This is a genomic window from Pseudomonas sp. NBRC 111123 (genome assembly GCF_001320205.1).
GTDB lineage: Bacteria > Pseudomonadota > Gammaproteobacteria > Pseudomonadales > Pseudomonadaceae > Aquipseudomonas > Aquipseudomonas putida_J.
Genome location: NZ_BCAZ01000033.1, coordinates 1 through 55626, shown reverse-complemented (window position 1 = coordinate 55626; position 55626 = coordinate 1). Strand labels below are relative to the sequence as shown.

The following is a 55626-nucleotide window of genomic DNA, read 5'->3' as shown; positions in this document are numbered from 1 at the left end:
AGGCGTGGTCCTTGTGCACGTCGGCCAGGTCACGGAAGAACAGGTCGATGGCCACGTGGTCGCCGCGTCGGCGGTTGGCCGGGGTGACGCGCAGGTAGCCGTCGTTGGTGGAGAGGCGGTTGGCTGGGGAAATCACGTAGACATGGTTGCGCTCGATCGGTACCGGCTCGGTGACCTGGCGCACCGGCATCGGCGTTGCTTCCTGGATGATCCGGTCGGCCACGCTCTGGTGGTCGGGCGACAGGTGCAGCACCACCACGAAGGCCATGCCGCAATCGCCGGGCATCTGCTGGAAGAACGTGCGGATGGCTTCCAGCCCGCCAGCAGAGGCACCGATGCCGACCACAGGAAAGTCCAGGTGGCTGGGGCTCAGCGCGGGGTTGTGCGGCGATGCAGGTTGCTCAGTCATGGAGAAGCCTTGTGCAGACTAGAAGGGTGGCCCTTCGAAGCATCGCCGGGCAGCTGAGCGAGCATTATAGGCCGCTCGTCGGCTTTGCTGCGAGGCATTGCAGCGTGGGGGCGCTTGCAGTTGAGACCATGGCCCTGCTGAAAAATTGCCAGTGGCAAAACCCATGGCGCAAGCATTTGTATCGACGGCCTTTCGCGCCACCGGTCAGCCGCACGCAATCCGATTGAGCAGACCCTCCCATCGCCTGTTCGGAACTAAGGCATGGCACCGTTTCATGCGCCCAACCCCTCCGCATCGCAAGGAGAAACGACATGGCTGATGATCAACAACGGACCGGACAACGTGGCGGCACCAAGGAAACCAACCCGGGCAACTTTGCCAATGACCGCGAACGGGCCTCCCGTGCCGGCCACAAAGGTGGCCAGGCCTCAGGCGGCAACTTCGCCAACGACCGGCAGCGGGCCTCGGAAGCTGGCCGCAAGGGCGGGCAGAACAGCCACGGCGGAGGCCGCCAGCATCAGCAGTAGCTGAGGTCGCTCAGGCCCGCTGGCGCGGCTGGCGGGCCGCCTACCTGCTCGTCAAGGAGACCGAAGCATGCGCGCATTGACCTACCACGGCGCGGGCGATGTTCGCGTCGACACCGTGCCAGACCCGGACCTGCAGGATGACGACGATATCCTGTTGCGGGTTACCGCCACGGCCATCTGTGGCTCGGACCTGCACCTGTACCGCGGCAAGATCCCGGTGGTCGAGGCTGGCGACATCCTCGGGCACGAATTCATGGGCATCGTCGAAGACGTCGGCAGCGCGGTCACGGCGGTGCGCCCGGGTGACCGGGTGGTGATCCCGTTCGTGATCGCCTGCGGTGGCTGCTTCTTCTGCCAGCACCAACTGTTCGCGGCCTGCGAAACCACCAACACCGGGCCAGGTGCGCTTCTCAACAAGAAGCTCATCCCGCCGGGGGCTGCCCTGTTCGGCTACAGCCACCTGTATGGCGGCATCGCCGCCGTGCGCCGAGGAGGCGTGGTGAGCGTGCCCGGCGTGTATGCCGGCTTCGTTCACGGTTTTTTGTTTGGCGACGCCTTCGACAAGGGCCTGACCTTCCGCATGGGCCAGCCCCATGTACACCGCTACTTGCCGGAATTGCTGGAGCATATCGAAGCAGGCCGGCTCAATCCGGAGGCGATCGTCACCCACCGTCTTGCACTGGAGGATGCGGTGCGCGGTTACGAACTGTTCGACGAACATCAAAAGCGCTGTCGCAAGGTCATCATGGTCCCCGGAGCGGCAGCTGATCCCTCTCTTTGAATTGTTCAACAATTTTTTTGAATCTTTCACAGGCGCTTTCACTCAATGAGAGAGTCATCCATGGAGAAGAGGAGGGCCGCGTGATGCCTAGTCCCCAGCTGTACATTATCGATTACCTGCTGCACGGCCAGCCCCACAGCTTCATTATCCGGCTCGAGAAGATCGATAATGCCGAAGCTTGGCACTGGGCAAGTTGTGATGCCGGGATCGGTATCATCCCGAAATTCGGGCGAGAGAAGATCAGGAAAGTCAGCCGGCCGATGGCTGAGCGCTACGGGATAACCGCAGTAAGCTGGCGGTTATCCGGAAGCAGGCCCAGCCAGGCGGTCAGTGATTCCAGCGTGACCAGCTGATCCGTCATGCACCGGACTCGGGGTCGCTGGCAGGCACCCCGGGCCGGTTCTGTTCGTCATCTGTGAGGTCTGGATCGGTGTCCGGGTCATCTGCCCGGTCATTGTCATTGTCCGGGTCCAGTTCCGGCCAGTCGTCCTGGGCGTTGCCGCCGCCCATGTGCAGTGTCAGGTCCATGATGGCGCCCTCGCTCATTGAAAAAAGGCCCACCCGAAGGTGGTCCAGGTACAGGCGTGAGGGGCAGTGCCAATGACCGCAATGCCAATGACCACCCCTCATGGAGTGAGAGTGCCGGGCGCCCCGGCATGATCAGTCGCGACCCCCTCAGCACCGACCGACGGTATCAGGTGCCGCTGTACTTCACCGCTGCCGCCGTGCGAGAGGTGACATTGAGGGACTTGAGCAACGACGACACGTGGATGCGCACGGTGAACGGCGAGATGTCCAGTGCACGGGCGATTTCCTTGTTGGTCTTGCCCTGAGCGATCAGGCGCAGCACCTCGTACTGGCGATGTGTGAGCTGTTCCAGTTCGCTCGCACTGCCCAGGCTCGGTAACATCCCTGAAGGGCTGTACCTGACCAGCACTTCGCCGTCACGGATGGCCAGGATTGCCGCACCGAGCTCGTCGGGGGCGACGCTCTTGCCGATGAAACCGTCTACGCCACTGGCCATGACCTGTTCGATCAGCGCCGGGTCGTCGACCATTGACACGATGATCAGGGTGGTACGGCGCAGTCGCTGACGCACTTCGCCCAGCCGCTCCAGGCAATCGAGCCCCGGAAAGCGCAGATCGAGAATCAGCGTGTCCGGTGCCTCGCCCTGGTGGGCCAGCGTCAGCACCTGCTGCAGGTCGCCGGCTTCTTCGAGCTGCGCCTGTGGCAATACCCGCTGCACGGTACGGACCATCGCTTCCCTGAACAGCGGATGGTCGTCCGCCACGATAATGCGGCACGTCACGTCCTGGCACTCCCTGTGAACAGCGGTTTTCCCGACCATGCTAACTTAGCAGGCAACAACGGCGAGCGCTGCGCCAAGAGGGCGTTTATGCGACCCCGTGCACAAGGACGTCGAGCATGGACTACAACAAGAACAACGAACTCGACCAGGCCAACTTGCGCGTCATCGTCGCCAGTTGTGCGCTGGTCTACATCACCGTGTTGGGTTTTCTGCCGGGTGAATCGATCGACAGCTACCTGCCGGTGATCTACTACATCATCAGCTTCATCGTGCTGTCGATCGGCCTGCGCCAGGCTATAGCCCGTTGGCCGGGGCATTACCCGTGGCGGCGGGTGCTGGGCATCGTGCACGACTATACCGGCACCTGCTTCGGCCTGGTGCTCGGCGGCGAAGCGGCGCTGCCGCTGTATGCGGTGATGGTCTGGGTCAACCTTGGCAATGGCATGCGCTTCGGCACCCGCTACCTGGCCATCGCTACCGGACTGGCATTGACCGCACTGGTGGCGGTGTACCAGCTCAACCCTTACTGGCAGGCCAACCCGTTCATGGTGTTGATGCTGCTTACTACCAGTACGGTCATCCCGCTGTACGCCCATATGCTGCTGGAGCGCACCCGCAAGGCCTCGGAGCTGGCGATGGCCGCTACCCAGGAGAAGTCGCGCTTTCTGGCCCAGGCCAGCCACGACCTGCGCCAACCGATCCACTCCATTGGCCTGTTCACCGCCTGCCTGCGTGAAGCGCCGCTGGCCGAGCAAGAGCGGCGCCTGGTGGACAGCATCGACCGCTCGCTGCTCAATGTGTCGCAGCTGTTCCGCTCGATCCTTGACCTGTACACCCTGGACAATGGCAGGGTGCAACCGAAGTACGAGGCCTTTGCCTTGCAGGAGTTTCTCGCCGAGCTGTTGCGCCAGAACGCCGAGGCCGCACGCTGGGCTGGCGTCGAGATGCGCCTGCGGCCCTGCGTTCACTGGACCCGCGCCGACCGCGGCATGCTTGCGACGATGGTGCAGAACGTGCTCTCCAACAGCTTCAAGTATGCCGCCCAGCGGCCGTTGCTGATCGGCGTGCGGCGTCACGGAGCCGCGCTGGCCATCGTGGTCTATGACCAGGGGCGGGGGATCGACGAGGCGCATCAGGGCTTGGTCTTTGAAGAGTTCTACCGGGTGCGCCAGGTGCGTGACAAGGATGTCGAAGGGGTTGGCCTGGGCCTTTCGATCGTCAAGCGCCTGGGGCATTTGATGGGGTTGCAGGTGCGGCTGCGTTCGCACCTGAGGCATGGCACGGCGGTGAGCCTGCAAGGCTTGCCGCGCCTGGCGGCGCAACCGCTGGCTCGCAGCAGCGAACAGCAGGTGGTGCAAGGCGCGCTGCTCGGCGGCCTGAAAGTGTGCCTGGTGGAAGATGACCATAACGTTCTACGCGCCACCTCGGCGCTGCTGCAGCGCTGGGGTTGCGAAGTGCAAGCACAGGCTTCGCCACTGGGGTTGACCTGCGAGTGTGACGTGATCGTCGCCGACTACGACCTGGGCCAGGAGGCCACCGGTGTCGATTGCATCGACAGCCTGCGGGCGCAGCGGGGCTGGGAGGTGCCGGCGTTGATCATGACTGGGCATGACCTTGAGAAGGTTCAGGCGATCGTGCATGGGCGCAATATCGCCCTCTTGTCCAAGCCGGTGCGCCCGGCGGAATTGCGCGCGGCCCTGCGGGCCTTGCGTGAGGTGCCGGCGGCGCCAGCGCGTGACGCCGGGGGCAGAGGCGGTATCACTGCAGGATGATCGCCTGGCCTTCCTTCAGGCAGGACGGTGTCGGCTGGTACAGGCCCATGCCACCGACCGCGACGATGGCGCCGCTGGGGATCTGGCAGTTGTATTCGCCCTTGGCGGTGGTGGCGGTGTAGTAGGTGATGGTGCTGTCACTACGTACGTTGGCGACCTTGCTGACCGGGGTATTGAGGGCGAACTCGGCGCGTTCCTTGAGGGTCTGGTCGGAAGGGTTGATGGTCTGGCAACCGGCGACGGTGAACAGGACGGCGGCGCTCAGCAGCAGCTTGGCGGATTTCATGGCAGGTGGCTTCCTTGGCGTGGGGTGTGGCGGATGGCCGGACTATAGCGCCGAGGAACGGGCAGGGCACTAGGGCGGATGTACGAGGTGGCCATGTGCCTCTAGGACTGCCTTGTGGGCGCGGCCTTGTGTCGCGAAAGGGCCGCATAGCGGCCCCAGCTATTTCAGCGTTTCGGCATCAATCCTTGGGGGCCGCTACGCGGCCCTGTCGCGACGCACGGCCGCTCCTACAGCAACGGCGTCCGGCCAGGTCAGTGCTTTTTGAGGACCAGGGTCAGAATGTCATAGCTGGCCACCAGCTCACCCAGCTGGTTGGTCACTTCCACATCCCAGGCCACCACGCCTTGCGGCTGCCCCAGCGGGCTGGTCTTGCCCTGGTCGATCTTGCGCTTGCAGGTCAGCCGCGCCTGGATCGTGTCGCCGATCCCTACCGGGTTGATGAAGCGCAGGGTATCCAGCCCGTAGTTGGCCAGCACCGGCCCGGCGCCTGGCGAGACGAACAGCCCGGCGGCGGCGGAGAGTACGAAGTAGCCATGGGCGATGCGCTTGCCGAACTGCGACGCCTTGGCCGCGATTTCGTCGAAGTGCATGTAGAAGTGGTCACCCGACAAGCAGCCGAAGTTGACCAGGTCGGCTTCGGTCACGGTGCGACGGTGCGTCAGCAGCGATTCACCAATGCGCAGGTCGTCGAAGAAACGGCGGAACGGGTGCACCTCGGTCTCGATCACTTCGGCACCGCGCACGTATTCGCCGGTGACGGCTGTCAGCATGCTCGGCGAGCCTTGCACCGCAGCACGCTGCAGGTAATGCTTGACCGCACGCAGGCCACCCAGCTCCTCGCCACCCCCGGCGCGGCCTGGGCCGCCGTGCTTGAGCTGTGGCAGCGGCGAGCCGTGACCGGTGGATTCCTTGGCGGCTTCACTGTCGAGCACCAGCAGGCGCCCGTGCCAGGCGGCGGCCACCGGGATGGCCTTGGCAGCCACGGCACGGTCGGCGGTAACCAGGGTCGCCACCAGGCTGCCTTTGCCGCGCGCGGCCAGGGCCAGGGCTTCATCCAGGTCGTCATAGGCCATCAGCGTGCTGACCGGGCCGAACGCCTCGATGTCATGGGCACCGCCCTCGGCATGCGGGTCGCGTGCCAGCAGCAGGGTCGGGGCGAAGAACGCGCCTTCGGCCACGCCTTCACCGCGCGGGGCAAAGCCATCGCTGGCGCCGAACAGCTGGTCGCAGCTCTGCAACAGGCTGCGCACGCGCTCGCCAACGTCACGCTGTTGCTCATGCGAGGCCAGGGCCCCCATGCGCACGCCTTCTACCGACGGATCACCGACCACCACCTTGCTCAGGCGCTCGCGCAGGCGAGTGGCCACCGCATCGATGTGCTTGGCCGGGACGATTGCGCGGCGGATGGCGGTGCATTTTTGCCCTGCCTTGGTGGTCATTTCCCGCGCCACTTCCTGGATGTACAGCGCGAACTCTTCGCTGTCCGGGCTCACATCCGGGCCGAGGATGGCGCAGTTGAGCGAGTCGGCCTCGGCGGTGAAAGGTACCGAGTTGCGAATCAGGTTGGGCGTGACGCGCAGTTTCGCAGCAGTGTCGGCAGAGCCGGTGAAGGTCACCACGTCCTGGCCCTGCAGGCGGTCGAGCAGGTCGCCGGTGCTGCCGATCACCAGCTGCAGGCTGCCTGCGGGCAGCAAGCCGGAATCGTTCATCAGGCGCACCACGGCTTCGGTCAGGTAGCTGGTCGAGGTGGCGGGCTTGACGATGCACGGCATGCCGGCCAGGAAGGTCGGCGCGAACTTCTCGAGCATGCCCCAGATCGGGAAGTTGAAGGCATTGATGTGCACGGCGACGCCGGCACGCGGTACCAGGATATGGCTGCCGGCAAAGTGGCCCTGCTTGCCCAGCGGGATCGCGGGGCCTTCGTGCACCAGGTTGCCCGAGGGCAGCTCACGGCTGCCGATGCCGGCGTAGCTGAACAGCGTGGCATTGCCGCCCTCGATGTCGATCCAGCTGTCGGCGCGGGTGGCGCCGCTGTGGTGCGACAGCGCGTAGAGCTGTTCCTTGCGCTCGGCCAGGTACAGGGCCAGGGCCTTGAGGCGCTGGGCGCGTTGCTGGAAGTCCATGGCCATCAGCTGGGCCAGGCCATGCCCGCGGGCAAAGTCCACGGCCTCGGCGAAATCCGGGCGTTCTTCGTGGCTGTAGGCCAGGACGTGACCGTCCAGGGCGCTGCGCAGGGCCTGGGCGCCGTGTTGGCCGATCCAGCGGCCAGCGATGAAGCTCTGCAGGGTTGGGGCGTCAGACATGCTGTTCTCCATGCTGTTCTAAGGTGGGGAGGGGCGCTGTTACCACAGCGCCAGGGTGTAGCCGATGATCAGGCGGTTTTCGTCCACGGCATGGGTCAGGCCATTGCCGGAACGGAAGGTGACATTGCGCCAGCGCAGGCTGACGTCCTTGAACGGGCCGCTCTGGATGACGTAGGTGAGGTCGGTGTCGCGTTCGCGCTCACGGCCATTGCTGACGGTGGCGGTTTCGGCGTGGCGGCCATCGGTGTAGCGGGTCATGAAACTCAGGCCGGGGATGCCCATGGCGACGAAGTCGTAGTCGTAGCGCAACTGCCAGGAGTCCAGGCCGGCGCGGGTGAAGGTGTTGTAGGTCACCAGGTTGACGGTGAACGGGTCGCCGCCATTGACGAACGGGAAGGCGCTGTCGCCGGACATCTGCTGCCAGGTGGCGGTGAACTTGTGGGCCCGCACCCCGAGGGTGAACATGGCGTTGAAGTTGCGGTTGTCGATGTTGCCAGCACGCTCGGCGCCGTCGTTGCGGCTGTCGAAGTAGCGCAGGTCGCTGCGCAGGCTCAGGCCTTCGCCCAGCGGGCGGGTGTCGACCAGGCCGACGAACTGCTGGCGATAGATGTCTTGCAGCTTGGCGTAGTAGTAGCTGACGCTCGTCTGCGGGGTGAGTGCGTAGCTGCCACCGCCGAAGTCCAGGTGGTCGCTGGTGGCGGCGCCGTAGCCCATGTCATCGCGGCCAGACGAATCGCGCAGGTTGACCTTGCTCAGGCGCCCGGCATTGAAGGTCAGGCCGTCGATGTCCTGGCTGGTCAGCTGGCCGCCCTGGAAGGTCGAGGCCAGCAGGCGGGTGTCGTTGTACACCACCACCGGCAGGATCGGCTGCAGGGTGCCCAGGCGCAGGGTGCTCTTGGACACACGCACCTTGCCGGTCAGGCCCAGTTCGCTGTAGTCATCGACCGGTTCATGGCTGACCGGGCCGAACGGCAGCAGGCCGGTGTTGCGCCGGTCACGGCTGGAATCGAGCTTGACGCCCAGCTGGCCCATGGCATCCAGGCCAAAGCCGACCATGCCCCCGGTAAAGCCCGATTCCACTTTCGCGGTGAAGCCCTGGGCCCATTCCTCGGCCTTGGCCTGGGGGGCGTTGCTCTGGCGGAAGTCGCGGTTGATGTAGTGGTTGCGCAGCTCAAGGCGTGCATGGCTGTCGTCGATGAAGTCCGCCAGGGCCGGTAATGGCAGGGCGAGGGTGGCCAACCAGGCGGCCGATTTCAGGTGCATGCGGTTCATTGTTGTTATACCCGACATAGTCAAAGTTCAGTGCTTGCTGGCGCCAGCGGCGCCGATACCGGTCATGGAGCGGATGAACTGCGCCAGGTAACGGCCGCGTTCCTGCTTGGCACGCTCCGAGCTGTCGCTGACTGAAAACCCCCAGGCGCAGAGGAATGCCAGGCTCATCGAGAACAACGCCGGGTTGCTGTAGGGGAACAGCGCAGTCGGGTTGTGCAGCACGTTGACCCACACGGCAGGGCCGAGCACCACCAGCAACACTGCCGACACCAGCCCGGCCATGCTGCCGCACACCGCACCGCGGGTAGTCAGGCCCTTCCAGAACATCGAAAGCAGCAGCACCGGGAAGTTGACCGAGGCCGCCACGGCCAGCACCAGGCCGGACAGGAAGGCGATGTTCTGCGACTCGAATACCAGGCCCAGCACCACGGCAAGCAGGCCGATCACCAGGGTAGCGATGCGCGACACGCGCATTTCTTCCTGCTCGGTGGCCTGGCCCTTGCGTACCACGCAGGCATACAGGTCGTGGGACACTGCAGAGGCACCGGACAATGCAAGGCCAGCCACCACCGCAAGGATGGTGGCGAAGGCCACGGCAGAGATGAAGCCGAGGAACAGGTTGCCGCCCACGGCCTGGGCCAGGTGCACGGCGACCATGTTGCCGCCACCGATGATCGCACCCGCCGCGTCGCGGTAAGCAGGCTCGGTACCGACCATGACGATGGCGCCGAAGCCGATGACGATCAGCAGCAGGTAGAAGTAGCCGATGAAGCCGGTGGCGTAGAACACGCTCTTGCGTGCTTCCTTGGCGTCACTGACGGTGAAGAAGCGCATCAGGATATGCGGCAGGCCGGCGGTGCCGAACATCATGCCCAGGCCCAGCGAAATCGCATCCACCGGGTTCGACAGCAGGCCGCCCGGGGCCATGATCGCCTGGCCCTTGGCATGCACCGCCACGGCGCTGGCGAACATCGCTTCAGTGCTGAAACCAAAATGCTTGAGCACCATGAAGGCCATGAAGCTGGTGCCGGACAGCAGCATCACCGCCTTGATGATCTGCACCCAGGTGGTGGCCAGCATGCCGCCGAAGGTAACGTAGGCGACCATCAGCACACCGACCAGCATCACCGCATACAGGTAGCTGATGCCGAACAGCAGCTCGATCAGTTTGCCAGCACCGACCATCTGCGCCACCAGGTACATCAGCGCCACGACCAGGGTGCCGAAGGCCGAACTCAGGCGCACCGGGGTCTGCGCCAGGCGGTAAGAGACCACGTCGGCGAAGGTGTACTTGCCCAGGTTGCGCAGGCGCTCGGCGATCAGGAACAGGATGATCGGCCAGCCGGCCAGGACGCCCAGGGCATACAGCAGGCCGTCGTAGCCATTCATGAACATCATTGCCGAGATGCCGAGGAACGACGCGGCACTGATCATGTCCCCGGCGATCGCCAGGCCGTTCTGCATGCCGGTCAGGCCGCCGCCGGCGGTATAGAAGTCACTGGCCGAGCGGGTGCGCAGGGCTGCCCAGCGGGTTACGAGCAAGGTAAAGCAGACGAACACCATGAACATCGAGATGGCAGTCCAGTTCATTGCGCGCACTCCTGCTTGACCTTGTCGTTGAGCGGGTCGAGCACGTTGTTGGCGCGGTGCACGTAGATGCCGGTGAGGGCGAAGGACAGCAGCACCATCAGCACGCCAACCAGCATGCCGACGGTGGTCACGCCGCCGCTCAGGGACTGGCCGAGGGTGTTTGGCGAGAATGCCACCAGCAGGACGAAGCCGTAGTAGATCACCAGCATTGCCAGGGTCAGGCTGCCGTTGAGGCGCCGTTTGCGCCGCACCAGGTGCTGGAAATCGGGGTGGTTGCTGATGCTTTCGATGTGTTCCGGAGTCATGGCAAGCGATCTCTTTTGTCTTGTAATTGTTTTCTTGAGGTCACGCGGGTGTTGCTTGGGGGTAGTGCAAAGCAAGGCTTTTGTAGGCGCGGCCTTGGGTCGCGAAAGGGCTGCGTAGCAGCCCCGGCAACCTGTGATCAGGGCCGAGATCCCGGGGCCGCGCTGCGGCCCTTTCGCGACCCAAGGCCGCTCCTACAGCGACCGCGTTTTCGGTCCCATGCAGTTTTTTTCAGAGCTGGTCGAAGTCGAGCACCACCTTGTCGCTCACCGGGTAGGTCTGGCACGACAGCACATACCCGGCCGCCACTTCGTAGTCCTCCAGGGCATGGTTGCTGTCCATCTCCACCTCGCCCTCGACCACCCGGCATTTGCAGGTCGAACACACGCCGGCCTTGCACGAGTAGGGCAGTTCGGCGCCGATGGCGTTACCGGCATCCAGCACGTTCTGGGTGTTGCGCGGCAGGTCGAAGCTCAGCGCGCGGCCGTCGCTGATCACGGTGATATGGCTGAGCGCCGAATCTACCTGCCGTGCGGCCTCGCGGGCTTCGCGACGGGCTTCGTTGCCGGCGACAGCGAACAGTTCGAAGTGGATGCGCTCCTTGGCCATGCCGTTGGCCTGCAGGCTGTCGCGCACGGTCTCGGTCATCGCCTGGGGGCCGCAAATGAACGCGGCATCGAGGCTGGCCACGTCCATCCAGCGCGAGAACAACTGGCCGCACTTGTCGGCATCGATGCGGCCGTTGTACAGGTCGACATCCTGCTGCTCGCGGCTGAACACGAAAATCAGGTTGAGGCGGTCCAGGTAACGGTTCTTCAGGTCTTCGAGCGTGTCGCGGAACAGCGCCCCGGAACTGGAGCGGTTGCCGTACAGCAGGGTGAAACGGCTGTGGGGTTCGCTGGCCAGGGTGGTGGCGATGATCGACAGGATCGGCGTGATGCCGCTGCCGGCGGCCACACCCAGGTAGTTGCCCTGGCGTGCCGGGTCCAGCGGCACGAAAAAGCTGCCCGATGGCGGCATCACGTCCAGCTGCTGGCCGGCCTTGAGCACTTCGTTGGCAAAGGCCGAGAATCGCCCGCCGGGCACCCGCTTGACGGCCACCCGCAGCTCGCCATCCTGCACGGCACTGCAGATGGAGTAGGAGCGGCGGACTTCTTCGTCGTCCAGTTGGGTGCGCATCACCAGGTACTGGCCCTGGGTAAAGCGGAAGGCTTCTTGAAGGTCTGCCGGCACCTCGAAGGCGATTGAAACAGCGTCACGGGTTTCGTTGCGCACTTGCTTGATGGTCAGGCTGTGAAACTGGCTCATGGTGGTCTCCACGGCTCAAATGCATTTGAAATAGTCGAACGGCTCCAGGCATTCGCGGCAGCGATACAACGCCTTGCAGGCCGTGGAGCCGAACTGGCTGAGCAATTCGGTTTGCTGGCTGCCGCATTGCGGGCAGCACACTTGTGGGGCTTCGCCGAGCAGGCTGCGCTTGCTGGCGCTGCCTTGCGGCGGGGCGATGCCATAGGCGCGCAGGCGGTCGCGGCCCCGTTCGCTGATCCAGTCGGTGCTCCAGGCCGGGGTCAGCCTGCGCTCCAGGTCCGGGGCGGCGAACCCGGCCAGTTCCAGCGCCTGGCGAATGTCACCCTCGATCACCTCGGTGGCCGGGCAGCCGGAGTAGGTCGGCGTGACTACAAGGTGCAGGTGGCCGGCACGCCAGCCCAGGTCGCGCACTATCCCTAAGTCGACCACGCTGACCACGGGCACTTCCGGGTCCATGACCTGGCCGAGTACCTCCCAGGCCCGCGCCAGGTCGTGGCTTTGCTGTGCGCGGGCGCCGCGGTCGCCGGCAATCAGCTCACCAGGTTGCATCGGGGTAGGCCCTTGGCAGGAACTGCATCTCGGCCAGCAGCAGGCCCAGGTGCTCGGTGTGCAAGCCTTGGCGGCCGCTCAGGTAAAAGTGGCTGGCGGCCTTGGGCAGCGGCAGTTCGACCGAGTCGAAGATCGCGCTTACCTGCTTCAGCCAGGCTGCACCCACCGTGGCCGGGTCGGCGGCGATCCCCGCCTGGGCCAGTTGCACTTCGTTGTCGCTGCCGGCGCTGAGCTCGACGGTGAAGCGCCACAGGGTCGGGATCGCGTCGAGCATGCGCCGGCGGCTTTCTTCGGTGCCGCCACCCAGGCGCTGTACCCACTCGCCGGAACGGCGCAGGTGATAGGTCACTTCTTTCAGGGCCTTGGCGGCAATCCCTGCGATGCGCTCATCACGCGATTCGACCAGGCCCTGCAGCACGGCGTAGTGCCAGGCGTCGTAGAGAAACTGCTTGGCCATGGTCACGGCGAAGTCGCCATTGGGCTGCTCGACCAGCAGCAGGTTGCGGAATGCGCGCTCGTCGCGGCGAAATGCCAGGGCATCGGCGTCACGGCCGTCGTCGAGCAACTCGGCGGCGTATTCCAGCCAGTTGCGTGCCTGGCCGACCAGGTCCAGGCCGACGTTCATCAATGCCAGCTCTTCTTCGATGGCCGGCGCGTGGCCGCACCACTCGCACAGGCGCTGGCCCTGGATCAGGGCGCTGTCGCCGAGTAGCAGCAAATACGGGATCAGATCGTGCTTGTGCATGGCCAACCTCACATGTGCCCGACTTCGTCGGGCAGTTCGTAGAAGCTGGCATGGCGGTAGACCTTGTCGTCCGAAGGGGCGAACAGCGGGTCTTTCTCGTCAGGCGAGGAGGCGGTGATCAGTGCCGATGGCACCACCCACAGGCTCACACCTTCGCTGCGCCGGGTGTACAGCTCGCGGGCGTTCTCGATGGCCATGGCGGCGTCGGCGGCATGCACGCTGCCGACATGCTTGTGGTTAAGGCCGTGCTTGCTGCGCACGAACACTTCGTAGAGGGTCCAGACAGACATTTTCGATCTCCGCATCAATCGCCGCTCAGGCGGCGTTCTTGTTCTGTTGCTTGCGTGCATAGGCCACGGCTGCTTCGCGCACCCAGGCGCCATCCTCGATGGCCTTGCGCCGGGTGGCGACGCGTTCCTGGTTGCACGGGCCGTTGCCCTTGATCACTTCGTAGAACTCGTCCCACTGGATCTCGCCGAAGTCGTAGTGGCCGCGCTCGGCATTCCACTTCAGGTGCGGGTCGGGGGCGGTGCAGCCGAGCAACTCGAGCTGGGGCACGGTCTGGTCGATGAAGCGCTGGCGCAGCTCGTCGTTGGTCTGGCGCTTGATCTTCCAGGCCATCGACTGGGCGCTGTTGGGCGAATGCTCGTCGCTTGGGCCGAACATCATCAGCGCCGGCCACCAGAGGCGGTTGATGGCGTCCTGGACCATGTCCTTCTGCGCCTGGGTGCCGTCGCGCATCATGGTCAGCAGCAGCTCGTAGCCCTGGCGCTGGTGGAAGCTCTCTTCCTTGCAGATACGGATCATGGCGCGGGAGTAGGGGCCATACGAGGTGCGCTGCAGCACCACCTGGTTGACGATGGCGGCGCCATCGACCAGCCAGCCCACTGCGCCCATGTCGGCCCAGCTCAGGGTCGGGTAGTTGAAGATGCTCGAATACTTGGCCTTGCCGCTGTGCAGCTTGGCGATTTCTTCGTCGCGGTCGGCGCCGAGGGTTTCCATGGCGCTGTACAGGTACAGGCCGTGGCCAGCTTCGTCCTGGATCTTGGCCATCAGCTGCAGCTTGCGCTTGAGGCTGGGGGCGCGGGTGACCCAGTTGCCTTCGGGCAGCATGCCGACGATTTCCGAATGGGCGTGCTGGGAGATCTGCCGGATGAGGGTCTGGCGGTAGGCCTCGGGCATCCAGTTCTTGGCTTCGATCTTGATTTCGGCGTCGATCTTCTCCTGGAAGTTGCGCTCTTCGGGCGACATCTCTTCCAGCGCCTTGACGCGCTTGACTCCGGTTTCCACTAGCTGTGCGTACATGTTCCGACTCCTGCTAAGGCATGAGTCATTTGTAAGCGATACAAAACATAACGTCAAACGGTTTTATGTGTATCAAATAAGATTTGTGTATCGCTTTGCTGGCCATGGGGCTGCTGTGCAGCCCTTTCGCGACGCAAGGCCGCTCCTACAGGGGGGAATGCGGTCGCTTGCAGGAGCGGCCTTGCGTCGCGAAAGGGGCGCAAAGCGCCCCCGGCAATCTCGCAGACAAAAAAAAGCCCCGTACCATGCCGGGGCACAAAGGCAGCCGATGACTCAGCCGGCCAACCGTTTGTCGAACACATGGCAAGCCTTGCCTTCGGAACGCTTCAGCGTGCCGCAAGGTTGTAGGTGCACCTGGGTGCTGATGCCGATGTAGGTCTTGATCTGCTTGCTCAGCTCCCCGACAACCAGCTTGCGCTGCGTTTCATCGAGGCGCTGGCACTCCGCACGCAATTCCACATGCACCTCGACGCTGTCCAGGTTGCCATTGCGATACAGATGAATCTCATAAAGCTCTGAAAGCTGTTTTATTTTAAGTACCTGCTCCTCGATCTGCGTCGGGAACACGTTCACCCCGCGGATGATCAGCATGTCGTCACTGCGCCCGGTGATCTTGCCGATGCGCCGCATCGGCCGCGCCGTGCCCGGCAGCAGGCGGGTGAGGTCGCGGGTGCGGTAGCGCACCATCGGCAGTGCCTCCTTGCTCAGCGAGGTGAACACCAGCTCGCCGAGCTGCCCGTCTGGCAGCACCGCGCCGGTCACCGGGTCGATGATTTCAGGGTAGAAGTGGTCCTCCCAGATGGTCGGGCCATCCTTGGTCTCGAGGCACTCCATGGCAACGCCCGGGCCCATGATCTCGGACAGGCCATAGATGTCCAGGGCATCGATCCCCAGGCGTTGCTCGATGGAGCGGCGCAGCTCGTCGGTCCAGGGCTCGGCACCGAAGATGCCCAGGCGCAGCTTCAGGTCATGCGGGTCGATGCCCTGGCGTTCGATCTCGTCGGCGAGGTTGAGCATGTACGAAGGCGTGACCATGATGATGTCGGGCTGGAAGTCGCGGATCAGCTGCACTTGCTTCTCGGTCTGGCCGCCGGACATGGGGATGACCGTGCAGCCCAGGCGTTCGGCACCGTAGTGGGCGCCCAGGCCGCCGGTGAACAGGCCATAGCCGTAGGACACATGCACCTTGTCGCCCTTGCGCCCGCCGGCAGCGCGGATAGAGCGGGCAACCACGTTGGCCCAGGTGTCGATGTCATTCTGGGTATAACCGACCACTGTCGGCTTGCCGGTGGTGCCGCTTGACGCATGCAGGCGCACCACCTCTTCCTGGGGCACGGCAAACATGCCATAGGGGTAGTTGTCGCGCAGGTCGTTCTTGCCGGTGAAGGGGAACTTGGCCAGGTCGTCGAGGGATTTCAGGTCGTCAGGGTGGGCGCCGCACTCGTCGAAACGCTTGCGGTACAGCGGCACGTTGGCATAGGCGTGCTTAAGGCTCCAGCGCAGCCGCTCCAGCTGGTGCTGGCGCAGGGCGTCGATACTGGCGGTTTCCATCGGGTCCAGCAGGGCACGATCGGCATCATGGTACATGTTCATGGCTTCACTCGAATTGTTCTTGTACGTCGGCCGCAGGCGTTGGCCAAGCAGCTTACCGTGAGTGTCATGGACGCAGCATAACGGGCGGCGTCGCGTTCGGTAACAAGCCGATGGTCTGAACCGCTCAGAGGCGTTCTATGACCATCGCAATGCCTTGGCCAACGCCGATGCACAGGGTGCACAGGGCGTAGCGGCCATGGGTTTGCTCCAGCTCGTGCAGGGCAGTGGTGACCAGCCGTGCGCCGCTCATGCCCAGCGGGTGGCCCAGGGCGATGGCACCGCCGTTGGGGTTGACCCGCGGGTCGTCGTCGGCCAGGCCCAGCTCGCGCAGAACCGCAAGCCCCTGCGCGGCGAAGGCTTCGTTGAGTTCGATGACGTCCATGTCGGCCAGTGCCAGGCCGGTCAGTTCCAGCACCTTGCGGGTTGCCGGCACCGGGCCGATGCCCATGATGCGTGGCTCGACCCCGGCAACCGCCATGCCGACGATCCGGCCACGGGCCTTGAGGCCATGGCGGCGGGCAGCATCGCTGCTGGCCAGCAACAGGGCACAGGCGCCGTCGTTGACGCCGGAGGCATTGCCGGCGGTGACGCTGCCGCCCTGGCGGAACGGCGTGCCGAGCCTGGCCAACTGGTCCAGGGTGGTTTCGGCACGCGGGTGTTCGTCCTGCTCGACACGCAGGGCCGGGCCTTTGCGCTGGGCGATTTCCACCGGCACGATCTCCCGCGCCAAGCGGCCATTGGCCTGGGCCGCCGCTGCCTTGTGCTGGCTGCGCAAGGCAAAGGCGTCTTGGTCGGCGCGGGAGATGCCGTACTGCTCAGCGACGTTCTCTGCCGTTTCCGGCATCGAGTCGATACCGTAGGCGTCCTCCATGAGTTTGTTGACGAAACGCCAGCCGATGGTGGTGTCGAACAGCTCGGCGCTGCGGCCAAACGCTTGCTCGGACTTACCCATGACGAACGGTGCACGCGACATCGACTCGACGCCCCCGGCCAGCATCAGCCCGGCTTCGCCGCAACGCAGGGCACGGGCGGCATTGCCGATGGCGTCCAGGCCCGAACCGCACAGGCGGTTGATCGTGGTGCCCGGCACACTGATCGGCAGCCCGGCGAGCAGGCCAGCCATGCGCGCGACGTTACGGTTGTCTTCACCGGCCTGGTTGGCGCAGCCGAGGATCACGTCGTCGATGGCCTGCCAGTCCAGTTCCGGGTGGCGTTCGACCAGGGCCTTGATCGGCACGGCGGCCAGGTCGTCGGCACGCACGCGGCTCAGGGCGCCGCCGTAACGGCCGATCGGTGTACGCACGGCATCGATGATCAGGGCATCGAGGGGCTTGGCTTCAGTCATCTTGGGTCTCCTGCGCGAGCACCGTGCCGCGCACTTGGTAGGCTTTACCGCGGAACAGGGCAATCAGCTCGCCGCGCTGGTTCTGGATACGCACGTCGTACAGGCCGGTGCGGCCTGTGCGGCTGAGCTCGGTGGCATCTGCACTGAGCAGGTCGCCAGCCAGCGCCGGGGCGACATAGTCGATGCTGCAGCCTTGGGCGACCGTGGCCTTGTCATGGCTGTTGCAGGCAAAGGCGAAGGCCGAGTCGGCCAGGGCGAACAGGAAACCGCCATGGCAGGTGCCGTGGCCCTGCAGCATGTCGGCGCGCACCGGCATGCTCAGGCGTGCCCGGCCCGGGCCGACGTCGAGCAAGGTGATGCCCAGGCCTTGGGTGGCCTGGTCGCGGGAGTACATTGCGTCGGCACAGGCCTGGGCCAGCTCCTCTGCATTACGTTGCAGGTCAGTCATGCAGGTTTGCTCCTTGTTCGGCGCTGCGCCGCAGCAGCAGGGAAGGCCGGTAGCGGCTTTCGCCGTAACTGGCCTGCAGGTTTTCCAGCACGCGCAGGGTGTAATCGACCCCCAGCTGCTCGGCCCAGGCCAGCGGGCCACGCGGGTAATTGACCCCGGCGCACATGGCCAGGTCGATGTCGGCCGCGCTGCCGACGCCCTGCAACACCGCATCGGCCGCTTCGTTGGCGAGCATGGCCACGGTGCGCAGCACCACCAGGCCGGGCAGGTCGGCGATAGCGGTCACTTTCAGGCCGGCGCGCTGCAGCAGCGCCACTGCCTGGTCGCGTGCCTGGGCAGTGGTGTCGGCAGACCAGCTGATGGCGATACGTGTGGCGGCTTGGTAATCCAGCGCGAGGTCGACCAGCACCAGATTGCGCAGGCCATCCTCACGGGCGCGTTGGCTGGCCAGGCGGCCGTCGGACAGGGCCAGGGTGGCGTCACCGGTGCGCAGCAGGCCGTTGCCCGCGCGCTCGGTGATGGCCAGGCCGCTGTCGCGCAAGCGCGCCAGCAACGGCTGCAAGGCGCCCAGGTGGCCTTCGGCCACGCAGCATTGGGCGCTTGCCGGGCTGTGCAGCTCGGCCGCCGGCGGGCGTTCTGCGCCATCGGCATAGCTATAGAAGCCTTGGCCACTCTTGCGCCCCAGGCGCCCGGCATCCACCAGCTCTTTTTGCACCAGTGAAGGCTGGAAGCGGAAGTCACCGTAGAACGCTTCGAAGACCGAGCAGGTAACGGCGTAGTTGACGTCATGGCCGATCAGGTCGGTCAGTTCGAATGCACCCATGCGAAAGCCGCCAGCATCGCGCAGCAGCGCATCCAGTGTTGCGCAATCGGCGGCGCCTTCCTGCAGCAACCGCAGGCTTTCGGCATAGAACGGCCGGGCCACGCGGTTGACGATGAAACCGGGGGTAGAGCGCGTGTGCACAGGCTTCTTGCCCCAGGCTTTGGCGGTGTCATAGAGCGTGCTGGCGATGCCGGGCTCGGTCGCCAGGCCGGAAACGATTTCAACCAGCGCCATCAGCGGCGCCGGGTTGAAGAAGTGCATGCCAACCACCCGTTGTGGCCGTTGCAGCCCTGCCGCGAGGCTGGTGATCGACAGCGACGAGGTGTTGCTGGCGAGGATGCAGTCCTGGCCGCACAGGTCTTCCAGCTGCCGCAGCAACTGCTGCTTGATCGACAGGTTCTCGACGATGGCCTCGATCACCAACTTCGCATCGGCCAGGGTTTCGATCGATTCGACTGGCTGCAGGCGCGCGGTAATGGCTTCACGTGCGCTTGGCAGCAGTTTGCCTTTTTCCACCAGGCGCGCGAGCTGGCGGTCGATGCCGTCTACGGCCTGGGCGGCGGCGCCAGGGCGGTTGTCATAGAGTTTTACCGGGTGACCGGCCTGGGCGGCGACCTGGGCAATACCAGCTCCCATGGCGCCAGCGCCGATGACCGCCACCAGGGCGTTGCTGCTGAGTGCGCTCATGGTCAACGCCCTTTGAATGCAGGCGTGCGCTTGTTCATGAAGGCGCTCACGCCTTCACGGTAGTCTTCGCTGCGCCCGGCCAGCCGTTGCAGGTCGCGTTCAAGCTCCAGCTGCTGGTCAAAGCCGTTGTCGAAGCTGGCGTTGAGGCTGCGCTTGATCAGCGCCAGGCCGTAAGTCGGCTGGCTGGCCAGGTGGCGGGCGAGGGCAAGGGCCTCGTCGCGCAGTTCGGCATCGTCGACCACACGGTGGATCAGGCCCCAGCGCTCGGCCTGTTCTGCGCTCAGGCGTTCGCCGAGCATGGCCAGCGCTTTGGCTCGCGCCATGCCGACCAGGCGTGGCAGCAGCCAGGTACCGCCGGAGTCCGGCACCAGGCCGATCTTGCAGAACGCCTGGATGAAACTTGCCGAGCGGGCGGCCAGCACCAGGTCGCAGGCCAGCGGGATATTGGCGCCGGCACCGGCGGCCACACCATTGACGGCGCAGATGACTGGCAGCGGCAGGTCGCGCAGGGTGCGCACCAGCGGGTTGTAGAACTTGTCGATGGACTCGCCCAGGTCGGGCATTGCCGCGCCTGGCGCGACGTTGCGGTCGGACAGGTCCTGGCCGGCGCAGAAGCCGCGGCCTTCGCCGGTCAGCAGCAGGACCCGCGCCGTGCTGCTCTGGCGTACCAGCTTGAGGGCCTCGCGCACTTCCAGGTGCATCTGCGTGTTGAAGCTGTTCAGCTGCTCGGGGCGGTTCAGCGCGAGGAAGGCCACGCCGTCCTCGATGGAAAACACAATGTGCTCGAAAGTCATGACGGACTCGCTCGATCAGTCGATGGGAAGTGGGCGGCTCAGCAACCTTTGAACTGCGCCGGGCGTTTTTCCTGGAAGGCGCGAATGCCTTCGTCACGGTCTGCAGTGCCGGCAAGCACGGTGAATGCATGGCGCTCGAAGCGCAGGCCGCTGGCAAGGTCGCTGTCGCCAGCCTTGAGCAGGGCCTCCTTGGCCAGGCGCACCGCCAGCGGTGCCTTGGCGGCGATACTGCGGGCGACCTGCAGCGCACGCTCGACGGCCAGTTCAGGCTGGGTGATTTCGCTGATCAGGCCGGCCTGCAGGGCGTGGCGGGCCGTGATTGCCTCGCCGGTCAGCACCATCTGCATGGCCAGCGGCTTGCCAACGGCACGCAGCAACCGCTGGGTGCCACCGGCGCCCGGCATGATTCCGAGGTTGATCTCTGGCTGGCCGAAGCGGGCGTCATCGCCGGCGATCACGATGTCGGCACACATCACCAGCTCGCAGCCGCCACCCAGGGCGTAGCCGTTGACGGCAGCGATCAAGGGCTTGGCGAAAGCTGCGATGTGTTGCCAGTGGGCGACGCGAGGGTCACTGAGGATGCCGACCAGGTCACGCTCGGCCATTTCGCGGATATCGGCACCGGCGGCAAAGGCCTTGCGGCTGCCGGTAATGACCACGGCGCGGGTGAGTGGGTCGGCATCCGCATCGGTGAGCGCTGCCGCAAGCTCTGCCAGTAATTCGGTACACAGGGCGTTGAGCGCTTCCGGGCGTTGCAGGGTGAGCAGGCGAACGCCGTGTTCAGGGGCCTGCACATCGATGAAACGAGGCATGTCGGGGTCCTCAGGCTGCTCGCACGGCACTTCAGGTGGCCGGCATTTATTGGAATTGTCTGCAGGGGCAGCGGGGAACCTGCCCAGGTGCGATCAGTATAAGCATCATGCGATACAGCATTGCAATAGCAATTGTGTTTTTATGTATCTCGTTCTATTTTGTTTGTTACCGCTATTTCGCTGTATCGCCCAAATTCAGCGGCGTTGATCGTGGTCGATCGCGCACGAAATTGCGATACACGAACAAGCACAATTGACGAATGATTGCGGAGAATAGACATGCCTTGCTATCGGCTCGACGGCCTCACCCCTGTGGTCGACCCTACTGCGTACGTGCACCCGAGCGCGGTACTCATCGGTGATGTCATTGTCGGCCCGCGCTGTTATGTAGGCCCGCTGGCATCGCTGCGCGGCGATTTCGGGCGCATCGTGCTGGAAGAAGGGGCGAACCTGCAGGACACCTGCGTCATGCATGGCTTCCCGGGCGGCGATACGGTGATCGAGCGCAACGGCCATGTCGGCCATGGCGCGGTGCTGCATGGCTGCCGCGTGGGTGAGGATGCGCTGGTCGGCATGAATGCCGTGGTCATGGACGGCGCGCACATAGCCCCACGCTGCATCGTCGGCGCCACGGCCTTTGTCAAAGCGGGCTTCGAGTGCCCCGAACAGAGCCTGGTGATGGGCGCGCCGGCGCAGGTCAAGCGCCCGTTGACCGAGCAGGAGCTGAGCTGGAAGCAGCGCGGCACTGCCGAGTACCAGCGCCTGAGCCAACGCTGCATGGCGACCATGGTGGAATGCCCACCGCTGAGCGCAGCCGAAGCACGGCGCCCGCGCATGGGTGATGGCGGCTTCAGGCCCAAGGGCGAGGCGGGCGCATGAACCTGCCGGCGTCGTGCCATGGTCAGGCGACCCGTCGCACAGGTATAGTCGGTGCTTTCAATGCGCGCAGTTCGTCCATGAGCAACCTCGTTCCGCTGAACAACCTGATCACCCGCTTCCAGGAGCAGACCCCGATCCGCGCCAGTTCGCTGATCATCACCCTCTACGGTGATGCCATCGAACCCCATGGCGGCACGGTCTGGTTGGGCAGTCTGATCAACCTGCTGGAGCCGATCGGCATCAACGAGCGGCTGATCCGCACCTCGATCTTCCGCCTGACCAAGGAAGACTGGCTGACTGCCGAGAAGGTGGGGCGCCGTAGCTACTACAGCCTGACCGGCACCGGGCGGCGGCGTTTCGAAAAGGCCTTCAAGCGTGTCTATAGCCCGAGCCAGCCCGCCTGGGATGGCGCCTGGACGCTGGTGTTGCTGTCCCAGCTGGAAGCCGGCAAGCGCAAGGCCGTGCGCGAAGAGCTGGAATGGCAAGGCTTTGGTGCCATGGCGCCGAACCTGTTGGGCTGCCCGAGGGCTGATCGCGGCGATCTGGCCGCCACTTTGCGCGAGCTGGAAGCCAGTGACGACAGCATCGTCTTCGAAACCCATACCCAGGAAGTGCTGGCATCCAAGGCGATGCGTGCACAGGTGCGGGAGAGCTGGCGCATCGATGAGCTTGGCCAGCAGTACAGCGAGTTCATCCAGCTGTTCCGGCCGCTGTGGCAGAGCTTGAAAGAACAGGACGAGCTCGATGCCCAGGATTGCTTCCTGGCGCGAACCTTGTTGATCCACGAGTACCGCCGCTTGCTGCTGCGCGACCCGCAGCTGCCGGACGAACTGCTGCCCGGTGACTGGGAAGGCCGCGCAGCCCGCCAGCTGTGCCGCAACCTGTATCGCCTGGTCTGGGCCAAGGCGGAAACCTGGCTAAACAGCGCCCTTGAAACCGCCGACGGGCCCTTGCCCGATGTCAATGAAAGCTTCTACAAGCGCTTTGGCGGCCTGGCCTGAGCGCGTTCAGCCGCGCCTGCCCAGCTTGTGCGCCATGAACTGATGAGCCGGTGAAAACAGCCGGTTGAAGGTCAGCAGCACGGCACACACCGTGCCCAGTGCCGACGCTGCGGCAATCAGGAACATGATCACGATCTGGTAACGCACGGCGTCCCCAGGCGCCTGCCCGGCCAATATCTGCCCGGTCATCATGCCCGGCAGGCTGACGATCCCCACCACCGACATCTGGTTCAGCGTTGGCATCATGCCGGCTTTCAACGCCTGGCTCGCTGCGGCGCGGGCCGCCTCCCAGCGCGTGCCGCCGAGCGACAGGACCATGTCCACGACCGGGCGCTGGGCGCTTAGCTCACGGGTCATGCGGTCGATGCCCAGGGCAACGGCGGTGAGGGTATTGCCAAGGATCATGCCAAGGATGGGAATGGCGTATTGCGGCTCGTACCAGGGGCGCACACGCAGCACCACGAACAGGCCGATGGCGGTGACCAGCCACGAACTCAGCCCGACCGACAGCACGCTGTCGGCCACCAGGCCCCGATGCCGATGCTGGCCCCTGCCGGCCGCCGAATAGCCGGCGATCAGGGTCATGCTGAGCATCAGCGGCAGCACGATGTACCACTGGGCATGCTGGAACACCCAGCCGAGGATGTAGCCAATGGCCAACAGCTGGGTGATGGTACGCAGTGACGCCCACAGCAACTGGCGCTCCAGTTGCAGTTTCAGCAACAGTGACAGCAGGCCGTTGACCAGAATCAGCGCAGCGGCAATCGCCACGTCGGTGTAGGCAAGGTTGTGATAGTTCATTTCAGCAAGGTGCCTTGGTGCATGGTCAATGTGCGCGTACTGATGCGCTGGGCTTGAGCGTGGTCGTGAGTGATCCACAAGAAGGCGCGACTATCGGGCGATTCTTCGAGCCAGTTCATGACCAGCGCCTCTGCTGCAGCCACCGATTGCGGGTCGAGCGCCGAAGTCGGCTCGTCGAGCAACAGCACCTGGGGTGCCAACAGCAGCGCCCGGACCAGGGCAACCAGCTGCGCCTCGCCCCCGGACAGGTCGAAAGCGGCCTTGTCGGCAAAGCCGGGTGGCTTGCCGGCCAGTTCCAGCAGGCGCATCGCCAGGGCTGCATCGAAGCGGCGGTGGCGGTTGTGCTTGAGCGTGAAGGGTAGCCGCAGGTTGTCCATGACACTGCCCTCCACCAGCGCGGCGCGTTGAGTCAGGTAGCAGGCGCGGGCGCGAAAGTTCGGTATCAGGGGTGGGGTCAGCGGTTCGCCCAGCCACAGCACTTCACCTGAGCTGGGGGCATCCAGCAGGGCCAGGGTGCGCAGCAGGACGCTCTTGCCCGAACCTGATGCGCCAATCAGGGCTACGCGCTCGCCAGTATGCAGGGAGAAGTCGGTCGGTGCCAGCAAGGTGGCCTGGCTCGGCAGATCTACGCGGCCCAGTTGCCTGGCTTCAAGCAAAACGGCTTCGGCATGAAAGTTCTGCAAGCCTTTCAATAGCAGTGTTCCTTGACGTCGAGTGGGAAAACGACATTTTAAACAGCGCAGGCTTGAGGTCAGGTTTTTTTGACGGAACTTTCATGTTGAATGGCTTAAACCAGCGGTAACGCGACAGGCTTGCTTGCACAGGGTTAGGGACCATGCACATTTCGATGTTTGGCCATCATTTGTTGTTTCTGATGTTGTTCATTACATCTGTGGTCAGCTGGCTTTACCTGTGGCTGGTAGGGTTTATGCACGCGCCAGTGGCGACCAGCGACTGTCCGGTGCTTAAACCGGACGTCTTGACCGTCGTGGGTCTGGTGTTGACGCTGAGCTGCGCCGTGCTGGAATTTTTCAGCCCGTTCGAAGGGCTCACGCTGTTGATCGTGCTGCTGGTGATCGGCCTGGTCTTGCCCTGGGGCGGTGCATTGGGCGGCCGGTATCACGAGCGCTTGCGCGCTCGCAAGGTGTAGATGGACATTGGCTGAGGTTCAGTGCCCGAGGTACACCAGCACATAGTCGTTGTTGTCGAAGCGCCCGCTGAGTTGCGGCTGCAGCGTTTGCAAGCGTGCCTGTTGCAAGGCCTGGAAGTCGTGGCGATCCATCATCAACCAGGCAGGCCCCTGCAACGCTTGCAGTTGCGCAGGGGTTTCGCTGAACAGGGGCTGCATGTCGTGGTCGAGGTTGACCATGAACTTGATGGCCTTGGCATCGCGGCCCAGGTGGTGCAGCACCAAAGGGGCAGGTTGCTGCGTGACCTGTTCGAGCACGGCCTGGGTGAAGCTGCGGGTGTCATACAGGCGGCGCTCCACGGGTTCGAACACCGATACATAGACCAACCACAACGCCATGACCGCGCAGCCAGCGGTGACCTCGGCACGCCAGCGTGACTGCAAGAGCCGCGACAGCGCCCACAACTGCAGGGCCGCCAGCACAACCAGCAGCACCGTGGTGGCGCCGATCTGCTCGGGGAAGCGCCCCTGGGCGACCAGCACGGCAACCATCATCAGCCCCGGCGTCAACAGCCAAAGCCCCTGGGTCAAACCGCGAAGCCAGGCGAACAGCCGCCCCTGTGTGACCTGGAACGGGTACGCGGCGATGATCGCAACCATCGGCAGCATCGGCAGCAGATAGCGGGCCTTCTTGGCCAGCGGGATCGACAACCCGAGCATCACCAGCAGTGCCGCGGCCGCGCAGTAAACGACCAGGTACAGCGCCGGCCCACGCAGCTGTGCACGGCCCAGCCCTGCACCGAGCAACGCCAGGATTGCCAGTGGATAGGCCAGCGCGTAGTTGCCCAGCGAACTGGTGAAATAGTACAGCGCGCTGCTGGCGCCCTCGCTGCCGTCCATGCGCCCCATGAACTGCATGCGGATCACGTCATCCAGAAACGCCTGGCCGCCGCTGGCTTTTGCCATCCACAGCAACAGGCCGACACTGGCGACAAGCAGCAGGCTGGCCAGCCCCCCGAACAGCAATAACCGCCGCCATTGGCCTGTGAGCAAGTAGTAGCTGCACAGGATGCCGGTCGGCACCACCAGGCCGATCGGCCCGCGAATGCCGAAACCCAGCAGCAACAACCCAAACACCAGCGGCCAGCGGCGCCCGGCGCCACGATTGTCGTGGGCATAACCCAGGTAGAACACGTTGAAGGCGACCGCCGCCAGCATGAGGTCCTGCGACACGGCCCGCACTTCGCTGACGAACGTGACCGTCAGCAGCAGCAAGGCGATGCTGCTCCACGCCCAGCGCAGCGAGAACGGGGCCAGCAGCCGGTACATCAGGGTCACAATGAGCGCCCCGGCGATGGCGCTGGGTAGCCATGCGGTCAGGCTGTTGACAGCGCCGAACGGCAGTGACAACAGCCAGATGAACAGCGTCGAGAGCGAGGTGTAGTCGGCATAAGGTTGCCCATAGGTGGTCGGGAACACCGTTGGCCCATGGCGCAGCATCTCCTGGGCGAACAGCACGAAGCGCGAGTCGAAGCCGATGGGCGCCTGCCCATACACCCCGGCGCAGAACAGCAGCAGCGCCAGCAGCCCTGCAAGCAGGGACTGCCGTCGAACGGTGAGTGGCAGAGTCATCACGCCGCTTTCGAACCCTGGCGGGGCAGTTGCGGGGCAACCGGCAATTGGCAAGAATCGCCACGGCCGATCGGGAAGTACTTGAACCCTTTGCGCGACAGACGCTCGGCATCGTAAAGGTTGCGCCCGTCGAAGATCACCGGTGCCTTCAGGCGCTGCTGGATCAGCTCGAAATCCGGCGCCTTGAACTGCTGCCATTCGGTGCAGATGATCAGCGCGTCGGCACCGGACAACACCGACTCCGGCGTCCCCATCAGCATCAGTTTCTCTTCGTTCGGGTATAGGTGTTGGGTTTCCTGCATGGCTTCGGGGTCGAAGGCACGCACGCTGGCACCGGCAGCCCACAGCGACTCGAGCAGCACGCGGCTGGGGGCGTCGCGCATGTCATCGGTGTTGGGCTTGAACGCCAGGCCCCACAAGGCAAAGGTCTTGCCTGCAAGGTCGCCGTTATAGAACGCATGGATGCGCTCGAACAGCTTGTGCTTCTGGCGCTCGTTGATGGCCTCGACCGCCTGCAGCAGGTCGCTGGAGCAGTGCACCTGCTCGGCGCTGTGGATCAGCGCGCGCATGTCCTTGGGGAAGCACGAGCCGCCATAGCCGCAGCCTGGGTAGATGAAGTGGTAGCCAATGCGGGTGTCCGCGCCGATGCCCTGGCGCACCGACTCGATGTCAGCCCCCAGGTGTTCGGCCAGCTCGGCGATCTGGTTGATGAAGCTGATCTTGGTGGCGAGCATGCAGTTGGCGGCGTACTTGGTCAGCTCGGCGCTGCGCAGGTCCATGAACATGATGCGGTCATGGTTGCGGTTGAACGGGGAGTAGAGGTCGCGCATCACATCGCGCACGTCTTCCCCCTCGCAGCCGATGACGATACGGTCCGGCCGGCGGCAGTCGGCGACGGCTGAACCTTCCTTGAGGAACTCCGGGTTGGAAACGATATCGATACGCAGCTCACGGCCACTGAGCGCCGTGTTGATGTGGGCGCGCAGGGTGTCGCCGGTGCCGACCGGGACCGTGGACTTCTCGACCAGGATCAGCGGTTCCTGGCGGTGGCGGGCAACGGCATCGCCGACCGACAGCACATACTTGAGGTCCGCCGAGCCATCCGCACAGGAGGGTGTGCCGACGGCAATGAAGGCGACGCGGCCATGTTCGACGGCGAGCTTTTCATCGGTGGTGAACTGCAGCCGCCCGCCATCCATGCCTTCGCGCACCAGGCTGGAAAGGCCCGGTTCGAAGATGCTGACATGGCCTTGGCGCAACAGCTCGACTTTCTTCTCGTTGACATCCATGCACACCACATCATGGCCAACCTCGGCCAGTACTGCGGCTTGCACCAGGCCGACGTACCCGCTACCAAACACTGTAATTTTCATGGAGCACTCCTTGATGCGGGCGAACGGGCCGGACGCGTATTGATCGTGATGACCCCGAGCATGACCAGTGCCACGCCCAGTGATTTGCCAAAGCTGAATGATTCGTCGAACAGCGGCAGGCTGGCCGCCAGCAGGTAGACCAGGGCGTAGCTCAGGCTCAGCAGCGAGTAGGCCCGGCCCAACGGCAGGTCGCGCAGGGCCAGCAGCCAGCAGAGCATCGACAGGCCGTAAGCGGCGATTGCCGCCAGCACCACGGCCACGGCGAGGGTATCGAGGCCCTGGCTGGTCAGTGTCGACAACCACTGGCCAGGCTGGGGTAGGCGGGTCATGCTCCAGCGCATGGCCAGCTGGGCAGCGCTGACCAGCAGCACACTCCCCAGGGCGAAAGCGATGCCAAGGCGCTGGTTCATGATTGCTGCCCCAGCAAGGCCACCCCGGCGATGACCATGGCCACGCCCAGCCAGTGACGGCGATCGACCGCTTCATGGAAGCCGAAGCGGGCGATCAGGGTGATAACCACGAAGTTCAGGCTGAGCATCGGGTAGGCGATACCTACCTCCATGCGCTGCAGTACCAGCAACCAGACCAGCAAACCGCTGCCGAGGGCGAGCAGGGCCAGCCACAGCCAGGGCGAACGCAACTTGTCCGTCCACGGCCCCGCCTGCCCACGCCAGCTTTCCACGGCGAACTTCTGCGCTACCTGGCCCAGGCAAGTCAGCAGGCAGGCTGCCAGCAGCAGTAGCCAGCTCATGGCGCGACCTTGGGCAGGATGAGGATCACCATCTTGCCTTGCTGGTAGCGCGTGCCATCGTCGGGCAGCAGGGCGAGCTCACGCTGTTCATCTTCACCCTTGACCCGCATCACCACGGCGACCGTGCCACTGCGGCGAGCATCGTCGACCCACGGGCGGACGTTCTTGTCGTTCAGCCGGCGCCCCTGGCCTTCAGGGGTCGCCAGGCCGTACTTCAGTTCGCCGACGGTGTTGTAGAACGCCACATTCGGCTGTTGCAGGCGCCAGGCCAGGGCCGAGGCCGCACCAAGGTCATTGCTCAGCAGGTGCGTGGCGCCAGTCAGTTCGTCGAGGTGCTGCAGGATGAACTGGTCAGGCATCTTGTTGCCTTCGACCGACTTGGGCAGTGCCGCCGGCAGCAGGGCCATCAATAACAGGCTGCCGAATACCGGAGCCGCCCAGCAGCGCAGCGGCGACAGGGCCTGGGCCAGGTTGGCGACAGTCCATCCCGCCAGGGCAACGCACATCATCAGCATGCCGGTCAGTTCGTGGTCGTACACGGGCTTTTTCAACTGCAGCCAAGCCAGTGCGATCAGGGCGACCACGCCCAGCACCACGTTGAGCCAGCCATTGATGCCCAGTGCGCGACCTTTTTGCAGGCGCAGCCGGTCATCCAGTGCATGGCCAATCAGCAGGGCCATGGGCAGCAGGCACGGGAAGATGTAGGTCGGCAACTTGCCCTTGCTCAGGCTGAAGAACAGCAACGGCATCAGCAGCCACAGCAGCAAGAAGACGATCTTGGGCTGGGTGCGGCTCTGCCAGGCCTGTTTCAGGGCCGGCGGCAGCGCGCCGACCCAGGGCAGGCTGTAGGCCACCAGCAACGGCAGGTAGTAGTACCAGGGGGCACTGTGCTGGGCATCGTCACCGGCAAACCGGCGGATGTGCTCATGCCAGAAGAAGAACCGCCAGTAATCGGGCTCCTGGACATGCACCGCCAGCACCCAGGGCAGGCTGACAACGATCGCCACCACCACGGCCACTGGCCCGTAAACCAGCAGTTCGCGCCAGCGCTTCTGCCAGAGCATCCACGGCAGCGCGATCAGCACCGGCAACAGCCAGGCGAGAAAGCCCTTGGTCATGAAGCCCATGGCGCAAGCCAGCCCCAGCACCGCCCAGGCCGCCAGGCGCTGGCCGTTGCTGCGGCAGTCCACGGCGAACCACAGGGCCACCAGGCTGAGGTTGACCCACAGGGTGAACTGCGGGTCGAGGTTGGCATAGGCTGCCTGGCCCACCATGACGCAGAAGCTCATGTAGACCAGGGTGCAGACCAGGCTCTTGCGCGGGTCGTTCCACAGGCGTCGTGCCACCAGGTAGCACAGTGTCAGGCTCAGCCCGACACTCAGTGCCGAGGCAAAACGCACGCCGAACAGGTTCTGGCCGAACAGCCCCTGGCTGAGGGCGATCATCCAGTAGCCTGCGGCAGGTTTTTCGAAGTAGCGCAGCCCCATCAAGTGGGGCGAGACCCAGTTACCGGTCAGCAGCATCTCCTGGCTGGCCTGGGCGTAGCGGGTTTCGTCGGGGATCCACAAGCCATGGCCGCCCAGTGGCAGCAGGAAGGCCAGCACGAACAGGCCGAACAGCAGCGGTAACGTCCAGCGTCTGCTCATGAGCCTTGCACTCCCAGCCAGCCTTCACGGCCTTGCAGGGTGCCGCGCTGCACACTGGCAACGGGCAAGGTGTCGAGCGAGGCGGGGAGCAACTCGCCCAACGGTTTGAACGCAATCTCGCGCTGGCGTGCATCGGCCAGCAAATGGCGAAAGTCCTGGGCCATCAGAATCCCTTCTACCTCTGCATGGATGGTGTAGACGTTGAGTGCCTGGGGGCGGAAGCGCCCCAGGATAAATTCGTTGAAGTGCGTGGCAGCCACCTGCGGGCCGACGACCTCGTCGAAGGTCGGCATGTCCACCGGAACCTGCGGCGCCCCTGCCGAACCGTCGGCCAGGCGGGGGCGGAACAGGCTGCTACCTCGGCAATCGCTGTTGTAGCGGAAGCCGAAAGCCTGCTTGGCCTCGATGACCCGCTCATCCGCGCGCCAACCGGCGACGGCCGAACAGTCCACTGGCGCGCCGAGGATGTCACTGAGGGTGTCGACGCCCTGACGGATCTGCTCGGTCAGCTGCGCCATGCTCCAGTGCCCGGCATTGGCCTGCCAGCCGTGGTGGTCCCAGGCGTGCAGGCCAACCTCGTGGCCGGCGTCCCGGGCCTGACGCATCAGGTGCCCGAGGTCACGGCCAATCGGCTTGCCGGGCCAGGCCGTGCCGGCCAGGAGAATGTCCCAGCCGTACAGCCCGGCGGCATTGGAGCGCAGCATCTTCCACAGGAACTGCGGGCGGATCAGGCGCCACAGGTGGCGCCCCATGTTGTCCGGCCCGACACTGAAGAAGAACGTCGCCTTGACCTGTGCCTCGTCCAGCAGCTCCAGCAGGCGCGGCACACCTTCACGGGTGCCGCGGTAGGTGTCGACATCGATGCGCAACCCTGCCTGCATCAGCGTGCTTCTTCTGCCGGGCGGGCCTCGATCTCGCGCATGGCTTCACGCAGGAAGAAGTCCAGGGTGTTGCCGATGGTCTCGCGCATCTCCACGGTCGGCTCCCAATTCAGCAGGCGCTTGGCGTTGGCGATGCTTGGCTTGCGGTGGGACACGTCCTGGTAGCCGCCGCCGTAGAACGCCTTGCTCTCGACATCGCGGAACCCGGCAAACGGTGGGAAGTGGCTGCGCAGCGGGTGGGCCTCGAACTGGCGCAGCAGCTCTTCGCCAAGCTGGCGGATGCTGGCTTCGTTGTCCGGGTTGCCGATGTTGATGATCTGGCCGTTGCAGGCATCGTTGTCGTTGTCGATGATCCGTGCCAGGGCCTCGACGCCGTCGGCGATGTCGGTGAAGCAGCGTTTTTGCGCGCCGCCGTCGAACAGGCGGATCGGCGTGCCTTCCACCAGGTTCAGGATCAGCTGGGTGATGGCGCGGGAACTGCCGATACGCGCGGAGTCCAGGCGGTCCAGGCGTGGCCCCATCCAGTTGAAGGGGCGGAACAGGGTGAAGTTCAGACCTTTCTGGCCATAGGCCCAGATGACCCGGTCGAGCAGCTGCTTGGAGACCGAGTAGATCCAGCGCTGCTTGTTGATCGGCCCCACTACCAGGTTGGAGGTGTCTTCATCGAAGTTCTGGTCCTGGCACATGCCGTAGACCTCGGAGGTCGACGGGAAGATCACGCGCTTGTTGTATTTGACGCAGTAGCGCACCAGGCGCAGGTTTTCTTCGAAGTCCAGCTCGAACACGCGCAGCGGGTTGCGGGTGTATTCGATCGGCGTGGCGATGGCCACCAGTGGCAGCACCACGTCACACTTCTTGACGTGGTACTCGATCCACTCGGAGTGGATGCTGATATCGCCTTCGACGAAGTGGAAACGCGGGTGGTTGCGCAGGCGTTCGATGGCGTCGGAGCCGATGTCCAGGCCGTAGACTTCGTAACGTTCGTCGCTGAGCAGGCGCTCGGACAGGTGGTTGCCGATGAAACCGTTGACGCCAAGGATCAATACCCGGGTGCGGCGCTTGGCGCTGCGCGAATCGGCGCCGCGCAGCAACGAGCCTTCGACCAGGCCCAGTTCAGCGGCCAGCTGCGGGCCGCTCAGGTACAGGCCGTTGTCATTGCGCTGACCGGCGCTGATCACCAGCGAGTCTTCGCCACAAGCAATGCGCAGCGGGTCGGTGCTGATTACCCGGCCAGGGGCCAGGCCATCGTTGCCCTTGACCACGTCGGCGCTCCAGACGATCAGTTTGTGCTCGCCGACCGGGCAGAACGCACCTGGGTAGGGCTGGGTCACCGCACGCACCAGGTTGAACAGGGTTTCGGCAGGCTGTTGCCAGTTCAGCCGGCCATCGGCTGCGGTGCGACGGCCGAACACCGTGGCCTTGGACTCATCCTGCGGGGTTTCGCTGACCTTGCCCTGGCGCAAGTTTGGCAAGGTGTCGCGCAGCAGGTCGGCGGCTGCGGCGCGCAGTTTGCCATGCAGGCTCAGTGCGGTGTCGCTGCGTTCGATGGCCACCCGCAGCTGGGCGACGATGGCGCCGGCGTCGGCGCGCTTGACCATGCGGTGCAGGGTGACGCCGGTCTCACGCTCGCCGTTGACCAGCACCCAGTTGGCCGGCGCACGGCCGCGGTAGCGCGGCAGCAGCGAGCCATGCAGGTTGAAGGCGCCCTTGCGGCTGGTGGCCAGCAACTGTTCGCTGAGCAGGTTGCGGTAGTAGAAGGAGAACAGGTAGTCCGGGGCCAGCTGGCTGATGCGCTCGACCCACAGCGGGTGGTTGACGTCCTCCGGCGCGTGCACCGGGATGCCTTTGCGTGCGCACAGCTGTGCGACCGAGGCATAGAAGGTGTTTTCCTTGGGATCGTCGGCATGAGTGAACACCGCTGCGATGTCATAACCGCTGTCGAGCAGGGCTTCAATGCCGGCGCAGCCGATATCGTGGTACGCGAAGACAACTGTTTTTGCACTCATGAGTGAACCTGACCCGAAGTGGAGGAGTTGAAACCGTCAACGGTGACGTTTTGTGCCGGAACAGGCGGCGGGCCGCTGCGCAGCACTTTTTCGATGAAGAATCGCGGGCGGGCGCGCACGTCGCTGTACATACGCCCTAGGTACTCGCCTAGCAGCCCCATGCCGATGAACTGGCCACCGGTGAACACGAACAGCACGGCGAAAAGGACGAACAGGCCGTCACCGGCCCAGCCCGGGCCGAACGCCAGGCGCAGCACGATCAGCACCATGGCAAACAGCACGCCGAGCGCGGCCATGCTGAAACCGACGATGCTCAGCAGGCGCAACGGCGTGGTGGTCATGCAGGTGATCAGGTCGAACATCAGGCTGATCAGGCGCATCGGGCTGTACTTCGAATCCCCGTGTTCACGTTCGGCGTGGGTCACCAGGATTTCGGTGGTGTGGCGGGCGAAGCTGTTGGCCAGGATCGGGATGAAGGTGCTGCGCTCGCGGCAAGCGAGCATGGCGTCGATCACCGTGCGCCGGTAGGCGCGCAGCATGCAGCCGTAGTCGCTCATGGCAACGCCTGTGGAGCGCTTCACCGCGTAGTTGATCACCTTCGATGGCCAGCGGCGCAGGGCCGAGTCCTGGCGGTTGCTGCGCACCGTGCCGACCACGTCGAAACCGCGTTCGGCTTCGGCGACCAGGCGCGGGATTTCTTCCGGCGGGTTTTGCAGGTCGGCGTCGAGGGTGATCACCACGTCGCCCTTGCACTGCTCGAAACCGGCCATGATCGCTGCGTGCTGGCCGTAGTTGCGGTTGAGGATCACCGCCACGAACGGGCTGTTCTCGGCCTTGGCGGCCTCTTCGAGAATGTGCGCGGAGTCGTCGCGGCTGCCGTCGTCGACCAGCACGATTTCATAGGGGTGACGCAACTGCTGGCAGGCGGCGCCTGTGCGGCGCAGCAGCTCGGGCAGGCTTTCCTCCTCGTTGTAGACCGGGATGACGATGGACACACAATGGATCGGGTAAGGTCTCACGAGCGATTTCCCACAAGCTGTTCAATGGCAGTGACGACCCGGTCGAGGTCGTGGTCGGTCATGTCAGGGAACAATGGAATGGAGCACAGCCGCGCCGAGTTCCATTCGGTGTTTGGCAGCGAGAGCTGCGGATCGCGCTGGCGGTACCAGGTGTGCAGGTGGGTGGCGATGAAGTGGATGCCGGTGCCGATGCCGCGCTCCTGCAGGCCTTTCATGAAGGCTTCGCGGTCAAGGCCGCAGCGTTCGCTGTCGATGCGCAGGATGAACAGGTGCCAGGCGTGCTGCTGGTCGTAGCCCGGAACGGCCAGGGGCTGCACTGGCAGGCCTGCCAGACGCTGCTGGTAGAGGCCGGCCAGTTCGGTACGGCGGGCGTTGATGGCATCCAGGCGCTTGAGCTGCACCAGGGCTATTGCGGCGTTGATGTCGGCAAGGTTGTACTTGAAGCCGGGTTCGATGACCTGGGCCTGGGGCTTGCGGCCATGGGTCAGGCGGTCGTAGGCATCGACACCCAGGCCATGGAACTTGAGCATGCGCACGCGGCTGGCCAGGGCTTCGTCATCGCTGACGAACATGGCGCCTTCGGCGCAGGTCATGTTCTTGATGGCATGGAACGAGAAGATTGCCGTGCCTTGGGCACCGACATGGCGGCCCTTGTAACGGGTGCCGGCAGCGTGGGCGGCATCTTCGATGACAGCGATGCCATGCTTGTCGGCGAGGGCGTACAGGGGGTCGAGGTCGAAAGCTGCGCCCGCGTAGTGAACCGGGATGATGGCCTTGGTCCGTGGGGTGATCGCCGCCTCTATGCGCGCCGCATCGGTCATCAGGGTATCGCGGTCGACATCGACGAATACCGGCGTGGCACCGAGCAGTGAAATCATGTTGGCCGTGGAAACCCAGGTCTGCGACGGGGTGATGACTTCATTTCCAGGGCCGATACCCAGTGCCAGCAAAGCGATGTGCATACCGCCAGTGGCCGATGACAGGGCTACCGCATGGCGGCAACCGACGTACTGTGCGAACTGCTCTTCAAGTGCCTGGTTTTGTGGGCCGGTGGTGATCCAGCCCGAACGCAGGACCTTTTCGACAGCCGCAATTTCCTCGTCGCCCATACTAGGACGCGAGAAAGGGAGAAACGCCTCACTCATGAGCACCTCGGTAATACAGCAAAATGACAGAACCCATTGATTTAATGGGGTCCATTGCCAGCGTAGACGCAAAGAAAACTTTTGCATCAAGTGCATAGGCAGAAAGTAGGGGGGTTGCGCTAAGTCAGTTTTGTCTGCGGGGGCTCAGTCTTCCGTGCCGTAGTGATTGACAGTGGCTTATTCGGCCAAGGTTATGCCGGTTTTTGTGAAAGAAGTATAAAAAATAGGTAGCCTTCTCATTACATTTCCAACATAGACAGCTAAGGTTCAGCTTTCTGACTTAGTGTTTGGCGGGCAATAAAATTGAAACTCAAAAACACTCATTCGGGTGAATGTAAAACTGTGCTTGTAGTTGACCGAATAGTCGTCGTTACTTGCCGCGTTTCAAGGAATCAGGGGCTGGCCTAGGATTTGGGAATATAGGCCACGCTTTGATCATCACGGGCATGCAGCCACTGCTCGCCAAGGCTGGGCTTTGCTTGCACCGGCTGGTTGGGGCGCACGTGCATCTGGCTGATTACCCCGTCGATCGGCGAGCTGACGATCTGCGCCTGGCGCGAGACGATTTGCGCCGGTGCCAGTGCGCTCTGGCGTACTGGCACCAGTAACAGCCCGGCGAGCAGCAGCACGGCCAGCAGCACCTGGCGGCGGCTGGGGCGCCAGCGGCCAAGGCGCTGACGACGGGTCAGCGCGCTCCAGCAATAGGCCCAGGTGCGGGTCAGGCCGTCCAGGTGCTGGTACAGCGCCGCCGGCGGTGCCTCTTCCAGCAGCAGCACCAGCAGCCCCCAGCGTTCGTCGGCCGGGGTGTGCAGCGGTATGCAGCAAAGGCCGGCAGGCCACCACTCGGCCCAGCCCTCGGCGATGTCGGGCGGTGGCGCAGCCGTGGCCTCGGTCAGCCAGACGGGCTTTTCATCGCTCAGGTGGCTGGCCAGCCAGCGGCTGGCACGCTTGAGCCAGACCAGGTAGGGCGAGTCTTCGCTGGGACGCGCCAGGCCAGAAACGCACAGCAGCTCGAGCCCGCCCTTGCCTTGCCGCCAGACCAGCGCCTGGTGGAAGGGCAGCAATGGGTAAAGATCGTTGGCCATGCTGAACGCCAGGGCATTCAACGACTCGGCGGCCATGGCTTTGTCACGCAGGGCGTCCAGCTGCAACAACAGTTGTGGGTGGGGCAGAGGCTGGTTCACGGTCATGGCGCAAACCGCGCCGTGCCGCTCATGCCCGCCATCAGCTCAGGCAAAGCCTGGTCGAAGCGTGCTTCCAGCTCTATGGTCTGCGCCACCGCGTCGACCCTGGCATTGATCACGCTGATCTTGGCGGGGTAGGTCTTGCCAGTTTCGTGCACTTGCACTTCCAGCGGCTGGCCCGGGCTGAGGGTCTTGAGCTGACTGGAAGGCACGTTCAAACGTACTTTAAGGCGCCATCGCTGACCAGGTCGAACAAAGGGGTATCGGCGCCGACGGTCTGGTAAGGCTTTACGTAGACCTTGGCGACATGGCCGGAGAAGGGTGCCTGCACCAGGCAATAACTCATCTGCGCCTCGCCCATGGCGCGGGCGCCGTCTGCCTTCTGGACTTCGGTGTTGGCTGCTGCCACCTCGATATCGCCTACTGCATCGAGCTTGCGAAGTTGCTTCTTGGCTTCCAGGTTCTGCCGGGCCATGGCCAGTTCGGCTACCGCCACCTTGCCCCGCGCCTGGGCTTCGTTGCAGTTGAAGCGGGCGAGGGTGGCACCTTTGGCGACCCGTTCGCCAAAGCGGGTCTTCAGTTCACCCAAAGTGCCGTTCATCTGGCTCGACAGGGTGGTTCCCAGCTCGGCTGCGAGTAGCACGCGGATCGGTGATGAGCCGTCGGCCGGAACCTCCTGTTCGGCGTGGGCGGTAAGGCAGATCAAGGCCACAAACAAGGGCAGGCTATGACAGGCAAAGCGAGGCATAGGCATTCTCGGTTCCTTGTCGAGAGACGTCGGGACGCACGACTAAAACGCTGCAACGCATTAATACTAGAAAGGAATTTGCACTTTGCCCAATGACATGGAAAAGCAGGGGCTTGGCAGTTTCCACGCATGACTTCACGGGCGCCAAACATAACTACACTAAATGACTATTTAGTGTAGTTATCGCTAATAAACCACCAATAAATAACCGTGCACCAGCTGAAAATACCCGAATTGCGTAATTCCTCGCAATATTAAGCCACCTGTTTGATTGGGGCAGGCGGTGACCCCTGGATACCTTGCAACCAGTCGCAGTAACGTGCCACACCTTGCTGAACTGCCAAAGTGGGTGCCGTATAACCGACAGCGCGCAAGCGCTTCAGGTCGGCACAGGTGTAACACTGGTACTTGCCGCGCAAATGTTCAGGAAATTCGCCGTACTCCAGAATGCCTTCCAGCAAGGCCATTTCAAGTGACAACATGGGTTGGCCTTGCCGCTCGCGCAGCCGATTGATCACAGCCAAGGCCACATCATTGAATGGCTGGGCGCGGCCACTGCCAACGTTGAAGATGCCACTCAGCTGCGGGTGATCGAGGAAGAACATGTTGACCTTGACCACGTCTTCAACAGAGACGAAATCACGCAGATGGCCACCGTTCGGATAATCGCCATAACTGCCGAACAGGCTGACTTTGCCGTTGGCCTGGTACTGGTTGAAGCAGTGCAGGGCCACAGACGCCATGGCGCCTTTGTGCTGTTCGTGGGGCCCGTAGACGTTGAAATAACGCAAACCGACGATCTGGCTACGTGCAACCGACAGCTGCCGACGTACCTGTTGATCGAACAGGAACTTTGAATAGCCATAGACATTCAGCGGGCGCTCACATTCGCGCTGTTCGCGAAAGTCCTGTCCGGCGCCGTAGACGGCTGCCGACGATGCATATAAAAGCGCGATCTGCTGTTGCTGGGCAGCGGCCAGCAGTTCACGACTGAACCGGTAGTTGTTATCCATCATGAAACGACCGTCAGCTTCGACGGTACTCGAGCATGCGCCTTGGTGCAGCACGGCGCGCACCTTGCCGAACTGGCCACGGCTGAAGCGCTCGAGAAAATCGTCCTTGTCCAGGTAGTCCGAAATTTCGCTGCAGGCCAGGTTGCGAAATTTGTCGCCATCGGTCAGGTCGTCGACGGCGATGATTTCGGTTTCATTGCGATGGTTGAGCGCCTGAACAAGATTGCTACCGATAAAGCCCGCGGCGCCAGTTACGATAATCGTCATGCCATTTTCCCCGTGAGGGTGCGGAGCCCGCATTTTAATCAAGGGGATTTGCGCAGACGTTAACCTCGGTCAACGAATGGACGGGTTTTCGATTTCAGGGGGCTAGTCTGGCTTGAAATCTGACTGCCCCACGGTACAAGCCTTAAATACGAATGTGCGCATAATGCATATTATGTTAAATGGTGTATTTCGATAACGTTCCTTCTTGGTTGTCGATTATCAAGAATCTGCACCAATCGCGTTTTGAGTGGAATGTCCTCGCGACCACTAATGTGACCAGTGAACCCTATGGTTTCTCCTCGTGCCCAGATGCCCATTTCACCTCCCGGGTTTCGGAATCCAACGGATTGCCTGACTCAGATCAAAACCGAGCATTTGAGCCAGCTCAACATTTTCTTGTTGGTAAAAGATTGAATCGCCCCTGGTTTCCTAGACCTCTCCTAGCTCAGAAATCAGCCCGTAGCGTTCGCAGTCTTGCTGACGCTGCTATTGGGGCATGCGGCGCCCCTCACGCATCTAGAGCTTAAAGCGAACATGGATACAGCTTTTGCTATCTTGGCGATCAACCACCACTGCCGCGCTGCCGTAGCCGGAATAGCTTTTGACCAAGCGCATACCAAGACCTGTTCCCGTCGGCTTAGGATAATTATCTGGGAAACCTTCACCTTCATCCCTGACGGTAAGCTGGGCATGGTCGCCGGCATATTTGACGATTACATCGATGCAACCCTTGCCGTACTTGAGGGCGTTGGTGATCAACTCGGAGATCACTAATCCCAAAGGCGCCATTCTTTCTTGTGGCAAGACGAAGTCGTCAGCCTCCAACAGAATTTTTCGGTCGGCCAACGCCTTGCCCAGATCACCCAGCAGAGCCTCCAGGTAAACGCGGGCGCGAACCTCTTGGTCTTCGGCAGACTGATACAGCCGCTCGTGAACGCTGGCAATGGTCACCACTCGTCCTGCGGCGGTTTCAAGCTGCAATTTCACAGCCGCGTCGGGCGTGAGGTTGGCTTGAAGTAGTAACAGGGTGTTTACCAAGTGAAGGCTATTTTTGACTCGATGATGGATTTCTTCGAGATAGAGGTCGCTTCGACTTTGCCTGCTGTTCTGCGCCTCAATGAGTGAGAGCAGTTGAGCTTCGTACTGGTGCCTCTCAGTGATATCCCTTGATACAGCAATGACCCGCTCGACCTGGCCGTCTATGCCCAAGATCGGAGCAACCGTCACATCCCACCATTTCGGTTCATCAGGCGCGATGGGGCAATTCGCTTCAAACCTGAATGTTTCCCCGGCACTGACTTTGGCTACCGCCTCGCAAACGAGTGATCGCGATGCTTCGGGCCAAAGGTCATACCATAGCTGACCTTTAACGCTGGCCAGTTGGGTATTCATGAACGTCAGCCCGGCTTCGTTCATGAACTCAATCTCGCCGCTCGGGGCCAGGATATCTACCCAGTCAGGACTGGCGTTCAGAATGGTCTCGGAATAAGGATCGGGAAGTGGCACATCTACGCCCGCCGATATTCTTTCGACAGCCATGGAGATAACGTTCGAGATACCTTCCAGAAAAACCAGATCGCTCTCTACAAAATCGTCTCCGTTGCTGCTGTCGGCTTCGAGTACACCAAACGGGCTGAGAACGCCCCGGATCGGGACATTGATAGCCCGCTCGATTCCATATTTTTTCAGCAGCTCCGGCGTACGGAAGCGGTTTTCCATACCCAAATGATTCGAGAGTACAGGCCTGTAAGTAGCCAATGCGTAGCCAGCTGGACTAGCCACATCTGCGCCGACGGTAGCCCGCCCGATATCAGATGCATCCCAGCCAACCCCGTGGGTCAGAACAAAACCTTCACCCTCCTCTGCTGGCTGGAGCACCTTGGAAAAGCGAGTGCTCATCCCCTCTGCGACTACTGCACATGCATGGGTCAGCAATAGATCCAAGTCCACAGCCGTCAGGGACATTACGCCAAACTCGACCACAAGCTCATGTTGGCGGTGCAAGCGCGCATGAGTCTTCTTCAAGGCCGCTCGGATTGTTTCGTCCACTGGTAGCTGATGCATAGTCTTCCCTTCCGGATTAACGGGAAACGCCCAAAATCCTTTCAGGGCGTAAAGGCGATTCGCTCACCGCTTTCCTACCATAGCCGCTAATCCATGACGGCGCCTAGCGCACCACTCATCGCTTAGAAGCAACGCCCTAGAGAGACCCGGAGCCCTAACGCACATGAGAAGCAAGCAGACTCTACATGCCAAAGACTATCCTGATCGTGGAAGACGACGACCTCCTAAGAGACCTTACCGCCGAGCGTCTCACGTCACTTTACGCCGTCATCGTAATGTCCTGCGCAAATGCTGACGAGGCGTTGCACCGCCTTTGCAATCAAGAACTCCCGAGTTGGGTGATGACAGATATTCATATGCCTGAAGCATGGACGGCTTAGACCTGGCGCACGAGATCTGGCGGAGGTGGCCTGCCCTGCCCGTGATTCTGACTTCGGCCGACATGGTGATCGACACCGGCTTGCTGTCTGCTCGGACAGTATTTCTTCCCAAACCCTCGCAAATCACCAATATCGCTTCATTGATCAACTAATTGATAACTCTGCCGCCGCAACCACCGACCACACCCCCAACGGAGTGAACTGACGTCCATTGGTCATCCCTCAGGAACACGTGCTGTCTCGGCGACCTCCATGGCTATACCCGCATAAGGAGGTCGTAGTCATGATCGATCCAACAACAGGCATGAAGGCGGGTGAGCGTTACTCCGTTGGGAACGTCGAACGCGCTCACCAGTTTCCAGGCTTTTTCCTCGATGGAAAATACTACCTCGGCCCCGAGCTACTCACAGCCGTTGGGTGGCTGGAGGGCAAGCGCTTTATTTACGACAACCTCGATGCTGCAGGCGAACCGATTTTTCCAGGTCGCGCAGCGGGAGACATTGAAAATCTGACACTGACCTTGATGGACGGCACAGCATTGAAGCTGAACCCATTGGACGTCCACGCCACGACTGAGGACGCTGAGTTCATCGCTCCATCCAATCCGGATACACCATTGAACCGCAGTTCCGGCGCGCTGGATTGCTCCGAGCATCTGTTCACGCCAACAGGTAGGCCAGCAAGCATGGAGGGCATCGGCCTCACCCCAAAAGACAAGATACCGCTGTTGCTGAGTGCGGCGGTTATCGGTTTGCTCGCGGGACTTCTCATCTCTCATGCCCAACGTCGACGCCGTTGAGGCGTCGCCTTTGAACTTCGCGCCTGGCCAAATGCCTTCCCTGTCAGGCTTATCGAAAATGGAGATTCAATGATGAATGCACAACTGAGTGGCAAACGCTTGGCCTTCCTGGTGACCGATGGTTTTGAGCAGATCGAGCTCACCGGGCCTCGTGAGGCTTTGCAGAAAGCGGGTGCCGAGATCGACATCCTCGCTGACAAGGAAGGTACGGTGCGTGGCTGGAATCACGACAAGCCTGCCGACGAATTTGCCGTTGATGCAACCTTCGAAAGTGCCCAACTCGATCTGTATGATGCTCTGGTGCTGCCAGGCGGCGTGCAGAACGCTGACACGATCCGCTTGATACCCGGTGCCCAGAACCTGGTAAAGAGCCACGACGCGGCTGGCAAGCCGCTGGCCGTCATCTGCCACGGAGGCTGGCTGCTGGTGTCCAGTGGCTTAGCCAAAGGCAAGCGGATGACAAGCTACAAGACATTGCAAGACGACATTCGCAATGCGGGTGGCGACTGGGTGGATGAGCAAGTTGTGGTGGACGGCAACCTGATCTCCAGCCGCCAGCCGGACGATATTCCGGCCTTCAACCAACAGTTGATCAAGGCACTGACGCGTTGAGTACAGCTTCCTGCGCCCTGCCCTCCGGTTATGCCTCAAGGCGCCTGGAGGGCTCGGGTTACGCCAGCTGGATATAAACCGAATAGGTGCCCAGCAAGATCCAGAAGCCGAGAAAAATCCACGGCGTGCGTAGGGAGAACAGCAGCGATTTGCGGTGTCCCGCCTGCGAGGTTTCCGCTTCGCAGAACAACGGCGATTCGTCATACGCCAACCCCATCATGGGCTCACTACGCAGCAAATGGCTTTGCTTCAGTTGCCAGTGTTCGATGATCCGGAAGGCGGCGCGGATGCCTGGCCAGGCGTTCAGCGAACTCAACACGCCGAGCAGTGCAAGAAACGCCGGTACCATCACGGTAAACATCTCGCCCCAGCTCTGATTGAGGTTGCCCATCGACGAAACGAAAGCGATGACCAGGAACGACTGGGCAGCGAGATAGGCATCTGTACGATTGGCCAGGATGGTTGTCTCGTACTGAATTTCGCGCCGATAGAAATCCAGGCGCTCTTTTGGGGTACCGAACATCTTCGCATTCTGCTGATCGATCTCATGTTCAGGCGTGCTGGGGGTGATGATTCGAGGCACTTGACCCTCCGGTTAATGGTGGTGCCTCGCACAGAAAGCGCGACACAGGGTCAGCGGTAGAGCTGACCAATTCCCAATAATTCAATGGAAATGGAAGGCGCGACCGCCTGTCGTTCAAACCCTGAACTCATCTCAACGCCGGACTCAAGTTCCGTTCGAACGCTAACACGCGCACTCAACTGCAGGAGCCTTCCCGATGAGCGACTACCCAACCCCTCCATTTCCCTCCCAACCGCAAAGTGTTCCCGGATCACAACGCAAGATGGAGCCCTGCCCGGACTGCGGAGAGCAGAGCTACACCGGCAACAACCGACTGAAAGGCAAAATCGCCTTGATCACCGGCGCCGATAGCGGCATCGGGCGTGCGGTAGCAATCGCCTATGCTCGCGAAGGCGCTGACGTTGCCATTTCCTACCTGGATGAGCATGAAGATGCGCAGGAAACTGCGCGGTGGGTCGAAGCCGCAGGCCGGCAATGCCTTCTGCTACCGGGCGATCTGGCGCAGAAACAGCACTGCTACGACATCGTCGACAAGACCGTGGAGCAGTTCGGTCGAATCGATATTCTGGTCAACAACGCCGCGTTCCAGATGGCTCATGATGGACTGGACGAGATCGACGATGATGAATGGGTGAAGACATTCGATACCAACATCACCGCCATTTTCCGCATTTGCCAGCGCGCCTTGCCAGCAATGCCCAAAGGCGGTTCGATCATTAATACCAGCTCGGTCAACTCAGACGACCCATCACCCAGCCTGTTGGCGTATGCCGCCACCAAAGGCGCCATTGCCAACTTCACCGCAGGCCTGGCCCAGCTGCTGGGCAAGAAAGGCATTCGGGTCAACAGCGTTGCACCTGGCCCTATTTGGACGCCACTGATCCCATCCACCATGCCCGATGAAGCCGTGAAGAACTTCGGTTCTGGTTACCCCATGGGGCGTCCCGGGCAGCCCGTCGAAGTCGCGCCGATCTACGTGCTGCTGGGCTCCGATGAGGCAAGCTATATCAGTGGCTCACGTTACGCAGTCACTGGCGGTAAACCTATCCTCTAGATAAAAAGAGGCTCGCGGCTTCGCGAGCCTTCCCTAGGCGCTGCAGATGCATCGTCGGCGCCAGGCCGGGAAGATCGTTGCGTCACAACTGCATACCGCTGATGGTTCGCCTGCGCGACCCAGCACCCGGCCGGCATGCACGCCGATGAGCACTGACTGGCTCTGCATCCCTGCAGTCCCACCGGTCCCACCGCTTCCGCCAGGCCAAGTACCCCGCCATGTGAAAAAACCCGATATAGGGTGCCGCAAACCCGAACATGGGCGCGGCCGTTCTTGCAGATCCATGAAGATGGCTACCGCATCCACGACCAGCACGGCTACGGCGACCAGGAACACCAAGCAGTGGTCTTGATGGAGCATTGCCGTATTACCCGCTGTGTAGAGTTTGCAGGTTCACAGCAATTCCTGTTCCAAGGCACAGGCAGCCGCTGTACCCGACGCTTCAAGCGGGCAGGATGACGCCGTGCGCCTTGAAATACCGGCTCAAATTGGCTGTATCCCCTTCAGGGTCAGCCAGCGCGACATAGGTATCAGGGCGCAACAGGCAGGTCGCATTTCTAGCCACGCCGGCTTTCTCGTACCCTGGCTGCCAAGCGAAAACATGCAGGGCAATGCGCCGACCTTGAGCGAACCCACCTGCTGGTCCAGGCGCATGGCTTGGGCGCAATTGAGGGTGTAGGCCTGGAACATCTGCTCTCGGTCAATCGCTTCGCCTGCGTTCGGCACACCCTAAGGAAAAATCTTAAAATCAGGGCCAGGCAGCTCAAGGGCGCAAAAGCTGAAGCACTCGCTGGATTTCGGCAACCACCTGGCGGGTCGCTTCGGCAATCGTGCCTTCATTGCGGCACAGCACCCAGCCGTGCTCCGCAACGGCCCGCTCGAACGCTTCGGTACAGGCGACCTGTTCATCCAGCTTGTACATCACCGTACTGCCCAGCCCGCGTGTGCGTGCCGCCGCCCTCGCCCAAGACGTATCGGGTGATGTGACAACCCCGACATGCAGGTCCGGCACTTGCACACCACGCTCGCGGTTCATCCGCAGAATCTCGGCAAACGGGACCGTGCGGCGGAACGCGGCATCGGAGGGGTACCAGCGGTCGATCAGGATGATGCTGTCGGCAGGTTGCCTGGGCAGCACGTTCTGGGAAATCCACGCACGGCTATCGGCCAGGCGCGCACAAACCTTCAACTCCAGCTCCCGACAGGGGTTTCTCACGAGCTGGTTGACCAGCGCCATGGTTTCCCCCCTGAAGGGGTCGCTCTTCTTCTCGCAAAGGCGGATTACTTTCCGGCTGTCTGCCCTCAGGGCTTGGGTAACGGCCTCCAGCAGCGTGGTCTTGCCTGTGCCCTTCGGGCCATCTAGCGCAACAAATAGCGGACGATTCATGTTCAATACTGCTTGGCAGCTGCTCTGGATGGCGAAACGACCATGATGCACCTAAAGATGGCCACGGTCTCGCTTGTCAGCTCAAAGGCGGGCTACAGATAGGAGTACATTTGTACTCCTGCCTGTAACCTGGCTTCATGATGCTCAGATCTGCGCCTGGCCACCGTCCACGAACAGCTCGGCACCGTTGATGAAGCTGGCATCGTCGCTGGCGAGGAACACTGCCGCGTTGGCGATCTCCACCGGCTCCCCTACCCGCCCCAGCGGCACCTGAGCGGCCAGGTAATCCAGCAGGCCCTGCTGTTGCGCGGCATCCGGCCCGGCGAGGTCGACCAGCCCGGGTGTACGGGTGGCGCCAGGGCTGAGGGTATTGACCCTGACTGCGCGATCCTTCAAGTCCAGAATCCAGCTACGGGCGAAGGCCCGCACGGCAGCCTTGGACGCCGAATACACGCTGAATGCCGCCGTGCCTGAGCTACCGGCCGTGGAGCCGGTGAGAATGACCGATGCATTGCGCGCCAGCAGTGGCAGCGCCTTTTGCACGGTGAACAGCACGCCTTTGACGTTACGGTCGAAGGTATCGTCGTAGTGGGCCTCGGTAATCTCGCCCAGTGGCAGCATGGAGCCGCCGCCAGCGTTGGCAAACAGTACATCCAGACGCCCCTTTTCCTGGGCGATGCGGGCATAGAGCGCATCCAGTTGCTCCAGCCGGGTTGAGTCGACCGCAACACCGGTGGCATTGCCCACCAGCGCTACCGCCTTGTCCAGCTCCGCCTGGCGGCGCCCGGTGATGTAGACATGGGCACCCTCCTCGGCAAACCGTTTTGCCGTGGCCAGGCCAATACCGGTGGTGCCGCCGGTGACCAGTGCGATCTTGCCTTGCAGTTTGTTGCTCATGGTGTTTCTCCCGTTGAGGTGGTGAGTGGCTGTGGGGAGAAGCGTATCGACCAACGAACCATTTCAAAATAGAATCATTAGAAAGCCATCATTGCAGAAATGAAATGCCAAGAATCCCGGATTTCGAAGGCCTGGCGATGTTCGCCAAAGTGGCCGAAGAAGGCTCTTACGCCGCCGCTTCACGGGCCATGGGCGTGTCGGTGCCCACGGTGTCGCGGGCGGTGGCGCGCCTTGAAGAGCGCCTGGGCGCGCGCCTGTTCAACCGCACCTCGCGCCAGCTCTCGCTGACAGAATTTGGCCAGCGCATGGTCGAGCAAGCCAGCGCCCTGTATCGCCAGGCCGAGGAAATGGAAAGCGAGGCCCAGGAGCTGTCGGTGCAGCCGCGCGGGTTGGTGCGCCTGGCGGTGCCGATGGCCTTCGGTTTGCGTTGGGTCGCGCCGCTGCTGCCCGAACTGCTGGCGCAATACCCCGGGTTGGAACTCGACCTGCATTTGTCCGACTCGACCGTCGACCTGGTCGCCGATGGTTTCGATGCTGCCTTGCGCATCGCTGCCCTGCCCGATTCCTCGCTGGTGGCGCGGCGTATCTGTTCGGTCAGCCAGTACCTGGTGGCCGCGCCGTCCTACCTTGCCCGCCACGGCCAGCCCATGCACCCGCGGGAGTTGGCTGGCCACGCCTGCCTGAGTTACGCCTATCGCGCCCGCAGCCAGGTATGGCGCTTCAGCCATGTCGACGGCAGCGAACACGACGTGACGCCCCGCGGGCCGCTGCGGGTGACCAACTCGGATGCCCTGATCGCACCCTTGCTGGCGGGCATGGCGATTGCCGAACTGCCGGAATTCATCGCTGCCGAGTACCTGGCCGACGGGCGCCTTGCCCGGCTGCTACCGGAATGGCGGATGACTCAAGGTGGGTTGTACTTCGTGACCCCGTCCGCGCGCACACGGCCGCGCAAGGTCCAGGCGCTGGCTGACTTTTTCGTCGAACGGCTGTCGAACCCCCAGTGGCAATTGCCAGTGTCGGGCTAGCATGGTGGCTCGTCCCCGTTTCTGCGGGTTGATGCTCTACTGTAAGTCAGGTATTTCTCTCCATTTTCAGGTGCGGGCCCAATGACCTTCGACCCCCAGGTAAACCTGACCAACTGTGATCGCGAGCCGATCCAGATTCCAGGCAGTATCCAACCCCACGGCTGCTTGCTGGCCTGCGATGCATCAGCGACTGTCGTGCTGCGCCATTCGCTGAATCTGCCACAGATGCTTGGCGTGGCAGGCACAATCAATGGCCAGAAGCTGAACGCCGTGCTGGGTGATGAAGTGGCACACACCCTGCGCAACTCGTTGGCCCGCACCCGCGAAGGCTCGCGGCCCTCGCAGATGTTCAGCGTACAGCTGCCTTCAGGCCAGGCGTTCGATGTCTCGGCCCACCTGTTCAAGGGCACCGCGATCATCGAGTTCGAGCCCGCCGGCGCCAGCATTGCCGAACCCATCGAGCTGGCCCGCACGCTGATCGCCCAGCTGCGCGAAGTCGACCAGACCCACAAACTGTTCCGCGACGCCGCCCGTTTCGTGCGTGCAGTGCTCGCTTATGACCGCGTGATGATCTACCAGCTGGGGGCTGACGGCGCCGGCAAAGTCGTAGCCGAAGCCAAGCGAGGCGACCTGGAGAGCTTCCTCGGCCAGTACTTCCCGGCGTCCGACATACCCCAGCAGGCACGCGCCCTGTACCTGCGCAACCCAATCCGGATCATCTCAGACACCCAGTTCAAGACTGTCGCCATCGACCCGGTACTGGACCCGTCTGGCGAACCTCTGGACCTCTCCTACGCCCACTTGCGCAGCGTCTCGCCGATCCATTGCGAATACCTCACCAACATGGGTGTAGGTGCTTCGATGTCGATCTCGGTCATCGTCAATGGCGCGCTCTGGGGGTTGATCGCGTGCCACCATTACGCACCGCGCACCCTGGCCATGGGGCAACGGGTGGCGGCGGAGATGTTCGGCGAATTCTTCTCGCTGCACATCGAAACCCTGCGTACCCGGCAGAACCTCGAAGCGGCCGTCAATGTCCACAAGGCGCTGGACTCGCTGCTGCGGGACGCCAACCATGCCCACGACATCGAAGCGTTCTTCCATTCGCGCCTGGGCCAATTCCAGTCGCTGATCCCGTGCGACGGCATCGGCATGTCGATGCAGGGGCGCTGGACGTCGACCGGCCTTACGCCGCCCAAGGTTGCCATTGCAGACTTGCTGGGGCTTGCGCAGGGGGTCACCGAAGGCAGGACCTGGGCGTCCAACCGGCTTTCCATGGCGCTCCCCGCGGCCCAGGACTACTACACGGAAGTCTCCGGCGTACTGATCATCCCCATGTCGCAGCAGCCAAGGGACTACCTCATGCTGTTCCGCAAGGAAGTGGTCGAGACGCTGGACTGGGCCGGCGACCCGAACAAGACCTACGAAAGTGGCGCGCTGGGCGACCGGTTGACACCGCGCAAGAGCTTCGCGATCTGGAAAGAGACGGTGCACCAGCAGTCATTGCCCTGGAGCGAACAGGACCGGCAGTTCGGCGAAGCCATTCGCACGGCCATCGTCGAGGTGGCCTTGCACAACAGCGAACTGCTGGCCAACGAACGCTCGAAGGCTGAAGTGCGCCAGCGCATTCTCAATGAAGAGCTCAATCACCGGGTCAAGAATATCCTTTCATTGATCGGTGCCCTGGTTGCCCACCCGACGTCCGAGAGCCAGACGCTCAAGGACTACGTGGCGACGCTAAAAGGCCGCATCCACGCGCTGTCCCTGGCCCACGACCAGGTCGTGCGCGGTGACGGCGGCGGGCGCCTGGCCACGTTGCTTGAGGCTGAACTGTCACCCTATCGCACGTCGGCCGAGGCCATCGAGTTGGCCGGGCCCAATGTGATCCTCGACGCACGCGCCTACTCGGTGATGGCTTTGGTGTTGCACGAATTGGCGACCAACGCGGCCAAGTACGGCGCGCTGTCGAGGGCTGGCGGCCGGCTCTGCGTCAGCTGGGCGCTGGACGCGGGCAATGCCTGCGACATCACCTGGCGCGAGAGCGACGGGCCAACGGTTCGCCCGCCAAGCCGCAGTGGCTTCGGCACGGTGCTGATCGATCGCAGCATACCGTTCGACCTGGGCGGCACCAGCAGCGTCGAATACCGGCCTGAGGGGCTTCAGGGCTTTTTCAGAATCCCCGCCCGGCACCTCTCGGTGGTCCCGGCGCCTGAAGCGCAACACCCCGCCGCGTCGTTGGCGCAACCGGGCAATGTGCTTGCCGCGCGCGCGGATGCCTGTGTATTGATTCTCGAGGACCAATTGGTCATTGCCGTGGGGCTGGAACAGATACTCAATGACGCCCAGATCACCAATGTCATCACCGCTGGCTCCGAGCATGAAGCCATGAGGCTGCTGGCCAACCGGACACCGGATGCCGCGATACTGGATATCAACCTGGGCCCTGGTACATCGATCTGCGTGGCCGATGAACTGGTGCGCCGAGGCATTCCGTTCCTGTTTGCCACCGGCTATGGCGAGGGCGTCAGCATTCCGCAGCATCTGCAGCAGGTGGCGGTGGTACGCAAGCCCTACGATGCCAATGCCATTCTGGCCAGCCTGCACACACTGCTTGCGTCGTGATCACTGGGCAATGAAGGCCGAAAACGCCAGGTTGGCGGCGAGCCTGCGCATGCCGCAGGCCCAGGCCGCCGCTGATATGGCCTGGGCTGGCGTGAGCGGCTGGCTGGAGGCTACTTGCAAGAAACGGGTCGGGCCCACATCGGCTATGAACGCTGCGCCAGCCACTGCCCGAACTGACATCACATGATCGCTCATGGTGACTCCCTCTGAGGCACAGGAAAATTAAGCAGAGCGTTCAACCTTGCGTAGATAACCGCCAAGAACTTGATGGCATAGTGCCACTCATCGATAATCACGCACTTTCATAACACGCAAGGATCCGCCGTGAACAAGCTTTACCTGGTCGCCCCACTTGTCCTGTTGCTGCAAGGCTGCGGTGTGACAATGGCCCGTTACGAAGCCAACTACCAGAACGTTCAGCAATTGAAGCAGAACGCCCCGCTGCAAGCGGTGCGTGAAACGCAAGTGCAGGCCGACGCCGGGCAAGGTTCGTTGATGGTGCGCCTGAACCCGATTTCTTCACCAGCAGGTAACATTCCGCTGCACATTCAGGCGGCCATCAACGATGAGCTGCGCCATGCAGGCTTGCTCGATCCCCGGGCTGATCGACAATTGCAGGTACAACTGGTGAAAAGCCAGCTCAACTCCGGCGTGGCCAACGGGCATGGCGAGCTGGCAGCGCGTTTCACGCTGCGCCAGGGCGACCAAGTGCTTTACGAGTCGACCAAGGACGTGACGCGTGACTGGGACAGCAGCTTCTTCGGGCCGATTGCGATCCCGACAGCGGCCAACAATTACAACCCCATGCTGCAGGCATTGCTCAAGTCGCTGTACAGCGATCCGCAATTTGTACAGGCATTGAAGTAAGCAAAAAAACAGAGCCGCGCTTGCGGCTCTGTCTGTTCTGGCTCAAGCGCGAGGGATGCGTGATTCGCCAGCCGAATACTTCAAGCGGTTGTTGTCCACCCAGTCCTTGAGCAGCGCATTGACCTGGCGGTTGAAGGTATCTGTGACGGCCGCTTTCGGGGTGTTGCCTACCAGTGGCAGGAACCAGATGCCCAACCAGGTGTTGATCGCGTCGTGATTCTGGTTCTTGGCGATCGATGCCCCGTGCTCATCCAGGGTTTCCAGGCTCATGGTGTACTTGTCCGTGGCCAGGGCAGGAATGACGGTGAAGGTCAGGCCACTGATGAAGGCCAGCGCGAGTTGCCCGCCATTGGGCGAATGATTGTAGACCTTCAGGCGCAGGCTATAGTCGCCTGGCTGCTTTTCGAATTCGTCGAAGGTGACGCGGCCGAACAAGCCTGACTCGTTGAAGGCGCGCTTGAGTTCCGGTTTGAGCATGTCCCGGGCTTGCGGCATTTCGTTGGCGCTAGCGGGATCACCCTGATAGAAATCAAAGTCCACGTAGACGTTGGGTTTGTTGGTATAGCCTGCCATCGAAGGCAGGTCGACCTGGGCCACTTCGTCCTGGGTGAAACTGGCGCAGCCTCCGAGGCTCAGGACAAGAGCCAAGCCTATAACACTTGCAAATCGCATTTCGACTTCCTTGGAAAATTGCAGGGCACCCTTCTTTCGAAAGGTGGCCAGCATTCTAGGGAGTCAGCAATGATATCAAAAGGCCTTCATGGTAAAAACTCCTGAGTGGAGTACAGATGTACTCCACTCAGATTCTGTTCACGTTACGCTTGCACCACGGCCAGCATGCTTGCCGCGTCGCTGACCTCGAACTTGCCAGGCGCCTCCACCGCAATGTGCTTGACCACACCATCGTCAACCAACATGGCATAGCGCTGCGAACGCCGCCCCAGGCCCCGGGCCGAGAGGTCCTGGATCAGGCCCAGCGCCTCGCTGAATTCGCCATTGCCATCGCCGATCATCCTGACTGCCTCGCCCACCTGCAGGCTGTTGCCCCAGGCGTTCATGACAAAGGCATCGTTGACCGAAACACAGAAAATTTCGTCAACGCCAGCGGCGAACAGCGCCTGTGCTGCAGCCACATACCCAGGCACATGACGCTCGGAGCAGGTGGGCGTGAACGCACCAGGCAAACCGAAAATCACCACTTTCTTCTGCTTGCAGCGCTCGCGCACGGAAAACGCATTCGGGCCGATCGGGCATGCGCCCTCGCGGTTGTTGTACGCGTAGAGCGTAACGTCGGGCAGTTGCTCGCCGGGCTTGATCATCGCTGTCTCCTGGGTAGGCAAGGGGCTGAGGCTGGTATGATGCAGCAATCCACCACACCGGGTACATGATGCTCGCTCCAGGCCCCCTCACCCCCCGCGAAGTCAGCCAGTTGCTGCGCGAAATCGCCCTGGGCGTGCGCAACATGCAGCGCCAGGGCAACGCCCGCTGGGCGGAAATCGGCTGTGGGCCGATGACACTGGAAAGTGACGGTTGGCACGTCACGCTGTTCAACGACAACAACGCGCTGGCCTATTGCGTCAGCTGCCTCAGCCCGTGCGGCCGGGCCTACGTGTTCGACGCCACCCAGGGTTTTGGCAGCAACCCGGTGGAATGGCTGAGCACCTGGGAGCACCGCCAGCTCGGGATGCTCCTGGGCAATCTGTAGATCAGCCGCGCAGCTGATACCAGGTGGTCTTCAACTGCGAGTACTTGTCGAACGCGTGCAACGACAAGTCGCGGCCAAACCCGGATTGCTTGCCACCGCCAAACGGCACGGCCACGTCCAGCGCATCCACCGTATTGACCGACACCGTACCCACCTTGAGCGCACGGGCAACCCGGTGCGCACGGTTCAGGTCATCGCTCCACACCGACGCCGCCAGGCCGTAGATGCTGTCATTGGCCAACTGGATGGCCTGTTCTTCGGTGTCGAACGCGCTGACCGCCAGCACTGGGCCGAACACTTCGTCCCGGGCGAGGCTCATGCGGTTGTCGACGCCGGCGAAGATGGTTGGCTCGATGAAGTTGTCGGATGCCCCGATCGTCAGGCGTTGCCCGCCACAGACCAGCCGCGCGCCCTGCTCAGTGGCCTGGCCGATGGCCCGGGCAATGCGCGTGGCCTGCTCGGCGTCGACGATGGCCCCAGCACGGCTGGCCGGATCCAGCGGGTTGCCTGGCAGCCATTGGCGGGCCTTGGCCTGCAGGCGTTCGATGAACTCGTCATGGATCGAGCGCTGCACATACAGCCGCGAGTTGGCCGAGCACACTTCGCCCTGGTTGAAGAAAATGCCAAAGGCGGCTTTCTCGGCCGCCAGGTCCAGGTCCTGGCAATCGGCGAACACCAGGTTCGGGCTCTTGCCGCCACACTCCAGCCACACCTGCTTGAGGTTGGACTGCGCCGAATACTGCATGAAGTATTTACCCACCTGGGTGGAGCCGGTGAAGACCAGGCAATCCACGTCGGGGTGCAGGCCCAGCGCGCGGCCTGCGGTTTCGCCAAGGCCTGGGACCACGCTGAGCACCCCCTCCGGCAGGCCCGCTTCCAGTGCCAGCTCGGCCAGGCGCAAGGCCGAGAACGGCGATTGCTCGGCGGGCTTGAGGACCACGCTGTTACCCGCCGCCAGTGCCGGGGCGAGCTTCCAGGCGGCCATGTCGAGCGGGAAGTTCCACGGTACCACCGCCGCGACCACGCCCAGCGCTTCGCGGGTGATGGTGGCCAAGGCGTTGGCGGCGGTCGGTGCAACCTGGTCGTAGAGCTTGTCGAGCGCCTCGCCATACCAGGCGAAGACGTGGGCCGAACCCGGTACGTCGATGTTGTAGGCATCCATGACCGGCTTGCCCATGTTCAGCGAGTCCAGCAGCGCCAGCTCTTCTCGGTGGGCCATGATCAGCTCGGCCAGGCGCAGCAGCACCTGCTTGCGCTGCGCGGGCGCCATGCGCGGCCACGGCCCTTGCTCGAACGCCTTGCGCGCCGTGCTGACGGCAAGGTCCACTTCGGCCTGGCCACACGCTGCGACACGGGCGAGCATCTGGTTGGTTGCGGGGTTGATGGCGTCGAACGTCGCACCGCTGGCTGCACCGACCTGGCGGGCGCCGATCAAGGCCTTGTCTCGCAAGCTCAGGCTTGCCGCGCGCTGTTGCCAGTATCCGAGATCGTACATACACACTCCTGACGACCGTCCCTGCGGTCCGATTGTTATGGGTCTGGCCGCCATTCTTGGCGCAGCTGCAGGGCTGGCGAAACCAGCTTTTTGCTGCCTCTTGCAGAGGAAAATACTCGCCAGCAGCGGGCGCCAGGGATTACGTGACTGACGCACAATGCTCCCCCCAAAGGGTGATTTCGAGGCCTCCCCGAGTGTGGGAGCATTCGAGCCGCCCCACCCCAGCCACGCCTCCGATCAAACGCCCTCACCAGTAGCGAGCCCGCTCGCCTACTGCAGCTTCCTGCATCCCATTTCAGGAGTCAGCAATGCATACAACAACAAATACAGCCCAGCCCCATCCCCACCAGCCTGCGTCGCCCAACCACGTTACCGGTCGTTTCAGAAAGTCCATGGGCATGACCGCGCTGGTGCTGTTCGGCCTCGCCTACATGGTCCCGCTTGCCGTCTTCACTACCTACGGGCTGGTCACCCAGATGACCAAGGGCCACCTGCCCATCGCCTACATCCTCACCCTCGCCGCCATGCTGCTGACCGCCTACAGCTACGGCCGCATGGTCCAGGCCCATCCCTACTCCGGCTCTGTCTATACCTACACGCGCAAGGCGTTCGGCAGCCACTTCGGCTTCATCGCCGGCTGGACCTTGCTGCTCGACTACATCTTCCTGCCGCTGCTCAGCTACCTGCTGATCGGCATCTACATGTCCGAATACTTCCCGGCCATCCATGCCTGGGTGTGGGTCGCCGGCTCGATTGCTCTGGTGACCTTCCTCAACCTGATCGGTATCGAGTCGATCACCCGGGTCAACTGGATCCTGGTGGTGGCACAACTGGTGTTCATCGTGGTGTTCGTCGCACTGTCGGTACGCCACCTGGGCGGCCAGGCCGCGCCGGTATCGCTGCTGGCGCCGTTCCACCATGAAGGTTTCAGCGTGCCGCTGATCATGACCGGGGCTGCCGTGCTGTGCCTGTCGTTCCTCGGCTTTGATGCGGTGTCGACCATGGCCGAGGAAACCAGCAACCCGACCCAGCGCATTCCCCAGGCGATCATGGCGGTATCGGTGATCGGCGGCCTGCTGTTCCTGGTGGTGTCGTACTTCGCACAGATGGTCTTCCCCGACTGGGCCAGCTTCGCCGACCCCGACTCGGCCTCGGTGGATGTCATGCGCCGCGTTGGCGGGGAAATGCTGGTGACGGCGTTCACGGCGACCTATGTGGCCGGCTGCTTCGCTTCGGCGATGGTGTCCCAGGCCAGCGTCTCGCGGGTGCTGTTCGCCATGGGGCGCGATGGTGCGCTGCCGCGGGTGTTCGGCCAGCTGGTAACGAAGAAACGCGTGCCGGCAACGGCAATCATGCTGGTCAGCCTGTTGTCGCTGGTGGCGCTGTTCATCACCCTGGATACCGTGGCCAACATGATCAGTTTCGGCGCCCTGTTCGCCTTCTCGGCGGTGAACCTTGCGGTGGTCAAGCACTACCTGGTGGACCTGCGGTTGCGAGGGATGCGCAACTGCCTGCTGTACGGCACCATTCCGGCTCTCGGGTTCCTCAGCACGATCTGGCTGTGGACCAGCCTGTCGCGCATGTCCTTCACGATTGGCCTGTGCTGGATGGGCGTGGGGTTCATCTGCCTGGTCGGGCTGACCAAGGCGTTTCGGGTGAAGCTGCCAGAATTGCAGATGGCCGAATGACTGGGCGCT

53 protein-coding genes and 4 pseudogenes (1 of these 57 only partly in view) are annotated in these 55626 nt (G+C 62.9%); 16 read left to right on the top strand and 41 right to left on the bottom strand.

The genetic code is table 11. The annotated features are described in order from the left end of the window. Positions 1-409, bottom strand: partial view of a CheR family methyltransferase gene (locus APH27_RS17315; protein ID WP_060485470.1) — the start only. The gene continues 3353 nt to the left of window position 1, outside the view; 409 of the gene's 3762 nt are visible here — the first part of the coding sequence; the start codon lies at positions 407-409; its stop codon lies beyond the left edge, outside the window. Positions 410-720: 311 nt separating this feature from the next. On the opposite strand from APH27_RS17315, the gene APH27_RS17310 reads away from it, so the two are divergent. The 3 genes from APH27_RS17310 to APH27_RS17300 all read left to right on the top strand — a co-directional run bounded on the left by APH27_RS17310 (position 721) and on the right by APH27_RS17300 (position 2070). Next, positions 721-936, top strand: a complete 216-nt coding sequence (locus APH27_RS17310) for a general stress protein (protein ID WP_027917370.1) — start codon at positions 721-723, stop codon at positions 934-936. A 67-nt stretch (positions 937-1003) separates the two neighbouring features. Next, positions 1004-1717, top strand: coding sequence for an alcohol dehydrogenase catalytic domain-containing protein (locus tag APH27_RS17305; protein ID WP_060485469.1), 714 nt, complete (start codon positions 1004-1006; stop codon positions 1715-1717). Positions 1718-1800: 83 nt separating this feature from the next. Then, entirely contained in the window at positions 1801-2070 is a 270-nt protein-coding gene (locus APH27_RS17300) for a DUF6555 family protein (protein WP_027917368.1), read from the top strand. 4 nt (positions 2071-2074) lie between these two features. Here the strand turns inward: APH27_RS17300 and APH27_RS17295 are convergent, their stop codons facing one another. Together APH27_RS17295 and APH27_RS17290 are read right to left on the bottom strand one after the other, a co-directional pair. Then, the gene (locus tag APH27_RS17295) at positions 2075-2245 is read right to left on the bottom strand and encodes a hypothetical protein (RefSeq protein ID WP_156335892.1); all 171 of its coding nucleotides are present in this window, start codon (positions 2243-2245) and stop codon (positions 2075-2077) included. Positions 2246-2411: 166 nt separating this feature from the next. Further along, positions 2412-3026 (bottom strand): response regulator transcription factor, encoded by a 615-nt coding sequence (locus APH27_RS17290; RefSeq protein ID WP_027917367.1) that lies wholly within the window; start codon positions 3024-3026, stop codon positions 2412-2414. A 116-nt stretch (positions 3027-3142) separates the two neighbouring features. On the opposite strand from APH27_RS17290, the gene APH27_RS17285 reads away from it, so the two are divergent. Beyond that, entirely contained in the window at positions 3143-4798 is a 1656-nt protein-coding gene (locus APH27_RS17285; RefSeq protein ID WP_060485467.1) for a hybrid sensor histidine kinase/response regulator, read from the top strand. Here APH27_RS17285 and APH27_RS17280 read toward each other — a convergent pair. From APH27_RS17280 to paaF, 16 genes and pseudogenes are all read right to left on the bottom strand, one after another. Next, positions 4785-5084, bottom strand: a complete 300-nt coding sequence (locus APH27_RS17280; protein WP_027917365.1) for a hypothetical protein — start codon at positions 5082-5084, stop codon at positions 4785-4787. The genes APH27_RS17285 and APH27_RS17280 overlap by 14 nt on opposite strands. 251 nt (positions 5085-5335) lie before the next feature. Further along, on the bottom strand, positions 5336-7387 hold the full coding sequence (gene paaZ, locus APH27_RS17275) for a phenylacetic acid degradation bifunctional protein PaaZ (protein ID WP_060485466.1): 2052 nt from the start codon (positions 7385-7387) through the stop codon (positions 5336-5338). 39 nt (positions 7388-7426) lie between these two features. Continuing rightward, a complete protein-coding gene (locus APH27_RS17270; RefSeq protein ID WP_060485465.1) occupies positions 7427-8659 on the bottom strand; it encodes an OprD family porin in 1233 nt (410 codons plus the stop codon). Between the two features lie 27 nt (positions 8660-8686). Continuing rightward, positions 8687-10255: pseudogene (locus tag APH27_RS17265) on the bottom strand (cation acetate symporter); the annotation flags it as partial. Then, positions 10246-10554, bottom strand: coding sequence for a DUF485 domain-containing protein (locus tag APH27_RS26705; protein ID WP_027917361.1), 309 nt, complete (start codon positions 10552-10554; stop codon positions 10246-10248). The pseudogene APH27_RS17265 and the gene APH27_RS26705, both read right to left, overlap by 10 nt. 229 nt (positions 10555-10783) lie before the next feature. Then, on the bottom strand, positions 10784-11860 hold the full coding sequence (paaE, locus tag APH27_RS17255; protein ID WP_027917360.1) for a 1,2-phenylacetyl-CoA epoxidase subunit PaaE: 1077 nt from the start codon (positions 11858-11860) through the stop codon (positions 10784-10786). Positions 11861-11875: 15 nt separating this feature from the next. Next, the gene (paaD, locus tag APH27_RS17250) at positions 11876-12409 is read right to left on the bottom strand and encodes a 1,2-phenylacetyl-CoA epoxidase subunit PaaD (RefSeq protein WP_060485464.1); all 534 of its coding nucleotides are present in this window, start codon (positions 12407-12409) and stop codon (positions 11876-11878) included. Next, the gene (gene paaC, locus APH27_RS17245; protein ID WP_027917358.1) at positions 12396-13154 is read right to left on the bottom strand and encodes a 1,2-phenylacetyl-CoA epoxidase subunit PaaC; all 759 of its coding nucleotides are present in this window, start codon (positions 13152-13154) and stop codon (positions 12396-12398) included. The genes paaD and paaC overlap by 14 nt, the downstream gene beginning before the upstream one ends. An 8-nt stretch (positions 13155-13162) precedes the next feature. Further along, a complete protein-coding gene (paaB, locus tag APH27_RS17240; protein WP_004374528.1) occupies positions 13163-13444 on the bottom strand; it encodes a 1,2-phenylacetyl-CoA epoxidase subunit PaaB in 282 nt (93 codons plus the stop codon). A gap of 25 nt (positions 13445-13469) precedes the next feature. After that, positions 13470-14459 (bottom strand): 1,2-phenylacetyl-CoA epoxidase subunit PaaA, encoded by a 990-nt coding sequence (gene paaA / locus APH27_RS17235; protein ID WP_027917357.1) that lies wholly within the window; start codon positions 14457-14459, stop codon positions 13470-13472. 273 nt (positions 14460-14732) lie between these two features. Further along, positions 14733-16052 carry a phenylacetate--CoA ligase PaaK gene (paaK, locus tag APH27_RS17230; protein ID WP_060485463.1) on the bottom strand — a complete coding sequence of 440 codons (1320 nt, stop codon included), beginning with the start codon at positions 16050-16052 and terminating at the stop codon, positions 14733-14735. A gap of 124 nt (positions 16053-16176) precedes the next feature. Further along, positions 16177-17397, bottom strand: coding sequence for a 3-oxoadipyl-CoA thiolase (gene pcaF, locus APH27_RS17225; protein ID WP_060485462.1), 1221 nt, complete (start codon positions 17395-17397; stop codon positions 16177-16179). Then, entirely contained in the window at positions 17390-17845 is a 456-nt protein-coding gene (paaI, locus tag APH27_RS17220; protein WP_027917354.1) for a hydroxyphenylacetyl-CoA thioesterase PaaI, read from the bottom strand. The genes pcaF and paaI overlap by 8 nt, the downstream gene beginning before the upstream one ends. Then, complete coding sequence (paaH, locus tag APH27_RS17215; protein ID WP_060485461.1) at positions 17838-19355, bottom strand: 3-hydroxyacyl-CoA dehydrogenase PaaH; 1518 nt, start codon at positions 19353-19355, stop codon at positions 17838-17840. The genes paaI and paaH overlap by 8 nt, the downstream gene beginning before the upstream one ends. A 2-nt stretch (positions 19356-19357) precedes the next feature. Continuing rightward, entirely contained in the window at positions 19358-20149 is a 792-nt protein-coding gene (paaG, locus tag APH27_RS17210; RefSeq protein ID WP_060485460.1) for a 2-(1,2-epoxy-1,2-dihydrophenyl)acetyl-CoA isomerase PaaG, read from the bottom strand. A 38-nt stretch (positions 20150-20187) separates the two neighbouring features. Further along, the gene (paaF, locus tag APH27_RS17205) at positions 20188-20961 is read right to left on the bottom strand and encodes a 2,3-dehydroadipyl-CoA hydratase PaaF (protein WP_060485459.1); all 774 of its coding nucleotides are present in this window, start codon (positions 20959-20961) and stop codon (positions 20188-20190) included. A 279-nt stretch (positions 20962-21240) separates the two neighbouring features. Between paaF and paaY the strand changes: the two genes are divergently transcribed. Both paaY and paaX read left to right on the top strand, forming a co-directional pair. Continuing rightward, positions 21241-21840 carry a phenylacetic acid degradation protein PaaY gene (paaY, locus tag APH27_RS17200; RefSeq protein WP_060485458.1) on the top strand — a complete coding sequence of 200 codons (600 nt, stop codon included), beginning with the start codon at positions 21241-21243 and terminating at the stop codon, positions 21838-21840. A 77-nt stretch (positions 21841-21917) separates the two neighbouring features. Next, positions 21918-22841: a phenylacetic acid degradation operon negative regulatory protein PaaX gene (gene paaX / locus APH27_RS17195; RefSeq protein ID WP_177326672.1), complete on the top strand. Its 924-nt coding sequence runs from the start codon at positions 21918-21920 to the stop codon at positions 22839-22841. A 6-nt stretch (positions 22842-22847) separates the two neighbouring features. On the opposite strand, the gene fetB is transcribed toward paaX, so the two are convergent. Continuing rightward, complete coding sequence (fetB, locus tag APH27_RS17190; RefSeq protein ID WP_027917348.1) at positions 22848-23642, bottom strand: iron export ABC transporter permease subunit FetB; 795 nt, start codon at positions 23640-23642, stop codon at positions 22848-22850. Beyond that, positions 23639-24334, bottom strand: coding sequence for an ATP-binding cassette domain-containing protein (locus tag APH27_RS17185; RefSeq protein WP_256250609.1), 696 nt, complete (start codon positions 24332-24334; stop codon positions 23639-23641). The genes fetB and APH27_RS17185 overlap by 4 nt, the downstream gene beginning before the upstream one ends. 143 nt (positions 24335-24477) lie before the next feature. On the opposite strand from APH27_RS17185, the gene APH27_RS17180 reads away from it, so the two are divergent. Next, positions 24478-24792 carry a hypothetical protein gene (locus APH27_RS17180; RefSeq protein WP_060485456.1) on the top strand — a complete coding sequence of 105 codons (315 nt, stop codon included), beginning with the start codon at positions 24478-24480 and terminating at the stop codon, positions 24790-24792. 18 nt (positions 24793-24810) lie between these two features. On the opposite strand, the gene APH27_RS17175 is transcribed toward APH27_RS17180, so the two are convergent. From APH27_RS17175 to APH27_RS17115, 13 genes and pseudogenes are all read right to left on the bottom strand, one after another. After that, positions 24811-26403, bottom strand: coding sequence for a glycosyltransferase family 39 protein (locus APH27_RS17175; RefSeq protein WP_177331688.1), 1593 nt, complete (start codon positions 26401-26403; stop codon positions 24811-24813). Beyond that, positions 26403-27776: a UDP-glucose/GDP-mannose dehydrogenase family protein gene (locus tag APH27_RS17170; RefSeq protein ID WP_060485454.1), complete on the bottom strand. Its 1374-nt coding sequence runs from the start codon at positions 27774-27776 to the stop codon at positions 26403-26405. The genes APH27_RS17175 and APH27_RS17170 overlap by 1 nt, the downstream gene beginning before the upstream one ends. Next, positions 27773-28186, bottom strand: a complete 414-nt coding sequence (gene arnF, locus APH27_RS17165) for a 4-amino-4-deoxy-L-arabinose-phosphoundecaprenol flippase subunit ArnF (protein ID WP_027917344.1) — start codon at positions 28184-28186, stop codon at positions 27773-27775. The genes APH27_RS17170 and arnF overlap by 4 nt, the downstream gene beginning before the upstream one ends. After that, on the bottom strand, positions 28183-28527 hold the full coding sequence (gene arnE, locus APH27_RS17160; RefSeq protein WP_027917343.1) for a 4-amino-4-deoxy-L-arabinose-phosphoundecaprenol flippase subunit ArnE: 345 nt from the start codon (positions 28525-28527) through the stop codon (positions 28183-28185). Before arnE ends, arnF begins: the two co-directional genes overlap by 4 nt. Further along, positions 28524-30173: a lipid IV(A) 4-amino-4-deoxy-L-arabinosyltransferase gene (gene arnT, locus APH27_RS17155; protein WP_060485453.1), complete on the bottom strand. Its 1650-nt coding sequence runs from the start codon at positions 30171-30173 to the stop codon at positions 28524-28526. Before arnT ends, arnE begins: the two co-directional genes overlap by 4 nt. Further along, complete coding sequence (gene arnD, locus APH27_RS17150) at positions 30170-31054, bottom strand: 4-deoxy-4-formamido-L-arabinose-phosphoundecaprenol deformylase (protein WP_027917341.1); 885 nt, start codon at positions 31052-31054, stop codon at positions 30170-30172. The genes arnT and arnD overlap by 4 nt, the downstream gene beginning before the upstream one ends. Then, a complete protein-coding gene (arnA, locus tag APH27_RS17145) occupies positions 31054-33060 on the bottom strand; it encodes a bifunctional UDP-4-amino-4-deoxy-L-arabinose formyltransferase/UDP-glucuronic acid oxidase ArnA (RefSeq protein WP_060485452.1) in 2007 nt (668 codons plus the stop codon). Before arnA ends, arnD begins: the two co-directional genes overlap by 1 nt. Next, positions 33057-34079, bottom strand: a complete 1023-nt coding sequence (gene arnC / locus APH27_RS17140; protein WP_027917339.1) for an undecaprenyl-phosphate 4-deoxy-4-formamido-L-arabinose transferase — start codon at positions 34077-34079, stop codon at positions 33057-33059. Before arnC ends, arnA begins: the two co-directional genes overlap by 4 nt. Further along, a complete protein-coding gene (arnB, locus tag APH27_RS17135) occupies positions 34076-35224 on the bottom strand; it encodes a UDP-4-amino-4-deoxy-L-arabinose aminotransferase (protein WP_060485451.1) in 1149 nt (382 codons plus the stop codon). Before arnB ends, arnC begins: the two co-directional genes overlap by 4 nt. Before the next feature lie 476 nt (positions 35225-35700). Beyond that, positions 35701-36414, bottom strand: a pseudogene (locus APH27_RS17130) (HlyD family secretion protein); the annotation flags it as partial. Next, positions 36411-37162, bottom strand: a pseudogene (locus tag APH27_RS17125) (efflux RND transporter periplasmic adaptor subunit). The pseudogenes APH27_RS17130 and APH27_RS17125, both read right to left, overlap by 4 nt. 248 nt (positions 37163-37410) lie before the next feature. After that, positions 37411-38436: an ADP-glyceromanno-heptose 6-epimerase gene (gene rfaD, locus APH27_RS17120; protein ID WP_060485450.1), complete on the bottom strand. Its 1026-nt coding sequence runs from the start codon at positions 38434-38436 to the stop codon at positions 37411-37413. A gap of 516 nt (positions 38437-38952) precedes the next feature. Beyond that, complete coding sequence (locus APH27_RS17115) at positions 38953-40500, bottom strand: sensor histidine kinase (protein ID WP_060485449.1); 1548 nt, start codon at positions 40498-40500, stop codon at positions 38953-38955. Between the two features lie 185 nt (positions 40501-40685). Here APH27_RS17115 and APH27_RS27215 point away from each other — a divergent pair, with 185 nt between their 5' ends. The 3 genes and pseudogenes from APH27_RS27215 to APH27_RS17100 all read left to right on the top strand — a co-directional run bounded on the left by APH27_RS27215 (position 40686) and on the right by APH27_RS17100 (position 42291). Then, positions 40686-40880 carry a response regulator gene (locus APH27_RS27215; RefSeq protein ID WP_177331686.1) on the top strand — a complete coding sequence of 65 codons (195 nt, stop codon included), beginning with the start codon at positions 40686-40688 and terminating at the stop codon, positions 40878-40880. Between the two features lie 283 nt (positions 40881-41163). Then, positions 41164-41487 (top strand): annotated as a pseudogene (locus APH27_RS26905) (short-chain dehydrogenase); the annotation flags it as partial. Between the two features lie 264 nt (positions 41488-41751). Next, positions 41752-42291, top strand: coding sequence for a type 1 glutamine amidotransferase domain-containing protein (locus APH27_RS17100; protein WP_060485480.1), 540 nt, complete (start codon positions 41752-41754; stop codon positions 42289-42291). A gap of 58 nt (positions 42292-42349) precedes the next feature. On the opposite strand, the gene APH27_RS17095 is transcribed toward APH27_RS17100, so the two are convergent. Beyond that, positions 42350-42874 carry a hypothetical protein gene (locus APH27_RS17095; protein ID WP_060485447.1) on the bottom strand — a complete coding sequence of 175 codons (525 nt, stop codon included), beginning with the start codon at positions 42872-42874 and terminating at the stop codon, positions 42350-42352. A 196-nt stretch (positions 42875-43070) separates the two neighbouring features. Here APH27_RS17095 and APH27_RS17090 point away from each other — a divergent pair, with 196 nt between their 5' ends. Further along, on the top strand, positions 43071-43928 hold the full coding sequence (locus tag APH27_RS17090; protein WP_060485446.1) for an SDR family oxidoreductase: 858 nt from the start codon (positions 43071-43073) through the stop codon (positions 43926-43928). Positions 43929-44691: 763 nt separating this feature from the next. Here APH27_RS17090 and APH27_RS17080 read toward each other — a convergent pair. Then, on the bottom strand, positions 44692-45315 hold the full coding sequence (locus tag APH27_RS17080) for a dTMP kinase (protein ID WP_027917328.1): 624 nt from the start codon (positions 45313-45315) through the stop codon (positions 44692-44694). 144 nt (positions 45316-45459) lie between these two features. Then, complete coding sequence (locus tag APH27_RS17075; protein WP_027917327.1) at positions 45460-46212, bottom strand: SDR family NAD(P)-dependent oxidoreductase; 753 nt, start codon at positions 46210-46212, stop codon at positions 45460-45462. A 104-nt stretch (positions 46213-46316) separates the two neighbouring features. Here APH27_RS17075 and APH27_RS17070 point away from each other — a divergent pair, with 104 nt between their 5' ends. Together APH27_RS17070 and APH27_RS17065 are read left to right on the top strand one after the other, a co-directional pair. Then, positions 46317-47240, top strand: a complete 924-nt coding sequence (locus APH27_RS17070; protein WP_060485444.1) for a LysR family transcriptional regulator — start codon at positions 46317-46319, stop codon at positions 47238-47240. A gap of 81 nt (positions 47241-47321) precedes the next feature. Continuing rightward, complete coding sequence (locus tag APH27_RS17065) at positions 47322-49862, top strand: HWE histidine kinase domain-containing protein (RefSeq protein WP_060485443.1); 2541 nt, start codon at positions 47322-47324, stop codon at positions 49860-49862. Here APH27_RS17065 and APH27_RS17060 read toward each other — a convergent pair whose 3' ends face one another. Then, positions 49863-50057, bottom strand: coding sequence for a hypothetical protein (locus APH27_RS17060; RefSeq protein ID WP_060485442.1), 195 nt, complete (start codon positions 50055-50057; stop codon positions 49863-49865). Positions 50058-50186: 129 nt separating this feature from the next. Between APH27_RS17060 and APH27_RS17055 the strand changes: the two genes are divergently transcribed. Beyond that, complete coding sequence (locus APH27_RS17055) at positions 50187-50729, top strand: hypothetical protein (RefSeq protein ID WP_027917323.1); 543 nt, start codon at positions 50187-50189, stop codon at positions 50727-50729. Positions 50730-50771: 42 nt separating this feature from the next. On the opposite strand, the gene APH27_RS17050 is transcribed toward APH27_RS17055, so the two are convergent. Both APH27_RS17050 and APH27_RS17045 read right to left on the bottom strand, forming a co-directional pair. Beyond that, complete coding sequence (locus APH27_RS17050; RefSeq protein WP_060485479.1) at positions 50772-51401, bottom strand: hypothetical protein; 630 nt, start codon at positions 51399-51401, stop codon at positions 50772-50774. A 143-nt stretch (positions 51402-51544) separates the two neighbouring features. Beyond that, positions 51545-52048 (bottom strand): peroxiredoxin, encoded by a 504-nt coding sequence (locus tag APH27_RS17045; RefSeq protein WP_060485441.1) that lies wholly within the window; start codon positions 52046-52048, stop codon positions 51545-51547. A gap of 68 nt (positions 52049-52116) precedes the next feature. On the opposite strand from APH27_RS17045, the gene APH27_RS17040 reads away from it, so the two are divergent. After that, positions 52117-52434 carry a hypothetical protein gene (locus tag APH27_RS17040; protein ID WP_060485478.1) on the top strand — a complete coding sequence of 106 codons (318 nt, stop codon included), beginning with the start codon at positions 52117-52119 and terminating at the stop codon, positions 52432-52434. A 1-nt stretch (position 52435) separates the two neighbouring features. Here the strand turns inward: APH27_RS17040 and APH27_RS17035 are convergent, their stop codons facing one another. Then, positions 52436-53929, bottom strand: coding sequence for an aldehyde dehydrogenase (locus APH27_RS17035; RefSeq protein WP_060485440.1), 1494 nt, complete (start codon positions 53927-53929; stop codon positions 52436-52438). A gap of 308 nt (positions 53930-54237) precedes the next feature. On the opposite strand from APH27_RS17035, the gene APH27_RS17030 reads away from it, so the two are divergent. After that, positions 54238-55617 (top strand): APC family permease, encoded by a 1380-nt coding sequence (locus APH27_RS17030; RefSeq protein WP_060485439.1) that lies wholly within the window; start codon positions 54238-54240, stop codon positions 55615-55617. Positions 55618-55626: the final 9 nt, after the last annotated feature.

What these genes read in the sequence shown, in the direction of transcription:
- APH27_RS17310 (WP_027917370.1), top strand. Translation starts at nt 721, where the DNA reads ATGGCTGATGATCAACAACGGACCGGACAACGTGGCGGCACCAAGGAA.
- APH27_RS17305 (WP_060485469.1), top strand. Translation starts at nt 1,004, where the DNA reads ATGCGCGCATTGACCTACCACGGCGCGGGCGATGTTCGCGTCGACACC.
- APH27_RS17300 (WP_027917368.1), top strand. Translation starts at nt 1,801, where the DNA reads ATGCCTAGTCCCCAGCTGTACATTATCGATTACCTGCTGCACGGCCAG.
- APH27_RS17295 (WP_156335892.1), bottom strand. Translation starts at nt 2,245, where the DNA reads ATGGACCTGACACTGCACATGGGCGGCGGCAACGCCCAGGACGACTGG.
- APH27_RS17285 (WP_060485467.1), top strand. Translation starts at nt 3,143, where the DNA reads ATGGACTACAACAAGAACAACGAACTCGACCAGGCCAACTTGCGCGTC.
- APH27_RS17280 (WP_027917365.1), bottom strand. Translation starts at nt 5,084, where the DNA reads ATGAAATCCGCCAAGCTGCTGCTGAGCGCCGCCGTCCTGTTCACCGTC.
- paaZ (WP_060485466.1), bottom strand. Translation starts at nt 7,387, where the DNA reads ATGTCTGACGCCCCAACCCTGCAGAGCTTCATCGCTGGCCGCTGGATC.
- APH27_RS17270 (WP_060485465.1), bottom strand. Translation starts at nt 8,659, where the DNA reads ATGAACCGCATGCACCTGAAATCGGCCGCCTGGTTGGCCACCCTCGCC.
- APH27_RS26705 (WP_027917361.1), bottom strand. Translation starts at nt 10,554, where the DNA reads ATGACTCCGGAACACATCGAAAGCATCAGCAACCACCCCGATTTCCAG.
- paaE (WP_027917360.1), bottom strand. Translation starts at nt 11,860, where the DNA reads ATGAGCCAGTTTCACAGCCTGACCATCAAGCAAGTGCGCAACGAAACC.
- paaD (WP_060485464.1), bottom strand. Translation starts at nt 12,409, where the DNA reads ATGCAACCTGGTGAGCTGATTGCCGGCGACCGCGGCGCCCGCGCACAG.
- paaC (WP_027917358.1), bottom strand. Translation starts at nt 13,154, where the DNA reads ATGCACAAGCACGATCTGATCCCGTATTTGCTGCTACTCGGCGACAGC.
- paaB (WP_004374528.1), bottom strand. Translation starts at nt 13,444, where the DNA reads ATGTCTGTCTGGACCCTCTACGAAGTGTTCGTGCGCAGCAAGCACGGC.
- paaA (WP_027917357.1), bottom strand. Translation starts at nt 14,459, where the DNA reads ATGTACGCACAGCTAGTGGAAACCGGAGTCAAGCGCGTCAAGGCGCTG.
- paaK (WP_060485463.1), bottom strand. Translation starts at nt 16,052, where the DNA reads ATGAACATGTACCATGATGCCGATCGTGCCCTGCTGGACCCGATGGAA.
- pcaF (WP_060485462.1), bottom strand. Translation starts at nt 17,397, where the DNA reads ATGACTGAAGCCAAGCCCCTCGATGCCCTGATCATCGATGCCGTGCGT.
- paaI (WP_027917354.1), bottom strand. Translation starts at nt 17,845, where the DNA reads ATGACTGACCTGCAACGTAATGCAGAGGAGCTGGCCCAGGCCTGTGCC.
- paaH (WP_060485461.1), bottom strand. Translation starts at nt 19,355, where the DNA reads ATGAGCGCACTCAGCAGCAACGCCCTGGTGGCGGTCATCGGCGCTGGC.
- paaG (WP_060485460.1), bottom strand. Translation starts at nt 20,149, where the DNA reads ATGACTTTCGAGCACATTGTGTTTTCCATCGAGGACGGCGTGGCCTTC.
- paaF (WP_060485459.1), bottom strand. Translation starts at nt 20,961, where the DNA reads ATGCCTCGTTTCATCGATGTGCAGGCCCCTGAACACGGCGTTCGCCTG.
- paaY (WP_060485458.1), top strand. Translation starts at nt 21,241, where the DNA reads ATGCCTTGCTATCGGCTCGACGGCCTCACCCCTGTGGTCGACCCTACT.
- paaX (WP_177326672.1), top strand. Translation starts at nt 21,918, where the DNA reads ATGAGCAACCTCGTTCCGCTGAACAACCTGATCACCCGCTTCCAGGAG.
- fetB (WP_027917348.1), bottom strand. Translation starts at nt 23,642, where the DNA reads ATGAACTATCACAACCTTGCCTACACCGACGTGGCGATTGCCGCTGCG.
- APH27_RS17180 (WP_060485456.1), top strand. Translation starts at nt 24,478, where the DNA reads ATGCACATTTCGATGTTTGGCCATCATTTGTTGTTTCTGATGTTGTTC.
- APH27_RS17175 (WP_177331688.1), bottom strand. Translation starts at nt 26,403, where the DNA reads ATGACTCTGCCACTCACCGTTCGACGGCAGTCCCTGCTTGCAGGGCTG.
- APH27_RS17170 (WP_060485454.1), bottom strand. Translation starts at nt 27,776, where the DNA reads ATGAAAATTACAGTGTTTGGTAGCGGGTACGTCGGCCTGGTGCAAGCC.
- arnF (WP_027917344.1), bottom strand. Translation starts at nt 28,186, where the DNA reads ATGAACCAGCGCCTTGGCATCGCTTTCGCCCTGGGGAGTGTGCTGCTG.
- arnE (WP_027917343.1), bottom strand. Translation starts at nt 28,527, where the DNA reads ATGAGCTGGCTACTGCTGCTGGCAGCCTGCCTGCTGACTTGCCTGGGC.
- arnT (WP_060485453.1), bottom strand. Translation starts at nt 30,173, where the DNA reads ATGAGCAGACGCTGGACGTTACCGCTGCTGTTCGGCCTGTTCGTGCTG.
- arnD (WP_027917341.1), bottom strand. Translation starts at nt 31,054, where the DNA reads ATGCAGGCAGGGTTGCGCATCGATGTCGACACCTACCGCGGCACCCGT.
- arnA (WP_060485452.1), bottom strand. Translation starts at nt 33,060, where the DNA reads ATGAGTGCAAAAACAGTTGTCTTCGCGTACCACGATATCGGCTGCGCC.
- arnB (WP_060485451.1), bottom strand. Translation starts at nt 35,224, where the DNA reads ATGAGTGAGGCGTTTCTCCCTTTCTCGCGTCCTAGTATGGGCGACGAG.
- rfaD (WP_060485450.1), bottom strand. Translation starts at nt 38,436, where the DNA reads ATGACGATTATCGTAACTGGCGCCGCGGGCTTTATCGGTAGCAATCTT.
- APH27_RS17115 (WP_060485449.1), bottom strand. Translation starts at nt 40,500, where the DNA reads ATGCATCAGCTACCAGTGGACGAAACAATCCGAGCGGCCTTGAAGAAG.
- APH27_RS27215 (WP_177331686.1), top strand. Translation starts at nt 40,686, where the DNA reads ATGCCAAAGACTATCCTGATCGTGGAAGACGACGACCTCCTAAGAGAC.
- APH27_RS17100 (WP_060485480.1), top strand. Translation starts at nt 41,752, where the DNA reads ATGAATGCACAACTGAGTGGCAAACGCTTGGCCTTCCTGGTGACCGAT.
- APH27_RS17090 (WP_060485446.1), top strand. Translation starts at nt 43,071, where the DNA reads ATGAGCGACTACCCAACCCCTCCATTTCCCTCCCAACCGCAAAGTGTT.
- APH27_RS17080 (WP_027917328.1), bottom strand. Translation starts at nt 45,315, where the DNA reads ATGAATCGTCCGCTATTTGTTGCGCTAGATGGCCCGAAGGGCACAGGC.
- APH27_RS17075 (WP_027917327.1), bottom strand. Translation starts at nt 46,212, where the DNA reads ATGAGCAACAAACTGCAAGGCAAGATCGCACTGGTCACCGGCGGCACC.
- APH27_RS17070 (WP_060485444.1), top strand. Translation starts at nt 46,317, where the DNA reads ATGCCAAGAATCCCGGATTTCGAAGGCCTGGCGATGTTCGCCAAAGTG.
- APH27_RS17065 (WP_060485443.1), top strand. Translation starts at nt 47,322, where the DNA reads ATGACCTTCGACCCCCAGGTAAACCTGACCAACTGTGATCGCGAGCCG.
- APH27_RS17060 (WP_060485442.1), bottom strand. Translation starts at nt 50,057, where the DNA reads ATGAGCGATCATGTGATGTCAGTTCGGGCAGTGGCTGGCGCAGCGTTC.
- APH27_RS17050 (WP_060485479.1), bottom strand. Translation starts at nt 51,401, where the DNA reads ATGCGATTTGCAAGTGTTATAGGCTTGGCTCTTGTCCTGAGCCTCGGA.
- APH27_RS17045 (WP_060485441.1), bottom strand. Translation starts at nt 52,048, where the DNA reads ATGATCAAGCCCGGCGAGCAACTGCCCGACGTTACGCTCTACGCGTAC.
- APH27_RS17040 (WP_060485478.1), top strand. Translation starts at nt 52,117, where the DNA reads ATGCTCGCTCCAGGCCCCCTCACCCCCCGCGAAGTCAGCCAGTTGCTG.
- APH27_RS17035 (WP_060485440.1), bottom strand. Translation starts at nt 53,929, where the DNA reads ATGTACGATCTCGGATACTGGCAACAGCGCGCGGCAAGCCTGAGCTTG.
- APH27_RS17030 (WP_060485439.1), top strand. Translation starts at nt 54,238, where the DNA reads ATGCATACAACAACAAATACAGCCCAGCCCCATCCCCACCAGCCTGCG.